The organism is Acinetobacter septicus, assembly GCF_019355975.1.
GTDB lineage: Bacteria > Pseudomonadota > Gammaproteobacteria > Pseudomonadales > Moraxellaceae > Acinetobacter > Acinetobacter ursingii.
The window spans coordinates 2,650,275-2,707,945 of the sequence record NZ_CP079898.1 but is presented as its reverse complement, the minus strand read 5'-3'; the positions used below and the strand labels follow the sequence as shown (position 1 = coordinate 2,707,945).

Below are 57,671 nucleotides of genomic sequence, written 5' to 3'. Positions count from 1 at the left end.
CTGGGTAAAATCACCGTGGTATGAATCGATGGAATTTCATCACTCAAGATAAACTTCACTTCGGTATCTTGGAGTTGCAATCGGCTGTACAAATGCATACCGTATAAATTATCTAGTGGCACAGGAACCCGATACGGATAATCTGCTTCAATCACACTCAATTCATTTTGCCATGTTTGATCAGTCTCTAAAGTCAGAACCAGATCTGGTTTTAACTTTTGAATCTGCTCAATCAATAAATGATATCGATCATTCGGTGTTAAGACATTGGACACTAACAACGAGATTTGCTGATCTGGATTGAACTGTTCGGCTTTCACTTGTTTGACCTGTTTCTTCCAGATAAAGGTATAAGGCAATACCATTTTTAGCTGATACGCGATTGCTGCGATTAAACCGATTACGATCAATTCTCGAGGCAGATTCCACGGCGCGTCGCAAAACAATACAAACAATAAGGTCACTACACCGATAGCTAAAATTTGCAGTCTGGGGAAATCTGCTCCTCGAATCCACCATTCGTCGCGTGGAATAAGTGACCAGAATGTCAGCCAAATCACCACTACAGCACACACTTCAATAAATAGTAACAATGCCTGATCCACCCTAGATTTTATTGATTTTTCATTCTTCAAGATTCCTGTGTAGCATATTCATAAATTTACTCACAATAAAGAGCATGTTTTCATTGGATAATACTTGCAGTTATGGTCGCTTTTGATACACTCAAGCCCCTTTTACATTTTTTAACGCACCGAGGCAAAGTGACATGAAAGTAGGTCTGGTCGGTTGGCGCGGGATGGTTGGTTCCGTCCTTATGCAACGTATGGTTGAAGAAAATGATTTTGCTTATTTTGAGCCATTTTACTTTTCTACCAGTAATGCAGGTGGTGAAGCCCCTTCATTTGGTGGTAAAACTGCCCCAGCACTTATGGATGCTTCAGACATTAAGAGTCTGAAACAAATGGATGTCATTATTACCTGTCAGGGTGGTGACTATACTTCTGAAGTTTTTCCAAAACTCAAAGCTGAAGGCTGGAATGGCTATTGGATTGATGCCGCATCGACATTACGTATGGCAGATGATGCCATCATCGTACTTGACCCAGTGAATGCGCAAGTTATCAAAGATGGTTTAGCCAAAGGCACTAAAACATTTGTCGGTGGTAACTGTACGGTTTCTCTTATGCTAATGGGCTTAGGTTCACTCTTCCAAAACAATTTGGTGGAATGGATGAGTGCGATGACTTATCAGGCAGCATCGGGTGCAGGTGCACAAAACATGCGCGAATTACTCACGGGTATGGGCTATTTATATAACAATACCAAAGAGTTACTAGACGATCCTAAATCAGCCATTCTAGATATTGATAGTCGTGTTGCAGATTTACAACGCGGTGAAGGCTTTCCTAAAGCAAACTTCGGTGTACCGCTTGCAGGTTCTTTAATTCCGTATATCGACAAACAGCTTGAAAATGGTCAGTCCAAAGAAGAATGGAAAGGTCAGGCGGAAACCAACAAAATTTTAGGTAATTCGCAAATTGTTCCTATTGATGGTCACTGTGTGCGTATTGGTGCAATGCGTTGTCATTCACAGGCTCTCACGATTAAGCTTCGAAAAGACGTTCCTCTGGACGAAATCGAAGATATGATTCGTCAGTCCAATGAATGGGCAAAAGTCGTGCCGAATACACGTGAAGCCTCCATGACTGATTTGACCCCAGTTGCTGTAACAGGAACACTTTCAGTTCCAGTGGGTCGTTTACGCAAGCTTAATATGGGTAAAGAATATTTAGGCGCATTTACTGTCGGTGACCAACTTCTTTGGGGCGCCGCTGAACCTTTACGCCGTATGTTACGTATCCTGATTGAATATAAAAATGCTTAAATACACGATTTAAGCCCATGAGCCGATCAATTGATCGGCTTTTTTATGTACTTCTTCTGTAAAAGTTTTACATTCGGTTAACATCTCGGTATTGTATAACGTGACCGCTTTACTCCTGCTTCATGGAACAAGATGACTGTCTATAACAAATTAAAAATTGCGATTCTAACTATTTTGGCGACGCAGACCTTACATGCGATCACGCTTGAACCTTTACAAGTTATGTCTGCTCCTGGGGATTTGCTTTATGCTGAAATGAATTTCAGTCAGGCCGATATATCGTCCAATTTACAGGTCAGTCTTGCAACGCCAGAAGATTTGATGGGTTTAGGAATTTCTAATCAACCATCTGCACAACTGAACTTTTTTGCGCGTCGTAACGGACAAGGCACGGGTGTGATTGTGATTACGTCTTCGCGGCCATTTACCCAACCCGAACTGGATATCGTACTTAAAATTCAGGAAGGTCATGGTACTCGATTACAGCACATCAAACAGTCGATTAATCGAAAAGCTGTACCTGCACTTCAAACAGCCAATGAAAAACCACTTACACCCAAATTTATTGTGAGTGAAAAAGATATTGCGTTGAATTTACCTGAAAGTACGCAGTACAACGTTGCCAGTACTTCGCAAAGCGTCAATACGATACAAAACACGTCAAACTCAACAACAGAGCCTAGTTTAAATCGCTCACAAGTCTTGGCTATCAACACGACTCCTCCACCCACCCTACAAACAAATACGACAACTACAGCAGCCACGGAGACAAACATACAGCAGTCTACAGACCGTGCAACACCGCCCTCTCATTCCAATATGAAAGAAACAGTCAAACATTCTGATGAGTTAGCAGCAATCGCTCCTTCTAATCATGCACAAACTGTAGTCTCTTCTGCTGAAGTCGCTAAACAAAGCCCTGAAAAAACTGCGAAAGAACAGGTAAAATCTGCCTCTCCAGCGAAAGCACCTGAGCCTAATATAGAAAAAATAAAGACCAAAAAACAGACCGCTAAAGCAAAGGAAAAAACAGCATCTGAAACTCGTACATCTGGTGAAAATCAACATGTTGTACAACGTAATGAATCGTTATGGAGTATTGCAAATCGAATTGCGGCTCAAACCAATCAACCTATTGCACAGGTCATGCAACAAATCAAAGCACAAAATAGTCACGCGTTTATTCAGGGTGATGTCAACCGTTTAAGACAGGGGGTTGCACTTAACTTATCTGCGGCAGTCGATCAGAGCCCACAAAAAACCGCTACCGTCAAAACTGCGCCGAGTTCGACTCAAGCATCAGGACGAGCAAAATATCGCCTCAATCAGGCTGAAATGAACTTAGTTGCAGACAATGAACAAGATTCTACACAAGGAAGCGCGAAACACAGCACAAAACAGGATAAAAGCACTGCCGAGTTGTCATTAAAAGTTATGACAGCACGAGAAAAAACCGTTAAATTACAGCAAAGCGTCACTGAAATGGAACTGGCTCTGAAACAAAAGGATCAAAGAATCCAGCTTTTAAATGCGCGTCTGGCACAATTACAGCAACAGCTAAAAGAGCGAGAAAATGCAAAAAAGTCAGTTCGTTAAAGTCAAATGCATAGATATTTAAATGAGTCAAAGAAAATGGCTCATGCTTGAAGGGGTATAAGCATGTTGTATGTGATTCCGTTTATTATTTTATTGGTCATTGCAGTTGTTTTAAAAAAGCGGGAAGCCAGCAAAGAAGAACAAGAACCTAAAAACAAGACCAATGCAAATAAAAAGGGAAAAAAAGTTGCAGGAAAATCGGTAACACGACCTCGTAGTGAGTCTCGCGAAGTTACGCCTACGATTATTGCTGAACAAAAAAAGACCACACCCGTTTCTCAGGAATTACATCAAAAGATTATCTCACTGATCCAATCTGGAAATTATTCTACTGCAGAAGCACAAATTAATCAGGCTTTAAACCGCGATAATTCACAGCACGGATTATATCTACACCTGTTAGATATCCATCTTTTACAAAAAGATGAATTTGCTGTTGATCAATTAATTACTCACCTGCGCGCACTCGATTTAAATGATATCGTGATGCAAGCAGAAGCTAAAAAACGTGAGTTTGATCAACAAAAGCAACCTGATGCAATCGAGTTTTCTGCAACCAGTTTAGATTTTCCTTCAACTGCACCACCACAAGCAGAAGCAACAGCGCCCCCTGTCATCAGTGATGCCGATTTTGATGCTTTGGTTCAGCCAGTGCAGCAAAACAATGCAATTACCATTGATCATATTGAAAGCAAAAAACAAGATTCTGCTGAAATAGAAGCACTGGAATTTAATTTTTCTTTTGATCAAACAGCAAAACCTAGCGAACAAATACCGACACCTCCTGAAGCACCATCTGAGCATTTAACTGAGTTTTCATTAACCTTAGAACCTAGAGAAGTTTCAAATCATCATATTGAAACAGCGCAAAATATTAGTGTTGATTTTGCACAAGAATCTAGTACAAATGCAAAATTAGCAGAGCCAAGCAATCTCGATTTTTCCAATTTAGATTTTGCTCCTCAACCTGCATTAAGTCCTGAAAACACCACTCAAGAAGCCCCTCCAGAGCAGCTAGCAGATACATTACCTGAATTTAAGTTTGATCAGTTAGAACTTGAACCAACAGCAACACCGTTAGAACCAAGTGCAGAACCTGTATTATCCTTTGATCAAGTAGCGGAGCCCGTTCCCCAGCCTCCGTCTCAGGTTTCTACTGCATCTTCTGCCTTTGATTTAAATGATCCATTGGTTCAATCTTTTCCAGAACTTGCTCAGGTTAATGAAACTCAATTAGATCTTGATCTTGCAACGCAATATGTTGAATTGGGTGCCTATGATTCAGCACGGATTTTATTAACTAAAAATGAGACAGTTTTTAGTGCTGAGCAGCGAGAACTTTCAAAAAACTTACTCAATCGCATAGCATCTTAAAAAAGATCGTTCTACCATAAGCAGTCTGTTCAGACTGCTTTTTTTATTATGAAGAAAATTGCATTAATCTATATGGGTGGAACCTTTGGCTGTGTTGGAGAACCTCTGGCACCCATGCCTTATATCCAGTTTATGCCCCAACTACAACGCATCATTCCTATAGAGCTGCATGTCGATTGTTTTTCTGCACCTGTCATCAAAGATAGTAGCGCCTGTACTGCGCCAGACTGGCTTATGTTGGTTCAACAAATACAACAGTTACAATTACAGGGCTATGCTCATTTTGTGGTCATTCATGGCACAGATACCTTAAGTTATGCTGCCGCCACATTGGCACGTTTCTTAGGGCAATCCTGTCATTTGGTCATTACAGGGAGTCAGTACCCCCTGCTCAACAAAGCTGGAACAGATACCCGCGAATTTACTGATGCACTGGATAATTTATATTACGCGCTTGATCAAGTCGTTAAGTTACCCGCAGGAAGTTATTTGGCATTTCATCATCAGGTTTTCCATGCACAAACCGCGTTAAAAATACAAACCACTGAACTAGATGCTTTTACTGGGATATTGGCAGAAAAAGACTGTAGCACAGCAACATCCTCTTATTTGGTCAATGATGAAACAATATTACGTAGCCAGAATTTATCGCTTTTAAATATAATGGCACAGCCGATTGGCTTACACGCTTTTAAGCAACAATTACAAAACCTTGTTTCATATCCACCGCATTTTTTAATTCTGCAAGGTTTTGGAACAGGCAATTTGGCTGTTGATGAAGAACTCATTTTACTTTTGCAACAGCTTCGACAACAAGGCTGTCTGAGCATTTTAACCACTCAAGTCTGTTTTGGTCAGATAGATCAACGTTATGCAGTCAGTGAATGGGTAGATACTGCTAACATATTGATCAATAATACCCATAGCCATGCCGATTTATATGCCAAAGCATTGCAACTTTATTTACAATTTGACTCCCCAGAGCTGCGTGAGCAACACTGGACACTGTCTTAATCTTTGAGGTCTAAATATGCAGCGCTTTGCAATCGGTATTGAATTTTGCGGTATTCGTTATCGGGGCTGGCAAACGCAACAAGCGGGCGTTCCAAGTGTGCAGGAAGCTTTGGAGCGTGTATTAAGTACCATCGCAGATGAACCGATTATTTTGCATGGTGCAGGTCGTACCGATGCGGGTGTGCATGCCACCAATATGGTGGCGCATTTTGATACCCATGCCATACGCCCTGAACGTGGCTGGATGATGGGTGCCAATAGCCAATTGCCTAAAGATATTTCGATCCAATGGATCAAGGAAATGTCCCCTGATTTTCATGCGCGCTTTAAAGCCATTGCACGTCGTTATCGTTATGTGGTGTATAACACAAACTATCGTCCAGCCTTACTTTATAAACAAGTCACGCATATTTATCAGCCGCTAGATGTGGAAAAAATGAAGCTAGCCGCAGCCAAATTTGAAGGCACACATAATTTTGAAAGCTTTCGGGCAGCGGCATGTCAATCCAACCAACCCGTGCGTCATGTCAGTCATTGCCAACTCATTGAACATGGTCGTTATTTGGTACTCGATATTCAAGCTGATGGCTTTTTACATCATATGGTACGTAATATCATGGGATGTCTACTTGAAATTGGTCAAGGACTATACGGCGTAGATCATATTGATACCATGTTTGCAGCGCAGGATCGTAAAGCCGCAGGCGTCACAGCCCCAGCACATGGCTTATATTTTATTCAGGCTTATTATCCAGAACAATTTGAGCTTCCTCAACCTCCACTTGGACCACATTGGCTGAACCTGCCTGATGCATTTGCCTAATTTTTGTATTAACGCAAGAATCGGGTCGTCACATGCCCCCCAAATTTTCAAAATGAGTCTTTCAATATCATTGAGACTCATGATGAAACGCCTAGAAAATAAAATCGTTATTATTACAGGTTCAAGTTCAGGTATCGGTTGGGAAAGTGCTTTACTGTTTGCGCAGCAAGGTGCAATCGTGATCAATGTGGCTCGACGTGCCGAGCGTCTTCAAGAGCTTGAGCAACGCATTAAAGCAGAAGGCAATCATTGTTTCTCTGTGGTTGGTGATCTTTGTGATCCATCGACCATGCAACGTGCTTTAGACTTAGCTTTACAACGTTTTGGTCGCATTGATATTGCCTTTAACAATGCGGGTATATTAGGTGCATTAAAACCTACGCATCAAATCAGTCAAACTGAATGGGAAAACACTTTAAACACCAATCTTTCTGCAAATTTCTATGCTGCACAAATGCAATTAAACGCCATGCTTCAACAAAAAAACGGTTGTATTTTATTTACCTCGACGTTTGTTGGGCATCGTATAGGTTTTCCAAACATGGCAGCTTATGCTGCCAGTAAAGCAGGGCTAATTGGCTTAACTCAGGTGATTGCCGCAGAGTATGGCGCCTTCGGTATTCGTTGTAACTGTATCATTCCGGGAGGTACAGACACAGAAATGGGACGTGCTGCTGTGGATAACGAACAAGCTTATCAACACATTCAGAGCTTGCACGCTTTAAAACGAATGGCACAGCCTCAAGAAATTGCACAAGCTGCTTTATTTGCGGTGAGTGATGAATCTAGTTTTATGACAGGCTCAACCCTTTACGTTGACGGCGGTATTTCCGTAGTGCGGGGTTGACTCAAAAAAAGCATCCATTGAGGATGCTTTGTCTTAAGAAGAACGCTGCTTACGCTTTCTATATTCTACTGGCGTTTCATTGGTCCAGCGTTTAAATGCTCGATAAAAAGTACTTGGTTCAGAAAAACCCGTTAGATAAACAATACGTTCAACACTTTCATTGGTATTAGCCAGTAGTTTCTTGGCTAAACGACAGCGATAGTCCGACAAGATTTGTTGAAAACTAGTATTGGCTTCACTCAACTGCGTTCTTAAACGGCGCGGGGTAATGTGTAATTGTGCTGCCACGGTTTCGAGTGTTGTTTCGCCACTTTCCAGTGTCGAGCCAATCGCACGGCGGACTTCACCGACTAAATCATAGCGTGCCAGTTCCTGAAGCTTTTCAATCGCAAGTTGTTCATGTAACTGCAATAGCTCTGGTTCCGCTTGCCACAATGGATAATCTAGAATATCGGCATCAAAATATAAACGTGTTTCTTTTTGACCTAGACTGACTGGGCAGCCATACACACGTATATATTCGTCTTCTGCTGCGCCTTGATTAAAGTCAAAATCAATAAAAATAGGCTTAAACGCACCTTCGGTAATAAATTTAAAAAATCGTAAGATGCCTGATAAAGCACATTCTGAAAAATGTCGATTGACGATATTGTCAGAGAATGACTGTTCGCCATTGGTCAAGTAACATCCATTTTCATCGACCACTAAGCGCGCTTGTAAAGCATCACTAATTAAACGTTGATAGGCTAATGCTCGTTTGAGTCCTTCACCAAATGTTGCACTACTAATAAATAAATGCTCAATCACCTGACCACGATATAAAGGTAAATGCTCACCCAAATGCAAACCAATATCGGGGTCTTTACTCACTTCTTCTGCCGCAATCCAAAAGGCATATTGCGCATTTAAAGGAGTACGGGTATTGGTATCCACCTGATTTAAGGCAACACCCGCTTTTGTTAAAATTTCTTCGGTTGGCAATCCCGCACGACGAATCGCCTGATAGCCAAATCGTAATACAACCGACGCATCTGTTAGCTGACCCACGTGACATCCTTCCTTGTATGTTCTTCATTTATACTTAAAAACGTAATTTAGATTACCGCTGATTGACCAAACTGACAACTCAATTCAGGTCATTTTTACACATTTTTTTTAATGAATTTGACCCATTTGCCACTTTGACAAGCACCATAAATTGGGGCATTGGTCTTGTTTTTTGATAAAAAATTGACTACAATTTGCGCCTTCCCAATTTGATCATCAGGTAGGCTATGGCCAATAAAGAGGAACTCATCGAGTTCGAAGGCGTTGTCACCGAAACGCTTCCTAATACGATGTTCCGTGTACGTTTAGAAAACGGTCACGAAGTAATTGCACACATTTCTGGTAAAATGCGTAAACACTATATTCGTATTTTAACGGGCGACAATGTTAAAGTTGAAATGACCCCTTACGATTTGACCAAAGGTCGTATTACTTATCGTGCGCGCTAATTCCGTTTAGTGAATGCAAAGAAGCCACTGTTTATCTGTGGCTTTTTTTATATACATGAACTCACATAACTCAAATTAATATTGAGTTTTTAAAAAAATTAGATGAATTTTCAACTTATAACCTGTTTTTTTTATATAATTACGAACCCATACACTAAGGCTTTTAAAGCCTATCCTTAAAAGAAAATGGAATATTTAAAATGAAAAAATCTTGGATGGCACTTTCAACACTTTGCATTTGTTTTAGCTTATTTTCTGCCTGCACCACAACAGGGTGGAAATCTAAAGATCTTAATGCATATTTGCAACAATTTGTTGGGCAATCAACTCAACAAGTGCAACAAACCATTAACTTAAAATCCATGGGATATCAAACAACACAAAAGCCTATTCTCACATCAGATCAGCTCACATATACCGTGATACGTTCTTTAAACATCCCCACTCCAGCGGCTAGAAGTTTTGACGGGATGACCATTCAAACAGGTGCAAGCGGAGCAAATAGTTATAATTTAAATATAAAATGCGATATTGTATTTTTACTCAAAAATAACGTTGTTCAATCTTATCAATATCAGGGTCGAGCTTGTTAAAAATATATGATTATGTGGATTTAATAAAAATGCAGCCGAAGCTGCATTTTTATTGTTACCAATCTTGATGATTCAAAATTAAGCCAGTGCTTGAACCACAGCATCACCCATTTCTGAAGTACCAACCTTCGTCATGCCTTCAGACATAATATCACCCGTACGCAAGCCCTGATCCAATACGTTACCTACAGCATCTTCAATCGCTTTTGCTGCTGCTTCTTCACGGAAGGTGTAACGCAACATCATGGCAACCGATAAAATTGTGGCCAGTGGGTTTGCAATATTTTGTCCAGCGATATCTGGTGCCGAACCATGACAAGGTTCGTACATGCCTTTGCCATTTTCATCTAGCGACGCAGATGGCAACATACCAATGGAACCTGTCAACATCGCTGCTTCATCAGACAGAATATCACCAAACAAGTTACCTGTGACGATCACATCAAATTGCTTTGGCGCACGCACCAATTGCATAGCTGCGTTATCCACGTACATATGCGAAAGCTGAATGTCTGAATAATGAGCCTGTTGCAAATCAGTTACAGTTTGCTTCCACAGCTCAGTCACTTCTAACACATTGGCTTTATCGACTGAACAAACCTTACCACCACGTAACCCTGCCATCTCAAAAGCAACTTTGGCGATACGTTTAATTTCAGATTCGCTATAAACATCGGTGTTGTAGCCTTGTTTTTCGCCATTTTCCAGTTCACGAATACCACGTGGCTGACCAAAGTAAATACCACCTGTCAGTTCACGAACAATCAGAATATCCAGACCAGCAACGATCTCTGGTTTTAAGCTTGAAGCATCTGCCAATTGCGGATAAAGAATCGCTGGGCGTAAATTTGCAAATAAGTTTAATTCACTACGAATTTTTAATAAGCCACGTTCTGGACGGATCGAGCGCTCAATCGTATCCCACTTAGGCCCACCGACTGCACCAAGTAAAATTGCATCGGCTTTTTTGGCTTGTTGCGAAGTGACCGCAGGATATGGTTCACCATGTGCATCAATCGCAGAACCACCTAACAGTCCATGTTCCCAACTCAAACCTAAATTAAATTTTTGATTAACTGAAGTTAATACTTTTTCAGCGGCAGCCATAATTTCTGGGCCAATACCGTCACCCGCTAAAATTAAAATTTGTTTCGACATTTCTTCTTTCCATTTTTTCACTGTATCAGCCAATTTGCTGATGGGTCATTAAACCTTTTGCTCTACAAACTCACCCAAACCTGTCACAGCGTTAAAAGGACGACAAAAACGGCGAATGGTACGCTGACCCTCTTCCATTGCGACACATAACGGCTCTGGTGCAGACACATTGAGTAAGCTTCCGCCTGTATGTTTGGAGCGATCACGGTACATTTTAAAGGTATAGTGCTGATTCGATTTAAACTGATGAATCACATGAAAAGTTTCAGCACGATCAGGTGAAATAGGATAGAAACGAATCACTAATTCATATTGATCTGCGGGTACAGACAAATACATGACATTATGTGAGCTAAAAACAGAACCCTGTAAGCGGACAATGCCCTGCTCAAGACTTTCCGAACTTACCCGATGACTATTTGCATCCATAATGGGCGTTGTATTTAGACGCTCAAACTCACAATGTTTGACACCAGCACAATAGATAGAAGCATTGGCCCGAGTATTTCCTATCCCCGCTTGTTTAATACGTAATGTATCAACAACTGTGTTTGTGCTTTGACATGCACTCAGTGCAACTGAGCATATTCCAAGCATCACACTATGGAGAAATGTCCTCTTCATTGTCAGAGCCCAACCTTATTCAGAGTAAAGTTTTTCAACATCTTTTAGCCTGCATGGTAACAAGAGTTGAGCTTCTATGCTATTGCTATCTTTAAAAAGTACCGCTCTCCTATTTACTGCTGCAACTCCTGAAATACCCAAGGACGTGACTGTTTGGCCTGCGCTTCAAATGCACGAATTGCATCGGCATTTTGCAAGGTCAAGCCAATATCATCCAAACCATTCAACAAACAATGCTTGCGGAACGAATCAATTTCAAATGTAAATGCCTGACCCGATGGCGTACGTACTTCCTGTGCCGCTAAATCAACAGTCAGTTGATATCCTTCGTTTGCAGCGCATTCTTTAAATAACTGATCTACAATATCTTCTGGCAAAATTACAGGCAACATCCCATTCTTAAACGAGTTATTAAAGAAAATATCCGCATAACTTGGTGCAATCACGGTACGAAAACCGTATTCATTTAATGCCCACGGTGCATGTTCACGGCTTGAACCACAGCCAAAATTGGTCCGTGCCAATAAAATATTTGAACCTTGATAGCGTGGCTTATTTAAAACAAAATCAGGATTTTTAGGGCGCTTGCTAATATCCTGTCCCAAATAACCTTCGTCTAAATAGCGTAGCTCATCAAATAAGTTATCGCCAAAACCTGTACGTTTGATCGATTTTAAAAACTGTTTTGGAATAATTAAATCGGTATCGACATTGGCACGATCCAAAGGTGCAACAATACCCTGTTCAACTGTATATTTTTTCATGGTTTGCTTCCTTAGAATGAACGAACATCAACAAAATGACCCGCAATTGCGGCTGCTGCGGCCATTGCTGGACTGACCAAATGCGTTCTTCCCCCATTGCCCTGACGCCCTTCAAAGTTACGGTTTGACGTTGAAGCGCAATGCTCGCCTGGTTGTAACTTATCTGCATTCATGGCCAAACACATTGAACAACCCGGTTCACGCCATTCAAAACCTGCTTCCAAGAAAATTTGGTCTAAACCTTCTTGCTCTGCCTGTTGTTTGACCAAACCAGAACCCGGCACGATCATCGCCTGTTTAATGCTTGAAGCCACCTTACGACCTTTCACCACTTCTGCGGCTGCACGAATATCTTCAATTCGTGAGTTGGTACATGAACCAATAAATACGCGATCTAACTGGATATCTTCCAATGCCTGACCCGCAGTTAAACCCATATATTGATAAGCACGTGTCCAGTCATTGCGTTGTACGTCATCTTTGGCTTGTTCCAATGTCGGAACAGCTTTCGATACTGGAATGACCATCTCAGGTGAAGTGCCCCAAGATACTTGTGGCTCAATCTCTTCACCCTGCAAAACAACCACTGTATCAAAATGTGCATCGTCATCAGAATGTAAAGTATTCCAATAGGCGACTGCTTGATCCCATTGCTCATCTTTTGGTGCATACGGACGATTTTTCACATATTCAATGGTCTTATCATCGACTGCCACCATGCCCACGCGCGCACCCGCTTCGATTGCCATATTACAGACCGTCATACGACCTTCGATCGACATATCACGGAAAACTTGTCCACCAAATTCAATCGCGTGACCCGTACCGCCCGCAGTCCCGATTTTTCCAATAATTGCCAAGACCACATCTTTCGAGGTGACACCTTTGCCTAAAGTGCCATCAACACGTACCAACATGTTTTTCATTTTCTTTTGAACAAGGCACTGGGTCGCCAAGACATGTTCAACTTCTGATGTTCCAATCCCATGTGCCAAGCAACCAAATGCACCATGTGTAGCAGTATGTGAATCACCACATACCACGGTCATTCCTGGCAAAGTTAAACCTTGTTCAGGCCCCACCACATGCGCAATCCCTTGACGAATATCATTGATACCAAATTCAACGATATCGAAAGTTTTGCAGTTATCATCAAGGGTTTGTACCTGAATGCGTGAAGTATCATCTTCAATCCCTGCAATTCCCTGTGCACGTTCTTTTTTTGAAGTTGGAACGTTATGATCAGGCGTTGCGATATTGGCACTTAAACGCCAAGGCTTACGATCTGCAAGTTGTAAACCTTCAAAAGCTTGCGGACTGGTCACTTCGTGTAATAAATGACGATCGATATAAATGAGGCTTGAACCATCGTCTCGTTGTGAGACCAAATGGTCATCCCATAATTTGTCATATAAAGTTTTTGCGCCTTGGGTATTGCCTGCCATGTCGTCGCTCTCCACCGTGCTTGCCATTGGACTGGGTAATGCTAATCTTATCTTGATTATAGCGAATGTTTTACATAAAACTAATTTATCATTTTTATAAATTAATAAACTTTTTGGAATGAAATTTTTACTTTTTATTTCTACAAAAAAAATTGCTAAGTGCATATAACGCTCTGGTTATTTGTACTTAGCAATATGTTTTTGATGATCTGGGGACTTTTAGCTTTTATCTGCGATTTTTTTCAAATTATCATGAATTTTGAAAATAACAATGAGTAATTCACTATATACCCGAACTATCACCAAGCCAAAAATAATGACAAAAATAGCCATAAGAAAACGCATGCCGAAATTTGTATAGGCATAACGACCTATTCCAAATAGCATACTCATAGAAGTCAACGAAACACCCACTAGACCTAACCAATATATGATCGTAATAATTTTCGGGGTGATCATCGTATCGAGTTTAAGAAAATCTTTCATAAGTATACTCTGTGCAGATTAAGATAATTTCTGTTGTATTCGTTTTTGTTGTTCAAGCAATTGCTTTTGAAGTGTGGCCATTTCCTCTTGAGTTTGTTTAACTTCAACAGGATTAGGTGGAGTAGCTGTTGTTTGTTCAACCATTTTTAAAGATAAATTGTTCATTTGAATCAACTTGTCTCTCAAGCTACTGACTTCAACACTTTTTAATTGAGCTTGTGCCAATTCATTATTAAAGCTATCAATAAAAGGCAACATGGATGTTAAAGTTTGTTTAACTTTATCGGCTTGACCACTTTGCATAGCTTTCATCATTTCATTTTGAAATTCAGATGCTTTTGCTACATTTTTTGTTGAAATTTGATCGATCAATTGTGTATCAGTCTTGATATCTGCCAGATTATTCGTACTAAATTTGTTTGCAGCAACCTGCTGACTCTGCGGTTGTTGTTCGCCTTCTGATTGATTGGCTTGTTTACTACATGCACTCAATGACACAGCAGTACAGCACATAAGTACAGTGATCAGTTTATTCATTAGGTTCCCCTCAAAATAATAATTTTAAGAGATCGCTTTTTTTATTAATTATCTAAAAACTGTTTTATTACTATCTTTTAAAGCAATAGAGAAAATAATCACTGAAGCAAAACTTGCCCTAAAACTCACCAAATAGATCGCTTTGTGTCAGAAAGGTGGAGGTGAAAATCATTTGCTGTTGTTAGCTGACTAAAGTTAAGATGATGTCAATCAAAGAACTTAATACTGCCCCATGAATCTCGCCGCCTTTGAAGCCTTTGTAAAAGTGATGGAAACAGGTTCAATTTCGCTGGCTGCCGAACAGTTGTTTATTACCCAACCTGCTGTCACCAAACGAATCCATAGTCTAGAAGAGTATTTTGGAGTCAAATTATTTGAGTCCGCAGGTCGTGGCGTACAACCCACTCATGCAGCGCACTCCTTGTTACCACGAGTCAAAAACTGGCTGAATGAACTTGGAGACATTCATTACACACTCAGCCACGAACATGATCAGGTGCAAGGTCGCTTAAAAATAGGGACGAGCCATCATATTGGCTTGCATCATCTGCCCTATTATTTAAAACAATATGTACAAGAGTTTCCAAATGTAAAACTGGATGTGCATTTTGTAGATTCTGAACAAGCACATGAACAAGTCTTGGCAGGTGATCTGGAACTCGCTTTTTTAACACTTCCACCCCAAGGTGATGAACGTTTAAGCTATATGAATGTCTGGACAGATCCACTCGTCTTTGTAGCAGCCCCATTTCATGCATTGGCACAGCAAAAAAATCTAACCCTTGAAGATTTACTAAATTATCCAAGTCTGTTGCCCTCTGCACAAACCTATACCAGTCAAATCACTTTAGCTGAGTTTGAAAAACATGGCCTCAAACCCAAAATCACCATGAGTAATAATCCACTTGAATCCATTCGAATGCTGGTTTCGATTGGTTTAGGTTGGTCTGTTTTACCTAAAACGCTGGTGAATCAGGACTTGCAGCAACTCGATCTAAATATGGAACTACACCGACAATTAGGTATGGTCTGGCATCCATCACGTAGTCAATCCAAAGCAGCTCAAGCGCTTATTCATTTAGTACAATGTCATTTACACAATGAATCTTTTACACAATAAATCTTTGAGACCTATGTAACCCAGATTTACCGCTGTTTACTGAACTATAAAAAACTTAAAGACAAATAGGAGTAAGTTTATGCTTAAGCCATGCCTTATTCCTATTCAAGAATAACAAATCAATATGATTGAAATATCGAAGTACTGAAATATCAAAGCATGGTGAAGCTAAATAAAAATCGAATGATAGCCTGCCAAGATGGAGCCTCAGCATGTTGACCGAAACTTCAAAATTAGCCAGCGAACAAACTACTGATGATCCAACCCCATCTACTTGTGCAATCAAAACATCTAAAGTTTTAAGTCAAAATACGTCTGCAAACAGTAGTCATCCGAAATTGCTACGGACACCCAATTTACGTGATCATGACAGTGCCAGCATGCGCGTGATTTTACGAGATTATTTCTTAAATACTTTTGATAGTTATGAATGCCTATTTGAATGTCTGGCGAGTGATGAGGCATTTTATAAAAAACCAATTTCTTTACGCCATCCCCTAATTTTTTATTACGGGCATACTGCGACTTTTTTTGTGAATAAACTGTTATTGACCCGCATGATTGAACAGCGTGTTGATCAGAAAATGGAATCGATGTTTGCGGTCGGCGTCGATGAAATGAGTTGGGATGATCTGGACGATACCCATTATGAATGGCCAACACCGCAACAAGTCAAAGCCTATCGCGATAAAGTCCGTCACCTCATATTAGATTTAATTGAACATGCACCACTGACCATGCCTATAAACTGGAATCATCCGTGGTGGGCGATCATCATGGGGATTGAACATGAACGGATTCACCTGGAAACCTCTTCGGTTTTAATTCGCCAACATGATCTAAGTTTTGTAAAGTCGCATCCAAACTGGCAAGCCAATACACAAAGTCGTCATCCACCCGAAAATATGCTGCTTAAAGTGTCTGCGGGAAAAGTCTTACTCAATAAAGAAAAAGAAGATACGTACTATGGTTGGGACAATGAATACGGGCTGCATGAAGCAGAGATTGAGGAATTTGAAGCCTCAAAATATCTGGTCAGTAATCAGGAATATTTAATTTTTGTTGAAGCACATGGCTATCAAACCCCAGAATACTGGCTTGAAGAAGGTCGATCTTGGCTGGAGTTTAGCCAAGCGAGTCATCCTACTTTTTGGATCAAGAAAAAACAGGGTTGGTTTCTGCGTCTGATGACCGAAGAGGTGCCCATGCGCTGGGATTGGCCTGTCGAAGTCAACTACCATGAAGCTAAAGCATTTTGTCTCTGGAAAAAAACAACGAGTAGCTTAAATGTTCGTTTACCGACAGAGGATGAATGGTATCGTTTGTATGATATTGCAGGTTTAAACGAACTCAATGACCATCCTGCCGACTCCAATTTACATCTGGACTATGCTGCCTCCTCCTGTCCAGTTAATAAATTTCAACATGGCGATTTTTTTGATGTGCGAGGTAATGTCTGGCAATGGACAGAAACCCCGATTTATCCATTTGAAGGTTTTGATGTTCATCCGATTTATGACGATTTTACTACGCCCACTTTCGATGGGCGGCACAACTTAATTAAAGGCGGTTCGTGGATTTCTTGTGGGAATGAAAGTTTGTCTTCTTCCCGATACGCATTTCGCCGTCATTTTTTCCAACATGCAGGATTTCGTTACGTGGTTTCCGAACAAAATGCCATACATCCAGACTCTCACTATGAAACTGATCAATTGCTTTCGCAATATGCCGAATTTCATTATGGCGACGAATATTTTGGGGTCAAAAACTTTTCCAAAGCACTGGTTGATTTAGCCATTCAAACTTTGGGAGATCGGCCCAAAATACAAGCACTCGATATCGGCTGTGCGCTCGGTCGCGCGAGTTTTGAATTAGCTCAACATTTTGAATATGTAACGGGCATCGATTTTTCAGCCCGTTTTATCCAACATGGTGTACAACTTGCCAAAGGAGAAACTTTGCGTTACACCCTGACCACTGAAGGTGAATTAGTCGACTATAAGTCCTGTGCCTTACGTGATTTAGGTCTTGAATCTATTCAAGATCGGGTTGAGTTTTATCAAGGAGATGCCTGTAATCTCAAACCTCATTTTACCGCTTATGACTTTATCTTTGCGTCCAACCTCATAGATCGTTTATATAGTCCAAGTAAATTTTTAAAGCAAATTCATGAACGTTTAAACATTGGCGGTGTGCTGATGCTTGCCTCACCTTACACATGGCTAGAAGAGCATACCCCACGCGAAGAATGGATTGGCGGGTTTAAAAAAGACGGCGAAAATTTCACCACACTGGACGGCTTACATGCGCTATTAGATCAACATTTCCGTTTGATTGCACCATCGCAAAAAGTTCCCTTTGTGATTCGAGAAACTGCACATAAGTTCCAACACACTTTATCGGACGTGACATTTTGGGAACGTATCAAGGAATAGGAAATAAAATGCTCACCCCATAAGGGTCATCGTGACAGGCGACATGGATGTCGCCACGCTGGATTGCGGTTGCAGGGATGCACCGTCAATCCAGCAAAAGATTTTTGTTACTTTTCATCTTTGAAAAGTAAGATATACATAAAAATAGACAACCTCGACCCAAATCTCAAAAATCTAGAAACTCTTTATCTGATCAAAATATAAACTAAAGCTATATCTAGATTGAAAACTTAAATCGACCAATCCTGAACTTCCCAACCTTTCTCTTGCGACAATTTCTCTAAACGATCGTCTGGATTTACCGCAATGGCGTGGGTTGCATATTCCAATAAGAACCGATCATTAATCGAATCAGAATACGCCCAAGATTCATTTACTTGACGCCCATCTAACCATTGATCCAGACGAAGCAATTTACCTTGTTGATAACACGGCAATCCTGCGACCTTGCCTGTATAAGCACCTTCGACCACTTCGGCATTGGTGGCAATAATGTTTGTAATCCCAAACTCACGAAAAATAGGCGCAGTGATAAAATCACTGGTCGCGGTAATTCCGACAATCTCATGCCCCAAGGCTTTATGATGTTCAATCGCCGCAAAACCTTGTGGACGCATTTGTGGGCGAATCACCTTTTGCATAAATAACTGATGCAATTCGGTTAAATAGGCATTGTCATGCCGCGTCAAAAACTGAAAAACAAACTCATTATAAGCAATCGGGTCAAGTTGCCCTGCTTTATAGTCTTCATAAAATTGATCATTCATCTGACGATGATGTACGGGATCGACCAAACCTTCATTGACCAAAAACTCTCCCCAAGAATGGTCAGAATCTGTATTAAGTAAGGTGTGATCGAGATCAAACAAAGCCAATTTCATGAAAATACTCGTTAAAACTGAAATTTAAGAAAAAAAATGTAAATCTATCTCCGCTAGTCGATAGAAATTCGTTAAGATCATAGCAATTTTAATGCATTTTACTTTGATCTTTTCGAGCTGGGCTTCAAGAGTGACCGCCCCCGATTTCAAAGTCAACGATATTGATAAAATTTAGGTAGCCAAATGATCGACTCTGAAGGTTTCCGACCCAACGTCGGGATCATTTTGGCAAATGATAACGGACAGGTTTTATGGGCAAAACGCATTGGTCACAATGCTTGGCAATTTCCACAAGGAGGAATCCAGTTTGGAGAAACCCCTGAACAGGCACTTTACCGTGAGCTGAGAGAAGAAGTCGGCCTCTTGCCTGAACATGTCCAGATTATTGCGCAAACCAAAGGTTGGCTGCGTTATCGTTTGCCACACCGATACATTCGACCGGACTCAGATCCCGTATGTATTGGACAAAAACAAAAATGGTTTTTACTGAAACTCACCGCTCCTGCGGGCAATATTCAGTTAAACCTCTCTGACCCTGCCGAATTTGATGAATGGCAATGGGTCAGCTATTGGTATCCACTGGGTCAAGTAGTGAACTTCAAACGTGATGTTTACCGCAGAGCCATGATGGAATTATGTATGTTATTGCCGCAACAACAATCGGCCGAAAAATCACTTCTTTAGCAAGTGATTTTTTGACTGAGTGCTGTTATAACATCACTAAGCGCGATTCATTTTTTGGAGCATATATTCATGTCAAACATGCAACTCGACACCTTAAGACGGATTGTTCAGGAGATCAATGCGTCGGTGAGTTTGCATGAATCTTTGGACATTATGGTGAATCAGGTCGCCGAAGCCATGAAAGTTGATGTCTGTTCTATCTATTTACTGGATGAACGCAATCAGCGTTATTTACTCATGGCTTCCAAAGGTCTCAATCCAGATTCTGTCGGCAATGTCTCATTGCATGTCGGTGAAGGTTTGGTCGGCTTGGTCGGACAGCGCGAAGAAATTGTCAATCTGGAAAATGCCTCCAAACACGAACGCTTTGCCTATTTACCTGAAACAGGTGAAGAAATTTATCACTCCTTTCTTGGCGTACCTGTCATGTATCGCCGTAAGGTGATGGGTGTATTGGTGGTTCAAAATAAAGAACCTCAGGATTTTAGTGAAGCAGCAGAATCGTTTTTAGTGACATTGTGCGCTCAACTTTCGGGGGTGATTGCACATGCCCATGCGGTGGGTAATATCGATGTCTTTCGCAAGCCTACCTCAGGCGCAGCTTATAAGACCTTTCAAGGTGTTTCTGGCGCGGGAGGTATTGCCTTAGGTCGGGCGATTGTGCTTTATCCTCCTGCGGACTTGGCAGCCGTTCCTGATCGTGAAGCAAAAGATATCAGTGATGAATTACAACTCCTAGATCAAGCTATTCTTTCAGTACGCACTGAAATTCAATCGCTTGATGAAAAGATGCAAGATTCACTGATGTCAGAAGAACGCGCACTCTTTAGCGTATTTTTACGCATGCTGGATGAAAATGCGCTGCCTGCCGAGATTAAAGAACTGATTCGGGCAGGCAACTGGGCGCAAGGTGCGGTACGCCGTGTGATTGATAAACACATCAGTCTGTTTGCGCAAATGGAAGATGATTATCTGCGTGAACGCGTTTCAGATTTAAAAGATCTTGGGCGACGGATTTTGGCCTCATTACAGGAAGCCGATTCTAGTCACCGTGAAATCAGTCCCGATAGCATTATTATTGGTGAAGAAATCAGCACAGCCGCACTGGTAGAACTGCCTGTCGATAATATTGCTGCCATTGTCACCACAGAAGGCGCCGCCAATTCACATATGGTGATTGTAGCACGTGCCTTAGGCATTCCAACCGTGGTAGGTGTCACTGAGTTGCCAATTAACACACTTGATGATGCAGAGATGATTGTCGATGCTTATCAGGGACGTGTTTTTATCAATCCCCCACGACGTATGCGCCAACGTTATAAAGAGATTCAAAAAGAAGAAGAACAAATCGCCAAAGATTTAAAACAGTACGAAACCCGCGATGCCATTACGCCTGATGGCGTTGCAGTCCGTTTATATGTCAATACAGGCTTAATGATTGATGTGGTTCGCGGCGTTCAGCGTGGCGCCAAAGGCGTGGGTTTGTACCGCAGTGAAATTCCATTTATGTTGCGTGATCGCTTTCCAGGCGAAGAAGAACAACGCGCCATGTATCGTCAACAACTCAGTCACTTTGCCAACAAACCTGTGACCATGCGCACACTGGACATTGGTGCAGATAAAGACCTACCTTATTTTAGTATTGAGGAAGAAAACTCGGCACTGGGCTGGCGTGGTTTACGCTTTACCCTTGATCATCCAGAGATTTTCTCGACGCAGGTTCGCGCAATGCTCAAAGCAAGCATTGGCTTAAATAATCTGCATATTTTATTGCCTATGGTGACGAGCGTCAGCGAAGTCGAAGAAGTCTTGTATTTATTGGAACGCGATTGGATTGCCGTACAGGAAGAAGAACAGGTTAAAATCACCAAACCCAAAATTGGGATTATGGTCGAAGTTCCAAGCGTACTGTTGCAGATCGATGAGTTTTCAGAATTGGTCGACTTTTTCTCTGTGGGTTCAAATGACCTGATTCAATATCTACTGGCGGTTGACCGTAATAACCCTCGCGTTTCTAGCGTGTATTCACATTTTCATCCATCGGTATTACGTGCTTTGCAACGTCTGGTGAAAGAATGCCATAAATATGAAAAGCCTGTGAGTATTTGTGGCGAAATGGCAGGAGATCCTTTTTCGGCAATTCTATTGATGGCCATGGGTTTCAATACACTCTCCATGAGTTCGAGTAATATTTTACGTGTCCGCAAAGCGATTTGCCATGTACCTATGAGTGATGCAGAAAAGTTACTGAGTGAAGTGGTTAAAATGAATAATCCATTGATGGTTAAAAGTTGGATGGAATACTATTTTAAAAAGCATGGCTTGGGCGATATGGTTAAATCTAATCGTTTATCCGTTTAAATTGACCCAACTAAGATTCTGATAAATAAGGGCACATCGATTGTGCCCTTATTTTTATCTTAGATTCTCAATTAAGCGTTTTTAGATTGGTAAGCTACGCTCCAATATCTGTTGTACTACTCTTGCGTCTGGATCTGTTTCTGGCATTAAAATTAATCCTGTCACACGACCATGAAACTGACTGTAGCGTGACCGGATAAAAGTATTTGCAACTTCATCAGGTGCATAACGTTTTAATAATACAGCCTGAGCGAGTATCACTAAACGACTCACAAAACTTCTTGCCATAAATTGTAGTTGTTCAGGCGATTGTTTTAAGACATCCAATAATTGATTCACTTCATTGTGCAGTTGTGGTACCTGTGAGGTCACGTCATAAAAAGATTCAAATAAAGTCTGAAGCGATGCTGGATGACGTTGAATCGCGCGTAATACATCCAGACACATGACATTACCCGAACCTTCCCAAATTGAATTGACAGGGGCTTCTTTAAATAGTCGTGCCATCATTCCAGTTTCGACATAACCATTACCACCAAACACTTCCATCGCCTCACCTGTCAGTTCAACGGCTCGCTTACAAATCCAGAACTTTGCAGCAGGGGTCATGATACGCGCCCAAGCCTGTGAGAGATCATCCTGATCTTGATAACTCGCAGCTAAATGCATGCTGAGTTGGACTGCTGCTTCACTTTCTAAGGCCAAATCTGTCAGAACTGCCTGCATTAAAGGCTGATCAGCGAGAACTTTGCCAAATGTCTTGCGCTGACGCGTATAAGCAATACATTGCACCAAAGCCTGACGCAAAATGGCAGAACTCCCCACCACACAGGTCAACCGAGTATATGCTGCCATTTCTATGATGGTCGGAATACCTCGCCCTTCTTCTCCAATCATCATGCCCCATGCATCATGAAATTCAACTTCACTGCTTGAATTACTACGATTGCCAACTTTATCTTTTAATCGCTGAATATGTACGCTGTTTTTTGTGCCATCGTCTAACCAGCGCGGAACATAGAAACAAGCCAATCCATTTTCAGGGGTTTGCGCGATCACTAAATGTGCATCGGACATCGGGGCTGAAAAAAACCATTTGTGCCCTGTGAGTAAGTATTCCTGCCCCCGACCAGACCTTGCAATCGGTTTTGCCAAAGTTTGATTGGCACGAACATCTGAGCCACCTTGTTTCTCAGTCATGCCCATGCCAATCCAGATCGATGATTTTTCTGAAATAGGCACATCACGCTCATCATAATTTGTCGATAACAGTTTTTCGCCTAACTGTTGCCACAACTTCGGCTCACGTTGTAATAATGGAATACTGCCTAAAGTCATGGCATTTGGACATAAATTTCCACATTCCACTTGTCCACTGAGATAAAACCGCGCAGCCCAGTCGACCCAGTTTGTCTTAGACTGCGCGGCAATAAATGGATGCGCATGTACACCATATTGACGATTTAACTTCATCCATGCATGCCATGCGGGATGAAATTCCAGATTATCGATACGACGACCGCGCGCATCAAAGGTGTATAATTCAGGCGTATGTCGATTGGCTTGATCAGCCCATAGATAGGCCTGAGTAGTACCAACTTTCCCACCCAATTCTGTAAGCAACGCTTGATCCTGACTGCCATAACGCATCAGGATTTCTTGTAAAACAGGATCGGTTCGATATAAGTTATAGTTCTGTAGCTCATCAAACTGATTTTCGATCTGATGGATCATCCTTGTATTCATTGCTTATCCTTGATTATTTTTATAACAGTATAGGAACAAATCAGACCTGAAGTGTTCGGATTTAATTTATGAAAATCACCAGTATCAAAGTACGTAGAAAGCCCAAGCAGTCAAGAGCCAGATTTACTCAGGATGCACTGATGGATAGCTTTGTTCAGCTTTTACTTGAAAAAGAAGCGAATGCAATCACGATTCGGGAAATTACCGATCTGGCAGGTGTTGGTCTAGGCACTTTTTATGAATATTTCAGCCAAAAAGAAGATTTACTCGCGCTGACCATTCATCATTATGTGCAGCGTAATGCACTGTCCCTACAGCAAGCGTCTGAAAAAGCTCTCAAACCAAGTCCCGATTTGAATACCTATATTCAGGCATTGATCTACTTACAGCTTGAACGCATTGCTGAACACGGCCCTCTCTGGAAGAAATTATTTCTTCTGGAACGACAAATTTCAAATACCGAGATTTATCAGAAGCATTATTTACAACACGTAGAGGCGTGGTGTTTTGTGCTAAAGCAACATCCCGAACATGTGCTGATGGATGTTGAATGGCTTGCACTCAATATTCATCGTATTAGTTATGGTTTTATTTCCCAAACGCTGATGGTTTCGCAACACGATCAAACAACTGACTGGGAACGCCTTGAACAGGATATTCAAATGGCCATTTTTGGATTTATCCAAACATCTTGATAATAATCGATTTTATCTCTTATAAAAATAAATTTAATCGTTTTTACATTGTACAAAATACAGCGTATGTTAAATGTATGAATCATTTACACGGAACAGATTGCCCTCTTTAAGTCTATTCATCATATTGCAATACAGCGCTTTTATGTTGCATAAGATATTGACCTCAGGCATCACAGATTCGATTATTTTTTACAAAATATCCAATGTCATTTAAGGTTGGGAATGTTAGTTATATAGTATTGCTATACCCATGACATTATTAGAATTTTAATCACAAGACCCTGTTTTATGGAGAATTAAAATGAGTGACGATAAACTAAAGTGTCCAGTCACCCACCTTACTACTGATGCAGGTGCGCCTGTTGTAGACAATCAGAATAGTATGACGGCAGGTGTACGTGGCCCTCTTCTTACTCAAGATCTCTGGCTCAATGAAAAGTTAGCCAATTTTGCCCGTGAAGTCATTCCAGAACGCCGTATGCATGCCAAAGGTTCAGGTGCATTTGGAACATTTACTGTAACCCATGACATCACTCAATATACCCGCGCTAAAATTTTTAGTGAAATTGGTAAAAAAACTGAAATGTTTGCCCGTTTTTCTACCGTGGCAGGTGAACGTGGTGCAGCCGATGCAGAGCGTGATATTCGTGGATTTGCCTTAAAGTTTTATACCGAAGAAGGTAACTGGGACATGGTAGGAAATAATACGCCTGTGTTCTTTTTCCGTGATCCTCGCCAGTTTCCTGATCTGAACAAAGCAGTTAAACGTGATCCTAAAACCAACTTACGTAATCCCACTTACAACTGGGATTTTTGGACACTTTTACCTGAAGCATTTCACCAAGTTACCATCGTAATGTCTGACCGTGGTATTCCAGATGGTTATCGTCATATGCATGGTTTTGGTAGCCATACCTATAGTTTTATCAATGCCAATAACGAACGCTTCTGGGTTAAATTTCACTTCCGCACTCAACAAGGGATTAAGAACCTAACCGATGCTGAAGCCGAAGCTCTCATTGGTAAAGATCGCGAAAGTAGTCAATCTGATTTGTTTAATGCCATTGAACGCGGTGATTTTCCAAAATGGAAATTATGTGTTCAAATTATGCCCGAAACTGATGCGGAAAAAGTCCCATACCATCCATTTGATTTAACCAAAGTTTGGCCACATGGCGATTATCCACTGATTGAAGTCGGTGAATTTGAACTGAATCGCAACCCTGAAAACTATTTTCAAGATGTTGAACAAGCGACTTTTGCACCGAGTAATCTAGTTCCTGGCATCAGCTACTCTCCAGACCGTATGTTACAGGCACGTTTGGTGAACTATGCTGATGCACATCGTTACCGCGTAGGTGTCAATCACATTCAGGTTCCAGTCAATGCGCCTCGTTGTCCTGTTCACAGTAACCGCCGTGATGGGCAAGGCCGTATGGATGGTAACTATGGTGGGCTTCCACACTATGAACCAAATAGTTTCCATCAGTGGCAAGAACAGCCTCAATATCGCGAACCACCATTAAAAATTAATGGGGATGCAGATTTTTGGGATTATCGTAAAGACGATAGCGACTATTTCAGCCAACCACGCGCTTTGTTCAATTTGATGAATGCTGAACAAAAACAGGCTTTATTTGACAACACTGCACGTAATGTCGGTGGCGCATTAGACTTTATCCAATATCGTCATATTCGTAACTGCTATGCCTGCGATCCAGCTTATGGCGAAGGTGTCGCAAAAGCATTGGGTAAAACTGTTGCAGATGCACAAGCAGCTCGTGCCACTGATCCAGCTCAAGGTAATCCTGGTTTATTGTAAGTTTCATTGCTAGAGATGAAGATTAACTTATTCGAGTGATCTTTTATCTAAAATAAAACAGCCAGTAAAATTACTGGCTGTTTTGCATTTTAACCTATTAATTGATCATGACTGATTTAAGGCAAAAGCCATCACATAATCTCCCACTTCACTAGAATGTGCTGCACCGCCAACAGAAACCACAATATATTGCTTCCCTGTTTTAGGTGACACATAAGTCATTGGCGTGGCACTAGAACCTACTGGCAAACGGTACTTCCAGATTTCTTGACCTGTTGCTGCATCATAAGCACGTAGGTAATAATCCTGACTTCCCGCAAAGAATAGCACCCCGCCAGCAGTTACCGATGTACCTGCATAAGTTGGCATTCCCATCGCTAAAGGAATATGAGACTTGATGCCCCAAGGTCCTAAGTCTTTTGTGGTTCCTACTGGAACTTGCCACAGCACTTGTTTACTTTTCATATCAATCGCGCTAATGGTACCAAATGGTGGCTCAGTACATGGAGTTTCCATGGCAGATGTCCACATCATGGTGACCATCCCATACGGCGTACCCGTCTGTGGTGAAGGTCCATGTCCTGTACCATCGGATGGATATTTTTTATTAACCTGTGCAAACTCATCGCGTTTTACCAACCAGAATACAGATGGAATACGGATATCGTTCATATAGGCAATCTGATTTTTAGCATCATAGGCCACACTTCCCCAGTTCATTCCACCTAAATTTCCGGGCTGCTCCAATGTTTTATTGAACCCGACTGGCGTAAAGTCGCCTTCATAGCTCATTTTTTTAAACTGAATCCGACATACCAGTTGATCAAATAAGGTAACACCCCAAATTTTCTTCTCATTTAAATGATCAGCACCAATGGTTGGCATACCCACTGAATATGGCTGAGTTGGAGAAAGTGGTTTTTCATCTGGAATCGGGCTTTTTGAAGGTACTGGTTTTTCCACGACATCAGCAATTGGCTGACCTGTTTCACGATTTAGCAGAAAGATTTGTCCACGTTTCGTGGTTTGCATTACCGCTGGAACAATCTGACCATTTTGATCTGGAACATCCATCAATGCAGGCTGCGATGGCAAATCATAGTCCCAAAGATCATAGTGCGTGGTTTGGAAATGCCATTTTTCTTTACCAGTACGCACATCCAATGCCACCAAAGATGAATTATATTGATTCGAAAATTCAGGGCGTTCTTTGCCATAGTAATCAGGCGTATTATTGCCAAGCGGAATATAAACTAATCCGAGTTTGTCATCATAACTTAAAGTCGTCCATGAATTTGGTGTACCACGTGTATAGGTTTGTCCCTCAGGCGGTAATTTATCAATCGCAGGATTACCCAAATCCCATGCCCATTTCAGTTCGCCTGTTTTGGCATCAAAACCACGAATAACTCCCGAAGGTTCAGCAACTTCCTGATTATCGACCACCCATCCACCAATCACGATAGTATCGTTTGCAACCAGTGGTGCTGACGTTTGAAAATAAAAACCAGGTTTGACTTCACCCATGCCTGTCTTCAAATCAACATATCCTTGCTGACCAAACTCCTGACAAGGCTGACCCGTTTTCGAATCCAGCTCTAATAAACGTGCATCATTGGTGGTTTGTACAATCCGCTGCTGACATTGCGCCTGATGATTTTCACGGGTTAATGCGACTTGCCCAATTGAACGTTGAGGTGTTGCCACACGTGCATCAAAATATCCCAAACCTCGACAACGTTGCCACATAGGTGATCGACCGTTGGCATCAAACTTCCAGACTGATTTTCCTGTATCGACATCTAAAGCAGCAATAATGCCGTTACGTGAACAGCTATAGAGCAAGTTGTCGATTTGTAATGGCGTGTTTTGATCGACCCCAGGGCCTTTATCGCCAGTTTGATAGGTCCAAGCAACTTGCAGATTTTTGACATTATCACGGTTAATCAAGGTAAACGGTGAAAATCGGGTTCCTTCATTGGTACGCCCATAGGCTGTCCAGTTTTCAGGCATTCCAAAAGGCGTATGCGCTTGGTAAGACTTGCCATTTGCATATTGGGCATCATGCGGAAAGAAAGCGGCAATCGCCATACCAATGAAAATCACCAGTGAACCTAGACTAAAACCTAGCGTTTTGGCATTGTAATGCTCTTTTCGTAACGCATATAACGCAACAAAAGCCAAGCCCAACGGAACCATAATTCTCGCTAGCATTGGCCAAAACGCAAAGCCCCGTTCGTAAATTGCCCAAAGACCAGTCAAAACCAACGCAATAATCGTTAAATAAAAACCAAGTGCTTTATTTTTATATAATAAAAAGCTACTTGCTAGATAAATTAAACCCAGTAAAAGGTAATAAAACGATCCACCTGTACTAATTAAGCTTATTCCTCCAATGATGAGAAATAAGCTGGTAAATAGCGTGATGAGAATGATTAAAATCCTCATTATTTTCATACTGAAGTGACCTCTTTTTTTGATCTTTTTATTTTTTATAGCATACGTTTAACATAATATGCTTGTCACTTCGTGAAAATTTATTTTACTTTTCACATAAAATAGGAAAAAATGAATTAAACCGTTAACTTATGTCCTTCTCTAATACAATAAAATGGATTAACAAATTTCGATGAAGTTTTGAGTAAATGACTCAACTCCTGCTCAGGCTCATCACGGCTTTCATCCGTCAGCTGAAAGGTTCGATAATGAATTGCCATAGAGCGATGTGCTTGTAAGTCCAAATGTGCATGCAAAGCATCTTGTGGATTCATATGCACATAATGCATCAATTGACGCGGTTCATAAGCTCCGATCGGTAACAAAGCAATTCGTGCATCCCCAAAGCGTTCATGGATTTCCTTAAAATGTGGAGAATAAGCGGTATCTCCTGCAAAGAAACAGTGTCCCTTTTGAGTAATCAGTGAAAATCCGCCCCACAATGCCTTATTTTGATCTCGCAAGCCGCGCCCTGAACCATGTTGTGCAGGGGTGTAGGCAATGGTGACTTCATCATGAAACGGAATCATTTGCCACCAATCCATTTCAATCACATGAAAATCTTTAGAAAGATAATAACGATTGCCCAACCCTGTATAAATCGGCATGGCAAATTTCTGGTGTAACCAGTGTAACGTTGCCAGATCCATGTGGTCATAATGATTATGACTGAGCAACACACCATGAATGGTCGGCAATTGCTCCAGTGCAATGCCTGCTGGACAAACCCGACGAGGACCACGCCCCTGCAACGGACTGGCATATTCACACCAGACTGGATCCGTCAAAAAATTAAAGGGGCCAATTTGAATCAAAACGGTGGCATGTCCTACAAACCAGACTTGCCAATCATCCATATCCGCATTAGGACGATTCTTAGGTAATCCAATTGGCGTATTGATTCTAGACTCATATTCCTGCTGAATATCGACCTGCCATGTAAATGATTCACGCGTGGCAAGCCAACGTAATAATTCTTTTGATCCTTTTGCACCAGAGCGTTTGATCTGATTGTGAAAGTGATTGCTGCTCGCATGTTCTGAATCTGCATACCGAAATGGTGGTTTACTCCATGTATGTGTCCAGCAGGATTGAGTCGGCAATTGATACGTTAATGTCGGCTTCTCTTTCATAGGGTAATTCGGTTATACAGCAATAGTTTAGGGTCGGGTGTTTATTCATCTTAACGATTAAATCAAATTATGCTACTGCTCAATTTATTTGTCTTGTAACCGTCCTTTCATTCGTTGCAACCAGACCTGCTTCGACTGAGGCTTGATAAACAGTGCAACAATTTCAGGGTGAATTTCTCTAGCTTTCATTTCGATACGATTCACACAGATTTCAATATCATCTGAAGTTAAACTATCTTTAAATTCAAGGCTTAATGATGCAATGACCTGATGCGCACCTATTTGCTCAGTTAACACACCATTTGCTGAAAAAACAGCAATATCCTGTTGCGCAATGAGTAAAAGATTTTCGCGAAGCTCTGGATTGGCTGTTTCCCCCATCAGCAAGCCTTTGGTTTCACGTGCCAATAAAAAAGCAGAAATCGCCAATACAACACCTATCAGGATAGATGCCACACCATCCAATACGGGCATATTGAAATAATGCGCTGCGGTAATCCCAATTAAAGCAATAAATAGACCAATCAATGCGGCAGAGTCTTCAAATAATACAGTAAAGGTCGTCGGATCTTTACTGCGTCGAAATGCTTCAAAATAACCCAATGAGCCCTTTTCTTTACGAAATCCTTTCAGTGCGACTCGCCAGGATATCCCTTCACAAATAATCGCAATGCCAAGCACGATATAATTAATCATGGGTGAAACCATTTCTTCGGGTTGGCGAATATGTTGTATACCTTGATAAATTGAAACGATCGAACCCAATGCAAAAACCAGCAAAGATACAATAAAAGCCCAAAAATAAAGTTCACGACCATAACCAAAAGGATGGCGAAAATTGGCCGGTTTTTGTGACTGTTTTAATCCATGCAGCAATAGAATTTCATTGAGTGTATCCACCACAGAATGTACGGCTTCACTCAGCATCGCCGAACTATTCGTTATATAAGCTGCGACAAATTTAACCAAAGCAATGATGAGATTGCCCAATAACGCCGCATACACCACGATTTTATTTGATTCAGCCATCGCAAAACCCTGTTCTTATTTTTTCATTCATTGTTGTTATAGCGGTACTCGATTTATTTACAAAGACTTTTCCTGTTGTCATTTGTTGTTAAAGGGTCTCTGTAACGATCCTTTACCCTGAATATTAGCGTTTAAAATATATCGGTTCTACTTGTTGTTTCTGCTTGCCTGATTTGTGCTTTATACTCAAATCCAATTGTATTGCTCATATTTTGGATTCATTCGATGGAGTTAAGACATCTTCGATACTTTGTCACTGTTGCTGAAGAATTAAATTTTAGTAAAGCAGCGCTAAAACTGTATACCGCTCAACCGTCGTTAAGCCAACAGATTAAAGATTTAGAAGAATATGTCGGTGTTCAATTACTCAATCGAACCAAACGTAAAGTTGAGCTAACCGAGGAAGGCGCGGCTTTTTTAGAGCAAGCTCGTTTAACTTTGATGCAAGCCGATAAGGCAGTCGCCACAGCAAGGCAAATTGCAAAAACAAAACAGCAACGCTTACGCATTGGTTTTGTAGCAGCAGCCGAGGTACACATTTTTCCGCAAGTACTGCCACAATTACGTATTCAACACCCCGAACTGATCACTGAGTTCACTTATCTGGATGAACAACAGAATATTCAAGCCTTGATGCAAAATCAGCTCGACATTGCGTTTACGCATCAAAATCTCAATACCGAGACCATTTGCAGTCAGAAAATATTCGATGAAGTTCTAATTTTTGTCTTGCCAAAGAATCATCCATTCGCCAAAGAAAAAGTGATTCCTTTACATGCCTTGGGCTATCTGGATTTTGTATTACCTAGTGCAGAACAATTTCCCAGCTTATATGCACTTATTTGCAAATTTATCCAGCAGCATGATTTTACTCTACATACTCAGGAAATGGCTGATGTTTTGATCAAAATCAATCAGCTAAAACACCAGAATTGGTGCACGATTTTACCTGCATATGCAAAGAACATGTTAAGTTCTGATCTTGTGATTGCGACATTGGCGATTGATTTGCCAAAGTTACCCTTATTTATCAATTTTAATTCGCAGCAGACGTCAAACCATACAAAAATATTACTCGAACAGCTATCAAAAGTATTTTGTTCTGAGTAAATCATGACTAAAGTAAATGATCAGGGCTGCATGATCGATGAATATCACAGGCACAGTCGCTGCATCAGTTCTGTGAAATCAATAAACCTAACACTCAAATAAATTAAAACGATTTTTTCAGGAGAAACCTGAGCATGTTATCTGTATTACATGGGTTGAAAACTGGATTACAGGGGCTGAAAAGCGGTATTTATAATCGTCCCCACTTTTTTATTTCGTTATGCATTGGCATCGTGATTGCCGTAGTGTTAACGTTCAGCACAACTTGGCATTGGTCAACAATCATTTTGTTGAGCTGGAATATTTCTGTCGGCATATATCTCATTCATGCCAAAAAAATGATGTGGCAGGCAGATCATTCTGCCATGCAATCTCAAGCTCAAAAACAGGATGAAAGTAAATGGGTGATCATGCTTTTGGTCATTCTGGCGCTATTGATGTGTCTTATTGCGATTGTGATGCAACTCTCCTCGATCACTAAAAATACGCCTTTTCAATATTGGCACTTGGGTTTATCCATATTAACCATTATTTCGGCATGGCTATTTATGCATACTGCATTCGCTTTGCACTATGCCCATGATTTTTATATGGCGCGTTCTGATGGCAAAGATGACGGTTTAGATTTCCCCAAAACTCAAGATCCGATGTATCCAGATTTCGTTTATTTTAGTTATATCATTGGTACTTCAGCTCAAACCGCTGATGTGTCGATTACCTCCCGCCCCATGCGGCTACTCAATATTTTCCATGCCATGTTGGCCTTTGGCTTTAATACGACCATCTTAGCCATTTGTATTAACATCGCAGCCAGTTTTATATCGGGTTAATAGACGAGTCTAGACCTGTCTAAAACTAGCGCTGGAAAAAATGATCCGAATTTTATGCGTCTATGTTTATTTGAATCAACTGATTCAAATAATGATGTAATCCCGCAATGTCATCAACAATGGTTAAGGGCTGATATTGTTGAAGCACGGTTATATCATGCACACCATAGCTCACCCCTATACGCGGCATCTCTATATTCATCGCCATTTCAAGATCATAACTGCTATCTCCGACCATAATCGCATGTTGCACATCTACGCCAGTGAACTCTAAAATCTCTTCAAGCATTAAGGGATGTGGTTTAGACATAGTTTCACTGGCTGCACGGGTAATATCAAAGAGCTCATGACTTTGGGTCTGGCTGAGAACACGATCTAGCCCACGACGACTTTTACCTGTGGCAACCGCCAGTTTCATGCCCTGATCTCTTAAATCCTGCAAAAGTTCGGCTACACCGTCAAACCAAGCGTCATGCTTAGAATTTTGCACATAATGCTCGCCATAACTGACCAAGATATCCTGTTGCAAATGTGGAACTTGCGGAAACAAAGTTTGCATCACCTCAGGCAAACCCAGACCAATAATGCTTTGGGCAGCCTCGTCTGTTAAAGGCTGTTCATATTTTGCTGCGGCAAATTTGAGGCTTTCCACAATTTGTCCCACTGAATTAAATAGTGTGCCATCCCAGTCAAAGATAATCAGTTCTGGTCGTTTCATTTTTGCGCTCTCAACTGTGCCACGACACTTTGAATATCTTCAGGCAACGGTGCTTCAATCACAGGATAATCAGGAATTTCCAGACGCATGGCATGCAAACATAAACGTCGCGCTTCTGGGCCCGTGTAAACCGTTTGATGCCCGTATTTATCATCACCCACCAATGGATGACCAATACTCAAACCATGTACCCGAATCTGATGGGTACGCCCAGATAAGGGCGAAGCATAAACCAAAGTGGCTTCCTTAAAGCGTTCAGCAATCACCCATTCGGTTTTACTCGGCTTACCCTCTTTAGACACACGGACACGACGCTCGCCATTGGTCAGTTCATAACGTAACAATGGTGCATCGATCAGCTGCTTATCCAGACTCACTTGACCTTTCACTAAGGCGGCGTAAGTCTTACGAATTTTATGCTCGCGTAATAGATCCTGTAGATGTTTTAAAGTACTGCGTTTTTTGCTGATCATGACCAAACCTGAGGTATCTCGGTCAATCCGATGAATCAGTTCCAAGTACTTCTTACCTGTTGCGGCGCGCATTGCCTCAATCAAACCGTAGGCGACACCACTCCCGCCATGCACCGCGATTCCCGCTGGTTTATTCACAACCAATAAGCCTTCATCTTCATAGACCACACGCTTTAATAAGCTTTGTGCCACTTGATCACTCACAGGCGCAGCAGTTTCATCTTTTGGTTCATAACGAATCGGAGCCACACGAATTTGATCGCCAATATTAAGCTTGCTTTCCGCTTTTATTCGTTTTTTATTGACCCGCACTTGTCCTTCACGAATTAGCCGATAAATTCGACTTTTCGGCACACCTTTTAATCGGCTAAATAAAAAATTATCAATGCGCTGCCCGGCTTGATGCTCGTCCACGTCAAACCAAGTGACACTTTGCCATTGCTGTGTAGAATTCATACAGTATTTGAAACCCGATTATTTATTAAATTTGAGTGAAAAATAACCACTTAGACAGTTGATTTCACAAGAAACATCTATTTAGCCCATAGGCAGATGCTGCAAGGTTTGATATAGTCAGCGCACGGATACCGCCGTAAGTGAACAAAAACGAAAAATATTTCAATGTTTATGAAATTGATTTTCGTTCAAGATTTCATCAAAATCTCGGAAAGGTCCCAAAAGAATATGCCGACGCCGAAGGCTTATTATATCGGCAAAATGACAAACTGTTGCGTTTAATTATGCTTTTGCATATGCAGTTTGTTGAAAAATATATGTCGCCAACCGTTAATGTTGGTTATTAAACGTAAACTGATGCACATCAGACACGTTGCGTCATCATGACCTTTCAGGCTCAAGCGTTGATGCATTGGAACTGCCGAGCACCGATACGATGATCATTCCGTATCAAGACTTTACAAGATAAGTCTTCAAGCTCCGTGACAGTGAAAGTCATCATCCAATGCACCGCTCACTCGCCAGTGAAAAGTCAGGACTCGCCGTTAATCGAAACGGGATGAATACGCGACTGCTGACATCATCACCAGCATCATTCACCGAAGCTACACGTGAGATCAGGGAATTTAGCAGCCAGAGCAAAAAACTTTTGTGATCTGGGTTAAATAAGATGCATGATGACTGCCGACAGTTGTCCGCTTTATCGATGTTCGCATTTTGTCTGAGTGAGTCACTATTAGGTGTCACACCCATGAAACGTATGTTGATTAATGCAACCCATGCTGAAGAAGTACGCGTTGCACTTATCACTGGTAATCGTCTTTACGATTTTGACTTAGAAAATCGTACCCGCGAACAAAAAAAATCTAACATCTACAAAGGTCATGTGACTCGCGTAGAGCCTTCTCTAGAAGCCGTATTTGTTGAATATGGTGCGCAGCGTCAGGGCTTTTTGTCCATGCGCGAAATCGCCAATACTTACTTTAAGGCTGACCCACGTCAAACTTCAAATATCCGCGAATTGATTACCGAAGGTACTGAGCTTTTGGTACAGGTGGAAAAAGAAGAACGCGGCAATAAAGGCGCTGCTCTTTCGACGTTTATTTCACTTGCAGGTCGTTATCTGGTCTTAATGCCAAATAATCCGAAAGGTGGTGGGATTAGCCGTCAAATTTCAGGTTCAGTTCGTGAAGAATTGAAAGAGATGCTGGCATCACTGAACATCCCACGCGGAATGAGCGTCATCGTACGTACTGCGGGAATTGGTCGCTCTCAAGAAGAATTGCAACTTGACTTGCAACATCTACTCGATTTATGGAATCAAATCCAAAATACTGCAAGTTCAGGCCCATCCCCAATGCTGGTTCATCAGGAAGCGGGAGTAGTAACTCGTGCAATTCGTGATTATTTACGTGATGATGTTTCCGAGATCCTGATCGACAGTGAACAGGCTTACAACGAAGCTTATAACTTTGTAAAAGCAGTGATGCCGCGTCAATTAGACAAGCTAAAAACGTATACCTTAAATGAGCCTTTATTTGCTCATTTTGGAATTGAAAGCCAAATCCAAACCGCTTATGAACGTGAAGTTAAACTTCCATCTGGCGGTTCAATTGTTATTGACCAAACTGAGGCTTTAGTTTCAATTGATATTAACTCAGCCAAATCAACTCGTGGTCACGATGTTGAAGAAACAGCCTTAAATACCAACCTTGAAGCAGCCGAAGAAATCGCACGTCAATTGCGTTTGCGTGATATCGGTGGTCTAGTGGTCATCGACTTCATCGATATGACTAAAGACCGTAACCAACGTATGGTCGAAGCGAAATTACGTGAAGCGACTCAAAGTGACCGCGCACGTATCCAGTTCGGTCAACTTTCGCGCTTTGGCTTGATGGAAATGAGTCGTCAACGGTTACGTCCATCGCTTGAAGAGGCGACGGGTTATGTTTGCCCGCGCTGTCATGGCACAGGCATGGTACGTGATCTACGCTCTTTGTCACTTTCGATTATGCGTAAAGTGGAAGAAATTGCACTACGTGAACGTCATGGTGAAGTACAGGTAGAAGTACCCGTTGAAATTGCCGCATTTCTGTTGAATGAAAAACGTCACAGTCTGGTTTACCTAGAACAAACTTCTGGTGTGCGTGTAACGGTACTACCGCACCCTCACCTAGAAACACCACATTACGAAATTCAGTACAATCCAGAAGGTTTTGCTCCAACGAGTTATGAGCGCACTGAAGCAACACGTTCAAGTGAAAAAGAACTCGGTTACGAATCATCTGAATGGCATTTGGAAGAAGCAGATCATATTCACCCTGCTGCTCCTGTTCAGTCTGAGCAAAATAAACGTAAGACTACAGCCCAAGCGTCTGCGCCTGCATCACAGGCAACTGTTGCCCATAAAGTAGCTAGCCCATGCGCATGGTTAGAAAATCTGTTTGTACAAAAACAGGCACAAACTATTGACCAATCACGCTCGGCGCAAAATGCAGCATCTGCAATCGAACAAATGGTCAATGCTGGTGCGGTCAGCCGTGGTCAATTTGGTCAGGTCAACGTTGCTAGTGTGACCGAAACCGTCACTGTTGCGGCATCTGGCAATAATGCGTATATGTCTCAAACGCCTGTAGCTAAACAGGAAGCACGTGACAATATCACTGAACGTGACGAGAAAAATAATCGTCCAAATAACAACAAAAAGCGTAAACACAAAGATCAGCGCGAACGTACCGATCGTGAACAACCACAACAACGTGAGCCAAATCAAGAGCAACAACCTGCTCAAGTTCATGAAGAAGTGGTCCAACTGTCGCGCCATGAACAACGTGAACTCAAACGTCAGCAAAAGCGTCAGCAGCCACAAGAACAAAACCACACGCAAAACCAGGCGCAAACTGAAGTACATGCTGAAGAAGCCGTACCACGTCGTGACCGTAACAATCAGCAACGTCCAAATCGCCCACATCGCAATCGTGACCAAAGTGTATTAGACAATGCCCATCAAACGACCAATAAGCCTGTAGCCAATGATGCAAAACAGGTCACAGTCGATGTGGTTGATGCGCCACGTCATGAGATGATGACGACAGCACTGGTGATTAATGTCGATCAAGCGCAAAGCGAAATTGTGGCATTGAATCCACAAGTTGAACCACAGGAATCACCAAAACAGGCTGAAAATCCTGTTGCAAATCCAGTTGAAGAAGCCGTTGTAACTGAAGCTCAACCTTCTGAAGCAGCGACTAAATCCACTGAAGTTGCGACCGAGCAAACTCGCTCACAAGTGAAACGTGCTAGCAATGATCCGCGTATGCGTCGTCGTCAGCAACGTGAAGCACAGCAATCTAAAGTAGCAGCACCAAAAGTACAGCCATCACAAATTCCTGAGTTGGCCAACTATACTTTGGGTAGCCTCATTCGCCATGTCTATGGTGAAGACTGTACCGTACTGATCGAACAGTTTGGACTTGTGCCAACGTTTAATCGTGCTTTGGTCAAGTTTACTGAGCAATATGCCAGTTCACAGGTCGCAGAAGCAAAAACGGTTGAGGAAGACAAAAAACCTGTAACACGTGATGCACAACTTCCAAGCAAGAAAGCGCTTGAAGAAAGTGAAGCAGCGGAGGTGTTACCATTAACGCCACCAGAAACGCCTGCAACGCGTGTAGCCAATGACCCTCGTGAACGTCGTCGTTTAGCGAAACTTGCGGCAGAACAAGCGCATGAGCAAGCCAAACAAGCTCAAGCTGAGCCAAAAGCTGAAACGGGGAATGAACAAGGCGCAGAAATCGAAGCCGTTGCCTCTGAAACCGTAGCGAGTGCAACTGAAGCTCCTGAAACTGTCGCATCGCCTGAGCAACCGCTTGAAACAGCAACTCCTGTTTCTAAGCAAAAAGCGACAGCACCGACAGAAACCACACAGCCTGAAGTAAAAGCTGAATCAGAAAACGTTTCGAGCACAGCTCAAACTCAACCTGTGCAAGCTGAATTAAATGAAGTAACGGCTTCAGAGCAAGCATCAGAAGTGAAAGCCAATGATGAAACAACTGAAAAATCAGCCACTCAAGAGACTGCTGCTGATGCGGATAAACCAAGTCGTCCGCGTCGTCCACGTGGTCGTCCGCCGAAAAAGGCCAGCACAACTACGGAATAATTTGCACAATTGCATGTAAGTTATGAAAGCCTAGTCATTTCGGTGACTAGGTTTTTTTTGATACTTTATGTCAGATTAGGTTGATTGCACTAGTGCAAAACCTTTAAAACAACTTCTGCGTCATTTTAATGTCTACGTCGTCGTAGCCCGTAGTCATAAAACTGTATTGGATAGATCGAAAAATAATAGGATGTATATGAGCCAGACTGCACAACCCGATATCATTACGCTTGCTAATGTTGCTTCACGCCTCCCTGCTTTTTTGCCCAAAGTACCGCACATTCTTGCAGGTCTTAAGCAAGCCTATTTGCGTACTTCATCTACACCAGCAGGTTTGGGTATTGCCTTTGAAAAAGCAGTCAAACGTAATCCTCAAGGTGATGCTTTATTATTTGAAGATGAGCGCTACAGCTATCAAGATTTAAATGAATGGGCCAACCAGATTGCACACTATTATCTTTCGATAGGTGCGCGTAAGGGTGATGTTATTGCGGTGATGCTGGAAAATCGTTCCGAGCTGATCGCAACAGTTATTGGTCTGGCTAAAATTGGTGTCACCAGTGCATTGGTCAATACCTCTCAAACAGGTAAGGTACTCACGCATAGTATCAATCTGGTCAATCCAATTGCGCTGATTTTGGGCGAGGAAGTTCAATCCTGTATTGATGACATTCGTGCCGATATCAAACTTGCTGAAGATCGCTTTCATTGGTTTGCAGATCAGGCCACACGTCAAAATGTGGGTTCTGCTCCAGCTGGTTATGTCAATCTGGCAGAAAAAATTGATCATTTTGCAAAATTCAATCCAGCGACCACCCATACTGTTCAGGGTAAGGATGGATTGTTTTATATCTATACCTCAGGCACTACAGGATTACCTAAAGCGGTGATTTTCACCCATAGTCGCTGGACACTGGCGTATGGAACTTATGGGCATATCCTTGATTTAAAACCTGATGATGTCATGTATGTTACCCTACCGCTTTACCATGCAACGGGTATTGTGGTGTGTTGGTGTGGCGTGATTGCGGGGAGTGCTACGCTTGCTATTCGTCGTAAATATTCGACCAGTGCCTTCTGGAAAGATGTACAAAAATTTAATGCCTCTGCGATTGGCTATGTAGGCGAGCTGTGCCGCTATCTTATGGATGCACCACCCTCAGAAATTGACCGTGCCCATCGTGTGACGAAAATGATTGGTAATGGCATGCGTCCTAATATCTGGGACAAATTCAAACAACGTTTTGGGGTAAAAGAAGTCTTAGAGCTCTATGCGTCGAGTGAAGGCAATGTCGGTTTTAGCAATATTTTCAACTTTGACAATACTGTTGGCTTCTCTCCGACTCCTTATGCAATTGTGCAATATGACAAAGAAAAAGGGGAAGTCATTCGCGATCAAAAAGGTCACTGTATCAAAGTTGAAACAGGCGATGTTGGACTGCTCATTGGTAAAATTACTCGTCGCTCACCCTTCGATGGTTACACCGATCCTGAGAAAAATAAGTCTGTGATCTTAAAAGATGTGTTTAAAAAAGGTGACTCTTACTTTAATACTGGGGACTTGGTCCGTGACATTGGCTTTCGCCATGCACAGTTTGTCGATCGTCTGGGTGATACTTTCCGCTGGAAAGGTGAAAACGTATCGACCACTGAAGTTGAAAATATGATTTGCGACTATGACAAAATCGCAGAAGCAGTGGTCTATGGTGTTGAAATTCCAAATACCAATGGTCGAGCAGGTATGGCGGCTATCACACTGAGCGATGGCGCAGAATTAAATGAGCAGGATTTGACCGAAATGGTCAATCAGTTCAAAAAGAATTTGCCAGCCTATGCTATCCCTGTATTTTTACGTGTTCAAGCAGTGGTAGAAACCACTGGAACCTTTAAATATCAGAAAAATAAACTCAAGGAACAGGCATTTGATCCGAGTCAAACCGATGAGCGTTTACTGGTACTGTTACCAAATGCAGAAGCCTATTGTGATGTAACTGCTGAGATTTTTGAGAACATTCAGGCGTATAAATACCGTTTCTAGCATATTTTTTGACTAAACAAGAGAAAATCGTGCTTTTTATAAACAGTTATTCGATTGTTTTTCAATTTTCTCTTGTGTTAGTTGAAGATCTTGCTAAAATACGCTCCATCAAAACGATACAGTGTTAGAAAGTTTACTTTCCTCTGAATCCAGTCGAGTTTGAACAATTTTTGAAATTAATTTTTCTTTTTGCGTTCGGGTAAATCCTTAAAGCAATATTTTAAGTTTACTTATCCTCACTCAGGGTCGTTAGCTCAGTTGGTAGAGCAGCGGACTTTTAATCCGTTGGTCCCGCGTTCGAGTCGCGGACGACCCACCATTGATTGTTTTGATACTCCTAGCATAGCTTAAATGCTTGCTCAGGGTCGTTAGCTCAGTTGGTAGAGCAGCGGACTTTTAATCCGTTGGTCCCGCGTTCGAGTCGCGGACGACCCACCAGATTCTAAAAAGCCTCAACACATCATGTTGAGGCTTTTTTTATGGATACTTTATTTTTCAGCATGAATATTTCATGACATTCAATACGATCTAAAATCTAAATATTCGATTAATTTTATAAAAAATACCTGTTTTTACGATTTAAATAAATGCGTTATCTTGGTTCTCACATTAAGAGCTTTCTCATACCATTAAGAGGATCAAGACAATGAGTTTAATCAATACTGAAATCAAACCCTTTCAAGCTACTGCTTACCAAAATGGTCAATTTATTGATATTTCTGACGCTGATCTAAAAGGAAAATGGTCTGTAGTATTTTTCTATCCTGCTGACTTTACCTTTGTGTGCCCCACTGAACTTGAAGACCTTGCCGATCAATATGCAGAATTTCAGAAGCTAGGTGTTGAGATCTATTCTGTTTCTACAGATACTCACTTCACGCATAAAGCATGGCATGATACATCAGATGCGATTGGTAAAATCCAGTACGCCATGATTGGCGATCCGACTTGGACCATTTCTAAAAACTTTGAAGTTTTAATCGAAGCTGAAGGTCTGGCTGATCGAGGAACCTTTGTAATTGATCCAGAAGGTAAAATCCAAATCGTAGAGATCAATGCAGGGGGTATTGGTCGTGATGCTCAGGAATTACTACGCAAAGTCAAAGCAGCCGTTTATGTCTATAATCACCCGGGTGAAGTCTGCCCTGCCAAGTGGAAAGAAGGTGATGCAACGCTTGCGCCATCCATTGATCTGGTGGGTAAAATCTAAACCTGAGCCATCACATCACTGAATAGAGCTCGATCATTTTGTAGACCACGTCCTAACATGGAGGTGGTCTTGTTTTAAGACTCTAAGCAACACTGCTGCTTCAACACAGGAATCAGCCAACTCATAAACACATCCAGACGACGAGGTATATACTGACGATTAGGATACAGCACATTTAAAGGTAAGGCAGGACAAGTGTAATCACTTAAAATTTCTATCAATCTGCCCTGTTCCAGATCCTGACGCACATCATAATAAGGAATTTGAATAATTCCGAGTCCAGAACGTGCTGCCTGAATATAAGCCTCAGTATTATTGACACTTAATCGAGCCATTAATTTGACCCGCTCTTGCCCGTAAAAGAAGACACCCTGTTGCTCGCCTACGCCACTCGGGTAATTAATCATAATATGATTTTGTAAATCCTCTAATGTTTGCGGAACACCACAGCGCTGTAAATAAATTGGACTGGCACAATTCACCATTGCTAATAACCCGACAGATTTGGCAATCAGGCTGCTATTTTCAAGTGCTCCGACACGCACCACACAATCAACTTCTTGTTCCACCAGATTGGTTAAATGATCTGAACTATGCAGTTGAATTTTGATATCAGGATATTGTTGAAAAAAATCAGACAATGCAGGCACCACAATTTGATGCGAAATACGGCTCGGCATATCCACTTTTAAAATCCCCTGATAATCCTGATGATGAGTCTGAATCATCTGTCCTAGCAGTTGATAATCCATGAGAAGATTTTGACAATCAGGCAAAATTCGTTTTCCATCCTGAGTCAGACTCACCCGTCGTGTGGTTCGTTGAAATAATCGGACCTTGTAAAATGACTCCAGACTTTGAATGGCTGAAGTCACCGTAGATCGGGGTAAGTCCAACCGCAATGCTGCCTCACTAAAACTTTCCCTTTTGGCAACTTCTACAAAGATTTCAAATTGCTGTAAACGATCCATCTGATTGTTCGTGATTTCTGAATAGTGAAACTAAATTAGCATAATTGATGGTTACATGATTCAGAACTAGACTAATAAACATCCAAAAATAGTTCCATTAAAAGGAAAGAACATCATGGCGGCACAAACGTTAAAAGATAAAGTGGTTTTAATTACAGGCGGTGCGAAAAATTTAGGCGGACTAATCTCGCGTAAATTTGCAGAACAAGGAGCCAAACTGGCCATTCATTACAACAGTGAATCGAGCAAAGCTGATGCAGAAAAAACCTTGGCTGAGGTGAAAGCTTTAGGTATCGATGCAATTCTGCTACAAGCAGATCTCAGTTCAATTGATCGGATTGAAGAACTTTTTGTCAAAACTAAACAACATTTTGGTGGAATAGATATTGCCATTAATACTGTAGGCCGAGTTCTTAAAAAACCGATTGTGGATACCACCGAAGCTGAATTCGATTCGATGAGCGACATCAACTCCAAAATTGCCTATTTCTTTATTCAATCGGCAGGTCGTCATCTCAATGATGGTGGCAAAATCTGTACCATTGTGACCTCATTACTCGCAGCATATACAGGGCTTTATTCGACGTATGAGGGCTTAAAAGCACCAGTTGAACATTATACTCGCGCTGCATCTAAAGAGTTTGGTGAACGCGGTATTTCAGTGACTGCGGTGGCACCGGGTCCCATGGATACACCATTTTTCTATGGTCAGGAAGCACCAGAAGCCGTGGCTTATCATAAATCGGCTTCTGCGCTTGGCGGGCTTACCAAAATTGAAGATATCGAACCTTTAGTACGTTTTCTGGTGACAGAAGGCTGGTGGATTACAGGTCAAACGATTTTTGCCAACGGTGGTTATACCACACGTTAATCAAACTATCTTTTATAGGCTGAGGGCCCTCTTTCCTCAGCTTTTTTTTATGGTTGTAGAGCGATGCGATTCTGTTGATTATGCACAACGTTAAAATGATAAGTAGTTTGCAACATATTCAATGTTCTGGATAAGTCCTGAGTAGAATACGCACCAGAAACCAGAATTTTTTCCAGACTAGGGTCAATATCAATTTGTTGTTGATGATAGCGGGATAACTCAGTGATAAATTGTTTTAACGACATACTATGTACCACCAAAAGCTGCTGTCGCCAGAGTAGTGGCATATCACTATAATTTTCGTGATAGATCTGTTGTGCATCAAATCTCACGGTATGCTGTGCAGCAATATCCTGATAATCGGTAGCATAACGTGGTTGGGTACGTACAATACCCTGTTTGACGATCAGTTCAGTCTGGGTTGTTAAATGGCGCACATTAAACACCGTTCCCAGTGCCAATAAATCTCCATCTGCGGTATGTACCGTAAATGGTCGCTGCTGAATATCCTGATGTGTTTCAATATAAATTTCACCACGAGCAAGCTCAATACGGCGTTGATTGGCATTGTATTTCACACGAATCTTACTCTGACTATTTAGCCAAACTTGGCTGCCATCAGCCAAACTGAGCTGTTGCTGCTCTCCTATTTGCGTCTTATAAATATCAACCGAGTCAAAACAGAATAGATCAGGTGCATAGTCTTGTTGACGAATTCCCTGCACCGCATAAAGCGCAATGCATAGCGCAAACAAAATGAGGCTAAATTTAGTCGCAAATTGTGGTTTTGACTTGAGTTGCTGCATGGTTTGAGCCATGACCGTCTTGGGAACTAGACCTAATTTTTCATCAAACATGATGACATTTGCCCAGACCTCTTGATGCAATACGTCAGCAGCTAGCCATTGATCAAAGCATGTTTTTTGCTTTGCATCCAAAGCCTGTTCCTGCATCTGCATATACCATTCAGCAGCTTCACGATAGGCACGCTGTCTAGCACGATCTATTTTAGTCTTTAAAGGGATATTCATATAACAGCCAAAATATTAAAACTGGCATCATTCCATCGCCATAAAGCAAGCTGCCATGGCATGGGTTAAATCACGCTTAATCGTTGAAATTGAGATATCAAGTTGTTGTGCAATTTGGGCATAATTTAAACCCTGTAATTGTGACAGCATAAACACCTGCTTCTGCCGTTCTGGTAGTGCGTCGATAATGTCACATAACTCACATAAGGTTTCGATCCATAACATCTGCTCTTCTAGAGAAATGCTATGTTCAGGATAAGCGTCGGCTAAAGCACTCAAATAGGCTTGTTCAATTTTTTTGCGTCGATACAAATTAAACATCAAGCTTTTGGCGATAGTCGTCAGTAACGCCCGAGGCTCATAATAATAATAGTCAGCGTAACGGCTCATAATTTTGACAAAAGTATCCTGAGTCAAATCGGCTGCATCACAGTGATTACTCATTTTTTTACACAGCCAAGCATATAACCATGATTGATGTTCGCGATATAAACCATCAATGTGTTGATTGACTTGTTGTTTTGTCAAAATCTGATCGGAAAGCATCTTGCTAAACCAAAGAGAAAATAATAATAATTATCGATACTATGTGACGTTTTGTAAATAACTTAATCTTTATAATTTTTAAAACTATAAATTTCATACAGTTAATCAAAATAAAAAAATAAATAACGAATCTATGAGCTGTTTTTGATTCTCAGGTGATAAGGCTATAAGCAGAACATCTTTTGATCACAGACAATTTTTATGGGGAATCTTCATGTCAGCAGTATCTACTACACTTTTTCGATTTAAAAGTCCTTTAACCATCGCCATCCATTCGATCATGCTAGGCACCTTATTCAGTAGTTTTTCAACAATCTCTTTAGCCGCAGAAACAACCCCTGTTTTATCTAAGACTCAGTCTGTTCAAATTCGCGCAGGGAATCTAGATCAAGCTCTGGCACTATTTGCAGGCCAAACCAATTCAGAACTTTCTTATGATCCAATATTGGTCGCAGGTAAAAAGACACAAGGCTTAAATGGTCAATATACATTTGAACAAGGGATTACCCAATTATTAAAAGGAACTGGCTTAACTTTAGTGAAGCGTCAGGATGGTACGTGGGGCATCATTAATTCAAAAACTCAACCGCGTGAAGTGGGTCAGTTACAGTCGATTCATTCAACTGCAACACAGCAAGGTCAGAGATCTAATTCTGCACAGCTTCCACTGATAACAGTGACAGCAGACAATCCAACTTATACCTCACGTAAATCCACCAGTGCGACCAAGCTCAATCTGTCCCAGAAAGAAACGCCTCAATCTATTTCAGTCATTACCAGTCAACAGATACAAGACCAACATCTGACCTCGCTTGAAGATGTCATGGATCAAACGCCAGGTATTTCAGCCTTCAAACAAGGACAACGCGCCGCAGGCTATCGTACCTTTAGTGCTCGTGGTTTTTCCATTTCAAACTATTTACGCGATGGTATTCCCACGTCTTATGGGGCAACTTATGGCAAGGATATTGCCGCATTAGAAAATTCGGCAATCTATGAAAAAATTGAAGTCATTCGTGGTTCAACAGGATTAACCACTGGCTCAGGAAATCCAGCCGCCAGTATTAATTTAGTCCGGAAAAGACCAACTGATGATCTAAAAGGCTCTGTCCAAGTTTCAGCAGGGTTGTGGAACAATTATAGCAGCACAGTAGACGTATCAGGCCCACTGGATCAATCAGGTGATCTTAAAGGAAGAATGGTCATGTCCGCTCAGGAGGGAGACAACTGGCAAGATCGCTATGATTTTTCCGACAAACTCATATATGGTGCATTGGATTATGATGTCAGCGATAAAACGGTACTGACCAGTGCGTTAACTTATGAAAAAACACGTGCCAATGACGCAACAGCACAAGGTTTCCCTTTTTATACCCGAACCCAGACGGGTGTAATTAATTCAGTACAGACCATCTTTGACCGAAAGGATAATCCTGCAACAGATTTCGCCTATTCAGATACGGAACGTCTAAATATACTGGCAGGTGTCGAACACCAGTTTAATGACAACTGGAAAGGCGTTGCAAATTATAGCTACTCTGACTCGGAAATGGATCGTGTGGTGGGTGTGGCAGGTTCAACTTTCTTTGATCCAGACAAGGATCGAATGTCTATTGTCTATGGTCGTATTTATACTGCCCCTAAAGTCCATTCTTTAGACTTGTATACAACAGGGAAATTTACAGCATTCGACCATGAACATACGCTTTCATTTGGTGTAAATGGCTACACCCTCACAGATAAAAACTTATTTAAACTGGCTCGTAATGGCGTTGCATCCATTTCAAACTGGAATGGACAACCGATTAGTTACGGAGATATTCCATCCAAAGACTTGGCAACTGATGTTGACTCGAAACAACTGGGTATTTTTGGCGCGGCAAATCTGCAACTACTTGACCCGCTAAAATTAGTTTTAGGTAGCCGTTTGAGTTATTGGGAGCGTGACAATGGCCCAGAGAACAAACAAAAAGAAAATGGCGTGTTCACCCCTTATGCAGGTTTAATCTACGACATTAATCATTATCTATCTGCGTATGCCAGTTATACTTCGATTTTTAACCCATCATCACGCAAAGATATTGACAATAATTACCTCGATCCAGAACAAGGAAATACCTCTGAATTCGGTTTAAAATCTGAATTTTACGATGGTCTACTGAATACCAGTCTGGCTTATTTTATCTCAAAAATGGATACCTCGGTGGTTGGTGGTACTCAAGCAGATGGCTCGACCTATTATGTTCAAGCCAACGACACGAAAACCAAAGGCTGGGAATTGACCGTTGCAGGTGAAATCCTACCAAACTGGAATATTCAGGCAGGCTATACTTATACGGATGCCAAAGACAATAATGGTATTCGCTTAAATGCAGCAGAAATTCCTAAACAATTATTCAAATTATTTACCAGTTATAAAATTAATCAATTGACTGTCGGTGCTGGTGTGAATTGGCAAAGTGAAATATACAGTCAAGTTGCAAATCTAAAACCTTTGCAGCTACAGGAAGATCGACAAAAATCGTATGCACTGGTGAATGCGATGGCAAAATATCAAATTAATAAAGATATGGACGTTCGTATCAATTTGACCAATCTATTTGATAAAGAATATAAACAAAGCGTTTATAACGTCTATGGCGATCCAAGAAACTTTACCGCAACATTCACCTATAAATTCTAAATAATCAAAATGAGAGCACCCCCAATCAGAATGAATTACACTGATTTTGGGGCGCTCTTTATTTTCAGGATCTGTGTTTTTTATTGCAAGATTACAAAAAAGCATCAAGTACCGAGTTTAAGAACAAATGTCCCTGTTCCGTACAGGCAATACGTTCAGAATCAGCGACAAGTAATTTTTTCTGACGCAAACCATTTAGGGCAGGTTCTATTTCAGACAGGGATAAACCTGTGCGCTGTTCATAAAAATAGGTTGGCACACCCTCATTTAGACGTAACGCGTTCATCATAAATTCAAATGGCAATTCATCTACCTCAATCCGTTTCCATTGACCATGTTCAGCGGGTACTTTGGCGAGATAATCCTTAGGCAATCGGGTTTTTTGAAAACGATAAATGCCGTCAGATTGAGTCACTTTACCGTGCGCTCCTGCCCCGATCGCCAGATAATCGCCAAATTGCCAGTAATTTAAATTATGGGCAGACGGTCGCTCTTTACGCCATGCCGAAACCTCATAATTGATAAAGCCCTGTGCTTTTAAATATTGCTCGCCTTGTAATTGAATCTGTTCAAGGGTTTCATCCTGTGGCAAGACAGGTTGTGTTCTGAAAAATACGGTATTCGGTTCAATCGTGAGTTGATACCAACTGATATGCGTTGCGCCATGTTCAGTTGCAATCTTTAAATCAAGTAATGCCTGCTCTAAAGTTTGCTCAGGTAAGCCATGCATTAAATCAACATTAACACGCTCAAAACCTGCCTGTTTTGCCAGTTGAATCGCCTCAATCGCATTGGCAGAACTATGAATACGTCCCAATCGTTGTAAATGCTCCTGATTGAAACTTTGCACCCCAATTGACAAGCGATTAATCCCAGATTTTAAATAATCAGCAAAAGGATCATGTTCCACTGTTCCCGGATTAGCTTCCAAGGTAATTTCACAGCCTTGTTCAAACTCAAGCAAAGATCGTAATTGTGTAAATAACCATTGATAACCTTGTGCCGAAATCAGCGAAGGCGTTCCTCCACCGATGAACACACTGTGAATTTTACGTCCTTGAGCAAAATCAAGCTGTGTCTGAAAATCAGCCACTAATGCCTTTAAGTATTGTTGTTCAAGTTCCAATGACAATGCACCGTTGGGTACAGCATGCGAATTGAAGTCACAGTAAGGACATTTACGCACACACCACGGCATATGAATATATAAAGAAAGTGGAATTTGGGTAGGATCAAGTAAACCAGTCAAGAACAACGCTCAGGCAATACAACTGCATTAGTGTAACATGACTACCGCAATTCGTTGTGCCGAAGCGCGTTGAATTGCTTTAGACTGAAGTGAAATGAAGAATAATGACATGGAAAAACAATGCTCAAAATTAGTTCACAGTTGCTATTCTTTTTACCTCTAGCGCTAGGGATTGGCGTTGCGATGGCGATTCAAACGGCATTAAACACGCAGTTACGTAGTTATCTACATTCACCTTTACAAGCTGCTTTTTTATCTTTTTTAGTCGGTACAATTTTATTGGCGCTGATGGTTTTATTACAAAATCAGCCTAAACCTTCATTGCAACAACTCAGCCAAATCCCATGGTTTTTGTGGCTTGGTGGTTTTTTAGGGGTTTATGCGATTAGCCTGAGCATTTATACTGCACCCAAATTGGGTTTTCTCACATTATCTGGATTGATTATTTTTGGCCAACTGGCAATGTCATTATTGTTAGATCATTTTGGCTGGCTCGGGACAGAGAAAATGCCTGTCAATTGGCAACGCCTACTTGGGGCGATCATCATTTTCGTTGGAGTCTTGTTGACCTTACAACGATAATTTTCTTTTATAGATGAGTATTTTTTGTGTCAAATGTCGCGGGTTTCCGCTTTGAATTAAAACAATTGTTTCACTTAATGTGGCCGATTCTGATCACACAATTTGCCCAAGCAGGACTTGGTCTTATTGATACGATTATGGCAGGACATTTGTCTGCCAATGACTTAGCAGCCATTGCTGTAGGTGTCGGTTTATGGATGCCTGTCATGCTGCTGTTTAGTGCAATCATGATTGCCACCACACCATTAGTTGCAGAAGCCAAAGGTGCAAGAACACCTGAAAATATTCCAATCATCGTAAGGCAATCTTTGTGGGTCGCGTTTATTCTGGGCGTAATCGCCATGCTGATTTTACAGATCATGCCATTTTTGTTGCCATTACTCGGTGTGCCAGAAAGCTTGCAAGCGAAAGCAGGATTATTTTTACATGCCATTGGTTTTGGTATGCCTGCGGTAACCATGTATGCCGCATTACGCGGTTATTCTGAAGCTTTAGGTTATCCGCGCCCTGTGACGGTCATTAGCTTATTGGCGCTCGTAGTGTTGATTCCACTCAATTATCTGTTTATGTATGGAATCGGTCCTATTCCACACTTAGGGAGTGCAGGCTGTGGTTTTGCAACCGCAACGCTACAGTGGCTGATGTTTATAACTTTGGCCAATTATATTTATCGCGCCAAAGCTTATCGATCTACTCAAGTGTTTTCACATTGGGAAAAAATCAATCCTGTTTTAGTGAAACGAATTTTAAAACTGGGGCTTCCTATTGGATTGGCTGTATTTTTTGAAGTCAGTATTTTTAGTACAGGTGCAATTGTTTTAAGTCCACTCGGCGATACGCTGGTTGCTGCACATCAAATCGCGATGTCAGTCACCTCACAACTCTTTATGATCCCAATGTCACTCGCAATTGCACTGACCATTCGGGTGGGGATGTATTATGGGGAAAAAAACTGGGTAGCCATGCGTCATGTACAAAAACTGGGTTTAGCAACTGCGACTTTTTTTGCGATTTGCACCATGAGTTTAATATGGTTTGCCCGTCCACAAATTGTGGCCATTTATACTCAGGATCCTGCGGTATTTAACGTGGCTTTATATTTGTTATTGTTTGCAATGGCATATCAATTGATGGATGCATGGCAAGTAGGTGCGGCAGGCTGTCTGCGTGGCATGCAAGATACCAAAGGCCCGATGTGGATTACGTTGATTGCTTATTGGGTGATTGCATTTCCAGTCGGGATTTATCTGGCACGGGTTGCAAAGATGGGGCCTGCTGGAGTTTGGCTCGGACTTATTATTGGTCTCAGCATTGCTTGCGTTCTACTTTTGGCGCGGTTGTATAGCAATAATCGTAAACTTGCGGCACAACCATAGACTTGTTTCATCAGTCCCTTTTTCTTTTCCCTATATGAGAAAAATAAACAGGGTTTGAACAATGATGAAAGAAATCTGATCATCCAATATGTTTGATTTAAAAGAAAATGCCAATCGGATTTGATTGGCATTTTTATTACCTATTTTTTTATCAGGCTGACTTGGCTTTCGGACTGGCACCAATTTGCCAGACAAAAGGAAGTTCGGTTTGATTCACGATCCAGTCACCAATGACTTTTTCTTTATAAATAAGTGGATTATGTGAAGACACCGTTCGAGCATTACGCCAGAAACGATCGAGTTGCTTGGCTGTACTACTCGCAGAGGCACTGAGCGCGTTAAACAATTTAGTCGTAAGCTCTAGAACTAAATCAGCAATGACCACTTGCCCTTGTGCAGACTCCAATTCAGCATCAATGTTGGCCAGACGTTCTTTTTCATCAGATTCGGCAAAATGACTGAGATAAGCCCGTTGTAATGCTTCGGCTGTAGCTTGCGTAATTGCCTCACTAGCATAAGCCTGTGCAGATGCTTTTCCAATCACTTGTAGTACTTGTGGATCGTGTCGTGCCAGATCAGTATTGGCATGACTAAAAATACGTTTACGCTCACGAACTTCCTGACTAAAGGTGTCTACCGCAGCCTGAGCAATCCCCGACAACGTTGCCAGATGCACCACCTGATAAAAAGCGGTTTGATATTTAAAACGCTGATCAAAGGGAATAATATGTGCAGCAGGCAGTTCTACTTGTTCCAAACGGAGTGTTCCACTTCCTGTGGTTTTTTGACCGAAGCCATCCCAATCATCATCAACCTGAACCCCTGAAGCATGCCGATCAATCGCGGCAATCACATGCTGCTGACTGACTTCATCGTAGGCAAATAAATCGATCCAGTCTGCAAAAATACTGCCAGTTGAATAGTATTTTTCTCCATTGACCAGCAACTTACCTGTTGCTTCATCTTGCGTAATTCTCGTATTTACATCGCCAATCTGGACAGAACCCACTTCTGTCCATGCATTGCCAAAAATATCACCCGATACAAACCGTTCAAACCAGTCATTTTGTGGCTGCGTGCTATGTGCAACTAAACGATCTTCTACAAAAGCAAAGTGGCCACGTAATGCCTGTACGATATTAGAATCGGCTTGAGCTAATTCAGTCAATAATTGAAATAGCTGTGGCAATGACACACCTGCCCCGCCATAGGCAACAGGAACACGTAATGCACCGAAACCCGCCTGTTTTAACCATTGAATTTGCTCATAAGGCAACTGACGGCGTTGTTCACGTTCTAAGGCACCTGCTTCAATTTTGTTAAAAATAGGGCGGTACTTTGCAGCGACCGCCTCATAATCTGCGCCCAAAGAAAGCTGATCTTTAATTTGCTCAAACTGACTCATCTTTTTATCCTCATTTTGTTTTTTGTTATAGACTTCTTTCATAAGTCCCTTTTTTTCTGCCTATAGGAGAAAAATAAAGAAGAGGTAAATAATAATGAAAGAAGTCCTATATTCAAGTCCTTAACTCCACGCATGACGCGGAGGCTGAACACCATTAAGGTAATAATTTCCAACAATGTGATATTTCCAACGCACAGGATCATGTAGCGTATGGGTACGTGCATTACGCCAATGTCGATCCAGATTGAGCTCAGACAAAGTCGAGCGCGTGCCTGACAATTCAAATAGCTTATTCGCTGCGAGTATTGCCACTTCAGTGGTCAACACTTTTGCTTCTGCAACCAGTAAAGTCGCCTGAGAAACATGCTGTTCTGTTGGCTCATCAATCGCCAGATCAATCTGGTCGGCAGCCAAGTCCAATACCGCTTCTGCTGCACGAAGTTTAATTTTTAAGTCACCAATACTGGCAATGGTATAGGGATCATCGGTCGCACGCTCCAAACCTGAATCAATCCACGGACGACTGTATTTTTTTACGTATTGAATGGTTTCTTCAATCGCACCACGCGCAATCCCCGCGTCTACCGCCGCCTGTATGAACTGGGAAATCGCGCCTGCTGCGGTCGGTCGTTCAAAGGCTTGATAAATCGGAACGACATATTCCTCACGTACAGGAACTTTTTTCAATTCAACACTACCACTGGCAGTGGTACGTTGCCCAAATCCAGACCAGTCATTAATAACATTCACCCCTTCGGTTTCACGTGGGACTAAAGCAGCAAAGGGCTGACCTGATTCATTAATCGCTACAATTGGAATCCAGTGCGCTAGCAATGCGCCTGTGGCAAAAAACTTCTGCCCATTGATTTCATATCCTGTTGCGGTTTTATGAATGGTGGTGGTGAGATCAGCCACGGTTTTACTGCCTTTTTCTGAAAAAGCATTACCAAAACGAATACCTTTGAGCACCAGATCAAAGAAAAAACGTTGCTGCTCCAAACTGGCATCCAGACGTAAATGCTCTAAAAATGCCCAGTGGTTTTGTGGTAATTGTCCCAGTGAAGAATCGACACTAGAAATGGTTTTGACCACTTCCGCCAAAGTACGATATTTAACTTGTGCGCCACCAAATGCTTTAGGAATGGTAATTCCCCATAAACCACTTTGCGAATATTGCTGGATTTCATTGATGGGCAAACGGCGTTCTTGATCACGCAAGGAAGCTTCTTTGACAAATTCGTGAGCCAATTGCTTGGCAACCTGAATTGCTTCGGCATCGTTTTGAATAATATGTGCATTTTGTGGTTGTTCAAACACCTGTAATGGCACAGAATTTGCTCGATGAGCATAAGAAGTATGGGAAGAAACCGCTGTATTTAGTTGGCTCATAGTGGAAAATCTCTTCAGTGTTTTTTTAGGCTATGCAAATCAACATAGCACCAAAAAAATGAAGCTGTTATAGTGATTAACGCATTGTTTATGAAATGGTTTTTGCAATACTTTGCATAAAAAATGCAATATATTTAAACCCTTGTTTTTAGAATTGATTCTAGTTTATTAACAATTTGAAGTAGGCAATTTAGACTTTGTCACCTATGATCAAGACTGAATCCAGCGCGGATAAAAGGTAAAATAGAGATGGCTAAAAATACGAGTTCTCCAGGTCGACGTTTTATGAAACTTGCGGGAATGACTGCCAGTATCGCGACTAAAACAGTCTCAAGCTCGATTCGAAATTTAACCGCGGATGATGAACAAAAACTTGCGGCGAAAACCAAACTTTTTCAGGATATTGGCGTTCAAATTGCAGATACTTTGGGCGAAATGAAAGGCGCAGTCATGAAAGTTGGACAAATCGCCTCACAATACAAAGACATTTTTCCACCCGAAGTCGCCAAAGCCATTGCAAAACTGCAACGCCAAGCACCTGCTGTTCCATTTAGCGCGATTCAGCAACAAGTTGAAAAAGAATTAGGGCAACCTTTACTGACCATTTTTCAATCTTTTGAACAACAACCCTTTGCCGCTGCATCTATTGGACAGGTTCATCGTGCTGTTCTGCCCAATGGACAAGAGGTAGTAGTCAAAGTGCAATATCCGGGCGTAGATGAAGCTTGTGAAAGTGACCTCAAACAGGTTCGTTTGGCTTTACGCTTGATGGGTGTGATCAAGATTGATAAGAAACTTCAGGATAAACTTTTTGCAGAAATTCAGGACAGTCTGTCTGATGAATTGAATTATGAAATTGAAGCGCAAAACCTTGAGGTTTTTAAAACCTTCCATGAGCAATTAGATGATAAAATTATCATTCCAAGCGTTTATAAAGACTATTCTTCACGCCGTATTTTAACTTTAAGTCTGGAGCGTGGAGAGTCGATTGAAACAGCCAGTACATGGCCTATCGAGATTCGTAATGAAATTGGTCGTCGTCTAATACGCGCTTTAGGTCAGGAAATCTTTTATTTAAAACGCTTCCATTGTGATCCACATCCAGGAAATTTTGCGTTTCGTGAAGATGGCAGTGTGATTATCTATGATTTTGGTGGAGTAAAAACCTTAACTATTGAAATCATTGAGCATTTTAAACGGCTGGTACAAGCAGCGCGTCAACAAGATGTCGCTGCAATTGAAAATCATCTGGATGCTCTACACTCACTTTCAGAAAAAGGATTATTTCCAGAAGAGCTTTATTTACAATGGTTAGAAGTCCTGTTACGCCCTCTCACAACGAATTATGACTTTGCCCAAAATTCTGCGCATCATGATGGCGTTATTTTAGTGAAAAAATCCTTGAAATACTGGGATGTGTTTAAGCCATCGCCAGATACTTTAATGGTCAATCGCACTATTTCAGGACATTATTGGAATCTCATCCATTTAAAAGTCGATGATAATCTGAATGATTTATTTGAAGAATTAGTTCCGAATTGATTTAGAAGATTACAGCATGATTGAAGATTGATTTACATATTTGACTTATTAATTGAAATATTATAACATTTCAAAATAAATCAATTGGAGGGTTTCCCATGCGTAACGGTATACATCCTGAATATCAACAAGTGCTTTTTCATGATACCAATGCAGATGCCTATTTTGTGATTGGTAGCACCATCCAAACCAAACAAACTCGTGAATATGAAGGCAAGACTTATCCCTATGTGACTTTGGATATTTCCAGTGCATCTCATCCGTTTTATACAGGTGAAGTCCGTCAAGCCAGTAACGAAGGTCGTGTCGCAAGCTTTAACAAACGTTTTTCACGTTTTAAACGTTAATCTTGCCTTAAGTTTTTAGTTTTATACTGAATCCTATTCGAAGCCTAAGCAACTATCTCCTCCACTTAGGCTTCTTTTTTTGGCCGAAATTCGGTCTTGTGTATAAACATGAAGTTATCCACAGTTGTCCTTTCTCTTATTGGTAAAAGCAATTCTAACTAAGTTTTCTTCAGCTTATTTGCTCAAATGAATGCTGAAACCCATAAATTCAATGCTATGCTTCATCATACTTTTGACTTGTCATTGAATCACGGAAAATCATGGTACACAAACTCTTGCAACAGCTTCAAAATGGTGAAGCCAAATTTGCTGATGTTTTGGCGCATATCGAAGCACGTTTTGAACATCAACCAACAGCATTTAAAAACGGTCAACAACACAATGCTGCCACTGAAAATCAAGGCAGTGCTAAAGTATTGTCATTTGCCAAAATTGAAGGTCTGGATCAAGTGCAAACCTTAAGTCTGTTTGCAGAACATTATGCTTCTGTGCTTGCAACACCAGAAAGTACAGATCATCAAAACATTCGTCAGTTTATGCAACATGGCTGGGATGGTGTGACTTTTGAAGGTCAGGCACTCACTGCAAAATAAAATAATAAAGTCATAAAAAAACCCAGACATCCTGTCTGGGTTTTTCGCATTTCCGTTTTAGGGTTAACTCCTGTCATCCCTCACGATCCTGATGATTGACTAATTGTTGTTGTTTTACGTCTTCGAACATCCTGTTCTTTATGGGTTCATCATAGGAAATTTATATTGTGGTGAATATTGGCAATTTTCCTGAATTGATGTAAGCCAGAACTTACATACTATCTCGTTTAAGGTCATTTTTTGAGATCAGTAGATGCGGGTATTGAAGAACTAAATAGCTCTAGAATCTCATTATAAACTTTAACGTTTAGAATAAATTCAAGATTTTCATCACATTCTATAATTTTGGCAATATATCTTGTTTCTATTCAGATTTCCTAAAATTTCACAACTCACCCACATCAATCAGTTTATTTCTAACCATGATTCAAGATGAATCCATCATTGATCTAGATCATTCCATGCAAAAATCATATTAAACACTTTCTATCTGTTTTACACGATGCACAATAGAATGTTCTTCATGCTGCACAATCTGATGCCCCACTCGATGATAACCACGATTAAAATACACCAAACTTTGAGTCTGCTGACTTTGTTGAATCGCAACAATACGACACATCAAAATCGTATGTGTTCCCACTTGTTGAACCTGATCAATTTCACAATCAAAATTCACTAAAGCATTGTCTAAAACTGGCGCACCTGTTTCGAGTTCCGTCCAAAATCCGTGTTCAAATCTTTGTTCAGGACTCAATTTTGACGAAAATGCTTGAGAAATATGCTGATGATCTGCGCCTAATACATTCACCGTTAAAATTTTATTTTCTAAAAAGTGTGCATGGGAACTTGATGCTTGATTCATACAAACTAACAATGTCGGCGGTGTATCGGTCACACTGCATACCGCAGATGCAGTGAAGCCATAACGGCCAGACGCGCCTGCTGTGGTTACCACACTGACCGCACTGCTTAATAAAGACATTGCATTTCGAAAGTCTGACGCTTCAATCATCATTTTATTCCTCAATCAGCTCAATCG

The 57,671-nt window shown here is 41.3% G+C and carries 48 protein-coding genes and 2 tRNA genes (1 of these 50 only partly in view); 28 read left to right on the top strand and 22 right to left on the bottom strand.

Annotation, left to right across the window (positions count from 1 at the left end):
• Window positions 1-593: the 5' portion of an endonuclease/exonuclease/phosphatase family protein gene (locus tag I6L31_RS12810; RefSeq protein WP_005001344.1), read on the bottom strand. Its footprint begins 523 nt before the window's first position; 593 of the gene's 1,116 nt are visible here — the first part of the coding sequence; it begins with the start codon at window positions 591-593; its stop codon lies off the left edge, out of view.
• A gap of 176 nt (window positions 594-769) precedes the next feature.
• Between I6L31_RS12810 and asd the strand changes: the two genes are divergently transcribed.
• The 6 genes from asd (at window position 770) to I6L31_RS12780 (ending at window position 7,542) form a co-directional block, all read left to right on the top strand.
• Window positions 770-1,888, top strand: coding sequence for an aspartate-semialdehyde dehydrogenase (asd, locus tag I6L31_RS12805; RefSeq protein WP_005001341.1), 1,119 nt, complete (start codon window positions 770-772; stop codon window positions 1,886-1,888).
• A gap of 132 nt (window positions 1,889-2,020) precedes the next feature.
• Window positions 2,021-3,484 (top strand): type IV pilus assembly protein FimV, encoded by a 1,464-nt coding sequence (locus tag I6L31_RS12800; RefSeq protein ID WP_005001334.1) that lies wholly within the window; start codon window positions 2,021-2,023, stop codon window positions 3,482-3,484.
• Window positions 3,485-3,547: 63 nt separating this feature from the next.
• Complete coding sequence (locus tag I6L31_RS12795; RefSeq protein WP_005001333.1) at window positions 3,548-4,858, top strand: hypothetical protein; 1,311 nt, start codon at window positions 3,548-3,550, stop codon at window positions 4,856-4,858.
• A gap of 48 nt (window positions 4,859-4,906) precedes the next feature.
• Window positions 4,907-5,872: an asparaginase domain-containing protein gene (locus I6L31_RS12790; protein ID WP_005001332.1), complete on the top strand. Its 966-nt coding sequence runs from the start codon at window positions 4,907-4,909 to the stop codon at window positions 5,870-5,872.
• Window positions 5,873-5,888: 16 nt separating this feature from the next.
• On the top strand, window positions 5,889-6,695 hold the full coding sequence (truA, locus tag I6L31_RS12785) for a tRNA pseudouridine(38-40) synthase TruA (protein WP_005001331.1): 807 nt from the start codon (window positions 5,889-5,891) through the stop codon (window positions 6,693-6,695).
• Between the two features lie 79 nt (window positions 6,696-6,774).
• Window positions 6,775-7,542: an SDR family oxidoreductase gene (locus I6L31_RS12780; protein ID WP_228274799.1), complete on the top strand. Its 768-nt coding sequence runs from the start codon at window positions 6,775-6,777 to the stop codon at window positions 7,540-7,542.
• A gap of 33 nt (window positions 7,543-7,575) precedes the next feature.
• Here I6L31_RS12780 and I6L31_RS12775 read toward each other — a convergent pair whose 3' ends face one another.
• Window positions 7,576-8,589: an AraC family transcriptional regulator gene (locus I6L31_RS12775; protein WP_004991427.1), complete on the bottom strand. Its 1,014-nt coding sequence runs from the start codon at window positions 8,587-8,589 to the stop codon at window positions 7,576-7,578.
• Between the two features lie 227 nt (window positions 8,590-8,816).
• Here I6L31_RS12775 and infA point away from each other — a divergent pair, with 227 nt between their 5' ends.
• On the top strand, window positions 8,817-9,038 hold the full coding sequence (infA, locus tag I6L31_RS12770; protein ID WP_004718087.1) for a translation initiation factor IF-1: 222 nt from the start codon (window positions 8,817-8,819) through the stop codon (window positions 9,036-9,038).
• 200 nt (window positions 9,039-9,238) lie between these two features.
• Window positions 9,239-9,631, top strand: a complete 393-nt coding sequence (locus tag I6L31_RS12765; RefSeq protein WP_004991430.1) for a hypothetical protein — start codon at window positions 9,239-9,241, stop codon at window positions 9,629-9,631.
• 78 nt (window positions 9,632-9,709) lie between these two features.
• Here the strand turns inward: I6L31_RS12765 and leuB are convergent, their stop codons facing one another.
• The 6 genes from leuB to I6L31_RS12735 form a co-directional block, all read right to left on the bottom strand.
• Window positions 9,710-10,789, bottom strand: coding sequence for a 3-isopropylmalate dehydrogenase (gene leuB, locus I6L31_RS12760; protein WP_004991433.1), 1,080 nt, complete (start codon window positions 10,787-10,789; stop codon window positions 9,710-9,712).
• Window positions 10,790-10,837: 48 nt separating this feature from the next.
• On the bottom strand, window positions 10,838-11,413 hold the full coding sequence (locus tag I6L31_RS12755) for a hypothetical protein (protein ID WP_004991435.1): 576 nt from the start codon (window positions 11,411-11,413) through the stop codon (window positions 10,838-10,840).
• 113 nt (window positions 11,414-11,526) lie between these two features.
• Window positions 11,527-12,177, bottom strand: a complete 651-nt coding sequence (gene leuD, locus I6L31_RS12750; RefSeq protein ID WP_004991436.1) for a 3-isopropylmalate dehydratase small subunit — start codon at window positions 12,175-12,177, stop codon at window positions 11,527-11,529.
• Window positions 12,178-12,188: 11 nt separating this feature from the next.
• Complete coding sequence (gene leuC, locus I6L31_RS12745) at window positions 12,189-13,622, bottom strand: 3-isopropylmalate dehydratase large subunit (RefSeq protein ID WP_035271605.1); 1,434 nt, start codon at window positions 13,620-13,622, stop codon at window positions 12,189-12,191.
• A 219-nt stretch (window positions 13,623-13,841) separates the two neighbouring features.
• A complete protein-coding gene (locus I6L31_RS12740) occupies window positions 13,842-14,108 on the bottom strand; it encodes a DUF4282 domain-containing protein (RefSeq protein ID WP_004991440.1) in 267 nt (88 codons plus the stop codon).
• Between the two features lie 18 nt (window positions 14,109-14,126).
• A complete protein-coding gene (locus I6L31_RS12735; protein ID WP_004991442.1) occupies window positions 14,127-14,645 on the bottom strand; it encodes a hypothetical protein in 519 nt (172 codons plus the stop codon).
• 232 nt (window positions 14,646-14,877) lie between these two features.
• Here I6L31_RS12735 and I6L31_RS12730 point away from each other — a divergent pair, with 232 nt between their 5' ends.
• Both I6L31_RS12730 and ovoA read left to right on the top strand, forming a co-directional pair.
• On the top strand, window positions 14,878-15,765 hold the full coding sequence (locus I6L31_RS12730) for a LysR family transcriptional regulator (protein ID WP_005001319.1): 888 nt from the start codon (window positions 14,878-14,880) through the stop codon (window positions 15,763-15,765).
• Between the two features lie 212 nt (window positions 15,766-15,977).
• Entirely contained in the window at window positions 15,978-18,200 is a 2,223-nt protein-coding gene (gene ovoA, locus I6L31_RS12725) for a 5-histidylcysteine sulfoxide synthase (RefSeq protein WP_005001318.1), read from the top strand.
• A 230-nt stretch (window positions 18,201-18,430) separates the two neighbouring features.
• Here ovoA and I6L31_RS12720 read toward each other — a convergent pair whose 3' ends face one another.
• Window positions 18,431-19,081, bottom strand: coding sequence for an HAD family hydrolase (locus tag I6L31_RS12720; protein ID WP_005001316.1), 651 nt, complete (start codon window positions 19,079-19,081; stop codon window positions 18,431-18,433).
• A gap of 183 nt (window positions 19,082-19,264) precedes the next feature.
• Here I6L31_RS12720 and I6L31_RS12715 point away from each other — a divergent pair, with 183 nt between their 5' ends.
• Complete coding sequence (locus I6L31_RS12715; RefSeq protein WP_004991453.1) at window positions 19,265-19,765, top strand: RNA pyrophosphohydrolase; 501 nt, start codon at window positions 19,265-19,267, stop codon at window positions 19,763-19,765.
• Window positions 19,766-19,834: 69 nt separating this feature from the next.
• Window positions 19,835-22,126 (top strand): phosphoenolpyruvate--protein phosphotransferase, encoded by a 2,292-nt coding sequence (gene ptsP / locus I6L31_RS12710; RefSeq protein ID WP_005001315.1) that lies wholly within the window; start codon window positions 19,835-19,837, stop codon window positions 22,124-22,126.
• Window positions 22,127-22,207: 81 nt separating this feature from the next.
• On the opposite strand, the gene I6L31_RS12705 is transcribed toward ptsP, so the two are convergent.
• The gene (locus tag I6L31_RS12705; protein WP_005001313.1) at window positions 22,208-23,872 is read right to left on the bottom strand and encodes an acyl-CoA dehydrogenase family protein; all 1,665 of its coding nucleotides are present in this window, start codon (window positions 23,870-23,872) and stop codon (window positions 22,208-22,210) included.
• A 140-nt stretch (window positions 23,873-24,012) separates the two neighbouring features.
• Here I6L31_RS12705 and I6L31_RS12700 point away from each other — a divergent pair, with 140 nt between their 5' ends.
• Both I6L31_RS12700 and I6L31_RS12695 read left to right on the top strand, forming a co-directional pair.
• The gene (locus I6L31_RS12700; RefSeq protein WP_005001311.1) at window positions 24,013-24,567 is read left to right on the top strand and encodes a TetR/AcrR family transcriptional regulator; all 555 of its coding nucleotides are present in this window, start codon (window positions 24,013-24,015) and stop codon (window positions 24,565-24,567) included.
• 304 nt (window positions 24,568-24,871) lie between these two features.
• Complete coding sequence (locus I6L31_RS12695) at window positions 24,872-26,392, top strand: catalase (RefSeq protein ID WP_005001307.1); 1,521 nt, start codon at window positions 24,872-24,874, stop codon at window positions 26,390-26,392.
• A 105-nt stretch (window positions 26,393-26,497) separates the two neighbouring features.
• On the opposite strand, the gene I6L31_RS12690 is transcribed toward I6L31_RS12695, so the two are convergent.
• The 3 genes from I6L31_RS12690 to I6L31_RS12680 all read right to left on the bottom strand — a co-directional run bounded on the left by I6L31_RS12690 (window position 26,498) and on the right by I6L31_RS12680 (window position 31,050).
• The gene (locus tag I6L31_RS12690; protein WP_005001303.1) at window positions 26,498-28,849 is read right to left on the bottom strand and encodes a membrane-bound PQQ-dependent dehydrogenase, glucose/quinate/shikimate family; all 2,352 of its coding nucleotides are present in this window, start codon (window positions 28,847-28,849) and stop codon (window positions 26,498-26,500) included.
• Between the two features lie 116 nt (window positions 28,850-28,965).
• Entirely contained in the window at window positions 28,966-30,021 is a 1,056-nt protein-coding gene (locus I6L31_RS12685) for an MBL fold metallo-hydrolase (RefSeq protein WP_004991466.1), read from the bottom strand.
• 84 nt (window positions 30,022-30,105) lie between these two features.
• Complete coding sequence (locus I6L31_RS12680) at window positions 30,106-31,050, bottom strand: cation diffusion facilitator family transporter (RefSeq protein WP_004991468.1); 945 nt, start codon at window positions 31,048-31,050, stop codon at window positions 30,106-30,108.
• 225 nt (window positions 31,051-31,275) lie between these two features.
• On the opposite strand from I6L31_RS12680, the gene I6L31_RS12675 reads away from it, so the two are divergent.
• Together I6L31_RS12675 and I6L31_RS12670 are read left to right on the top strand one after the other, a co-directional pair.
• Entirely contained in the window at window positions 31,276-32,160 is an 885-nt protein-coding gene (locus I6L31_RS12675) for a LysR family transcriptional regulator (RefSeq protein WP_005001302.1), read from the top strand.
• A gap of 134 nt (window positions 32,161-32,294) precedes the next feature.
• The gene (locus I6L31_RS12670) at window positions 32,295-32,990 is read left to right on the top strand and encodes a DUF1345 domain-containing protein (protein ID WP_005001300.1); all 696 of its coding nucleotides are present in this window, start codon (window positions 32,295-32,297) and stop codon (window positions 32,988-32,990) included.
• 52 nt (window positions 32,991-33,042) lie between these two features.
• On the opposite strand, the gene I6L31_RS12665 is transcribed toward I6L31_RS12670, so the two are convergent.
• Together I6L31_RS12665 and I6L31_RS12660 are read right to left on the bottom strand one after the other, a co-directional pair.
• Window positions 33,043-33,708, bottom strand: coding sequence for an HAD-IA family hydrolase (locus I6L31_RS12665; protein ID WP_005001297.1), 666 nt, complete (start codon window positions 33,706-33,708; stop codon window positions 33,043-33,045).
• Window positions 33,705-34,637 carry an RluA family pseudouridine synthase gene (locus I6L31_RS12660; RefSeq protein ID WP_005001295.1) on the bottom strand — a complete coding sequence of 311 codons (933 nt, stop codon included), beginning with the start codon at window positions 34,635-34,637 and terminating at the stop codon, window positions 33,705-33,707. Before I6L31_RS12660 ends, I6L31_RS12665 begins: the two co-directional genes overlap by 4 nt.
• Before the next feature lie 751 nt (window positions 34,638-35,388).
• Here I6L31_RS12660 and I6L31_RS12655 point away from each other — a divergent pair.
• The 5 genes from I6L31_RS12655 to ahpC all read left to right on the top strand — a co-directional run bounded on the left by I6L31_RS12655 (window position 35,389) and on the right by ahpC (window position 42,044).
• Window positions 35,389-38,796 carry an Rne/Rng family ribonuclease gene (locus I6L31_RS12655; protein ID WP_005001293.1) on the top strand — a complete coding sequence of 1,136 codons (3,408 nt, stop codon included), beginning with the start codon at window positions 35,389-35,391 and terminating at the stop codon, window positions 38,794-38,796.
• Window positions 38,797-38,992: 196 nt separating this feature from the next.
• The gene (locus I6L31_RS12650) at window positions 38,993-40,834 is read left to right on the top strand and encodes a long-chain-acyl-CoA synthetase (RefSeq protein WP_004991484.1); all 1,842 of its coding nucleotides are present in this window, start codon (window positions 38,993-38,995) and stop codon (window positions 40,832-40,834) included.
• A gap of 243 nt (window positions 40,835-41,077) precedes the next feature.
• Window positions 41,078-41,153, top strand: a tRNA-Lys gene (locus I6L31_RS12645).
• 43 nt (window positions 41,154-41,196) lie between these two features.
• A tRNA-Lys gene (locus I6L31_RS12640) sits at window positions 41,197-41,272 on the top strand.
• A 208-nt stretch (window positions 41,273-41,480) separates the two neighbouring features.
• Window positions 41,481-42,044, top strand: coding sequence for an alkyl hydroperoxide reductase subunit C (gene ahpC, locus I6L31_RS12635; RefSeq protein WP_004991486.1), 564 nt, complete (start codon window positions 41,481-41,483; stop codon window positions 42,042-42,044).
• 74 nt (window positions 42,045-42,118) lie between these two features.
• On the opposite strand, the gene I6L31_RS12630 is transcribed toward ahpC, so the two are convergent.
• A complete protein-coding gene (locus I6L31_RS12630; protein ID WP_005001292.1) occupies window positions 42,119-43,015 on the bottom strand; it encodes a LysR family transcriptional regulator in 897 nt (298 codons plus the stop codon).
• A 115-nt stretch (window positions 43,016-43,130) separates the two neighbouring features.
• Here I6L31_RS12630 and I6L31_RS12625 point away from each other — a divergent pair, with 115 nt between their 5' ends.
• Window positions 43,131-43,886 carry an SDR family oxidoreductase gene (locus I6L31_RS12625; protein ID WP_004991488.1) on the top strand — a complete coding sequence of 252 codons (756 nt, stop codon included), beginning with the start codon at window positions 43,131-43,133 and terminating at the stop codon, window positions 43,884-43,886.
• Between the two features lie 47 nt (window positions 43,887-43,933).
• On the opposite strand, the gene I6L31_RS12620 is transcribed toward I6L31_RS12625, so the two are convergent.
• Together I6L31_RS12620 and I6L31_RS12615 are read right to left on the bottom strand one after the other, a co-directional pair.
• Window positions 43,934-44,917, bottom strand: a complete 984-nt coding sequence (locus tag I6L31_RS12620; RefSeq protein ID WP_004991489.1) for a FecR family protein — start codon at window positions 44,915-44,917, stop codon at window positions 43,934-43,936.
• 27 nt (window positions 44,918-44,944) lie between these two features.
• Window positions 44,945-45,463, bottom strand: coding sequence for a sigma-70 family RNA polymerase sigma factor (locus tag I6L31_RS12615; protein WP_004991490.1), 519 nt, complete (start codon window positions 45,461-45,463; stop codon window positions 44,945-44,947).
• Between the two features lie 214 nt (window positions 45,464-45,677).
• On the opposite strand from I6L31_RS12615, the gene I6L31_RS12610 reads away from it, so the two are divergent.
• On the top strand, window positions 45,678-48,146 hold the full coding sequence (locus I6L31_RS12610) for a TonB-dependent siderophore receptor (protein ID WP_004991491.1): 2,469 nt from the start codon (window positions 45,678-45,680) through the stop codon (window positions 48,144-48,146).
• 91 nt (window positions 48,147-48,237) lie between these two features.
• On the opposite strand, the gene hemW is transcribed toward I6L31_RS12610, so the two are convergent.
• Window positions 48,238-49,395 carry a radical SAM family heme chaperone HemW gene (hemW, locus tag I6L31_RS12605; protein ID WP_004991492.1) on the bottom strand — a complete coding sequence of 386 codons (1,158 nt, stop codon included), beginning with the start codon at window positions 49,393-49,395 and terminating at the stop codon, window positions 48,238-48,240.
• 120 nt (window positions 49,396-49,515) lie between these two features.
• Between hemW and I6L31_RS12600 the strand changes: the two genes are divergently transcribed.
• Window positions 49,516-49,977, top strand: coding sequence for a DMT family transporter (locus I6L31_RS12600; RefSeq protein WP_004991493.1), 462 nt, complete (start codon window positions 49,516-49,518; stop codon window positions 49,975-49,977).
• A gap of 26 nt (window positions 49,978-50,003) precedes the next feature.
• Window positions 50,004-51,353, top strand: a complete 1,350-nt coding sequence (locus I6L31_RS12595) for an MATE family efflux transporter (protein ID WP_005001291.1) — start codon at window positions 50,004-50,006, stop codon at window positions 51,351-51,353.
• Window positions 51,354-51,504: 151 nt separating this feature from the next.
• Here the strand turns inward: I6L31_RS12595 and I6L31_RS12590 are convergent, their stop codons facing one another.
• Both I6L31_RS12590 and I6L31_RS12585 read right to left on the bottom strand, forming a co-directional pair.
• The gene (locus tag I6L31_RS12590; protein WP_026039853.1) at window positions 51,505-52,758 is read right to left on the bottom strand and encodes an acyl-CoA dehydrogenase family protein; all 1,254 of its coding nucleotides are present in this window, start codon (window positions 52,756-52,758) and stop codon (window positions 51,505-51,507) included.
• 120 nt (window positions 52,759-52,878) lie between these two features.
• Window positions 52,879-54,147 (bottom strand): SfnB family sulfur acquisition oxidoreductase, encoded by a 1,269-nt coding sequence (locus I6L31_RS12585; RefSeq protein ID WP_005001289.1) that lies wholly within the window; start codon window positions 54,145-54,147, stop codon window positions 52,879-52,881.
• 249 nt (window positions 54,148-54,396) lie between these two features.
• Between I6L31_RS12585 and I6L31_RS12580 the strand changes: the two genes are divergently transcribed.
• From I6L31_RS12580 to I6L31_RS12570, 3 genes are all read left to right on the top strand, one after another.
• The gene (locus tag I6L31_RS12580) at window positions 54,397-55,689 is read left to right on the top strand and encodes an ABC1 kinase family protein (protein WP_005001287.1); all 1,293 of its coding nucleotides are present in this window, start codon (window positions 54,397-54,399) and stop codon (window positions 55,687-55,689) included.
• Window positions 55,690-55,787: 98 nt separating this feature from the next.
• Window positions 55,788-56,036, top strand: coding sequence for a type B 50S ribosomal protein L31 (locus I6L31_RS12575; RefSeq protein ID WP_005001286.1), 249 nt, complete (start codon window positions 55,788-55,790; stop codon window positions 56,034-56,036).
• A 260-nt stretch (window positions 56,037-56,296) separates the two neighbouring features.
• Window positions 56,297-56,629 (top strand): HopJ type III effector protein, encoded by a 333-nt coding sequence (locus I6L31_RS12570; RefSeq protein WP_005001284.1) that lies wholly within the window; start codon window positions 56,297-56,299, stop codon window positions 56,627-56,629.
• Window positions 56,630-57,104: 475 nt separating this feature from the next.
• Here the strand turns inward: I6L31_RS12570 and I6L31_RS12565 are convergent, their stop codons facing one another.
• Window positions 57,105-57,644, bottom strand: coding sequence for a flavin reductase (locus I6L31_RS12565; RefSeq protein WP_035271676.1), 540 nt, complete (start codon window positions 57,642-57,644; stop codon window positions 57,105-57,107).
• Between the last annotated feature and the right edge of the window lie 27 nt (window positions 57,645-57,671).

Excerpts from the sequence above, each read along its gene's own strand:
- asd (WP_005001341.1), top strand. The coding sequence starts at position 770 with ATGAAAGTAGGTCTGGTCGGTTGGCGCGGGATGGTTGGTTCCGTCCTT.
- I6L31_RS12800 (WP_005001334.1), top strand. The coding sequence starts at position 2,021 with ATGACTGTCTATAACAAATTAAAAATTGCGATTCTAACTATTTTGGCG.
- I6L31_RS12795 (WP_005001333.1), top strand. The coding sequence starts at position 3,548 with ATGTTGTATGTGATTCCGTTTATTATTTTATTGGTCATTGCAGTTGTT.
- I6L31_RS12790 (WP_005001332.1), top strand. The coding sequence starts at position 4,907 with ATGAAGAAAATTGCATTAATCTATATGGGTGGAACCTTTGGCTGTGTT.
- truA (WP_005001331.1), top strand. The coding sequence starts at position 5,889 with ATGCAGCGCTTTGCAATCGGTATTGAATTTTGCGGTATTCGTTATCGG.
- I6L31_RS12780 (WP_228274799.1), top strand. The coding sequence starts at position 6,775 with ATGATGAAACGCCTAGAAAATAAAATCGTTATTATTACAGGTTCAAGT.
- infA (WP_004718087.1), top strand. The coding sequence starts at position 8,817 with ATGGCCAATAAAGAGGAACTCATCGAGTTCGAAGGCGTTGTCACCGAA.
- I6L31_RS12765 (WP_004991430.1), top strand. The coding sequence starts at position 9,239 with ATGAAAAAATCTTGGATGGCACTTTCAACACTTTGCATTTGTTTTAGC.
- leuB (WP_004991433.1), bottom strand. The coding sequence starts at position 10,789 with ATGTCGAAACAAATTTTAATTTTAGCGGGTGACGGTATTGGCCCAGAA.
- I6L31_RS12755 (WP_004991435.1), bottom strand. The coding sequence starts at position 11,413 with ATGAAGAGGACATTTCTCCATAGTGTGATGCTTGGAATATGCTCAGTT.
- leuD (WP_004991436.1), bottom strand. The coding sequence starts at position 12,177 with ATGAAAAAATATACAGTTGAACAGGGTATTGTTGCACCTTTGGATCGT.
- leuC (WP_035271605.1), bottom strand. The coding sequence starts at position 13,622 with ATGGCAGGCAATACCCAAGGCGCAAAAACTTTATATGACAAATTATGG.
- I6L31_RS12740 (WP_004991440.1), bottom strand. The coding sequence starts at position 14,108 with ATGAAAGATTTTCTTAAACTCGATACGATGATCACCCCGAAAATTATT.
- I6L31_RS12735 (WP_004991442.1), bottom strand. The coding sequence starts at position 14,645 with ATGAATAAACTGATCACTGTACTTATGTGCTGTACTGCTGTGTCATTG.
- I6L31_RS12730 (WP_005001319.1), top strand. The coding sequence starts at position 14,878 with ATGAATCTCGCCGCCTTTGAAGCCTTTGTAAAAGTGATGGAAACAGGT.
- ovoA (WP_005001318.1), top strand. The coding sequence starts at position 15,978 with ATGTTGACCGAAACTTCAAAATTAGCCAGCGAACAAACTACTGATGAT.
- I6L31_RS12720 (WP_005001316.1), bottom strand. The coding sequence starts at position 19,081 with ATGAAATTGGCTTTGTTTGATCTCGATCACACCTTACTTAATACAGAT.
- I6L31_RS12715 (WP_004991453.1), top strand. The coding sequence starts at position 19,265 with ATGATCGACTCTGAAGGTTTCCGACCCAACGTCGGGATCATTTTGGCA.
- ptsP (WP_005001315.1), top strand. The coding sequence starts at position 19,835 with ATGTCAAACATGCAACTCGACACCTTAAGACGGATTGTTCAGGAGATC.
- I6L31_RS12705 (WP_005001313.1), bottom strand. The coding sequence starts at position 23,872 with ATGAATACAAGGATGATCCATCAGATCGAAAATCAGTTTGATGAGCTA.
- I6L31_RS12700 (WP_005001311.1), top strand. The coding sequence starts at position 24,013 with ATGGATAGCTTTGTTCAGCTTTTACTTGAAAAAGAAGCGAATGCAATC.
- I6L31_RS12695 (WP_005001307.1), top strand. The coding sequence starts at position 24,872 with ATGAGTGACGATAAACTAAAGTGTCCAGTCACCCACCTTACTACTGAT.
- I6L31_RS12690 (WP_005001303.1), bottom strand. The coding sequence starts at position 28,849 with ATGAAAATAATGAGGATTTTAATCATTCTCATCACGCTATTTACCAGC.
- I6L31_RS12685 (WP_004991466.1), bottom strand. The coding sequence starts at position 30,021 with ATGAAAGAGAAGCCGACATTAACGTATCAATTGCCGACTCAATCCTGC.
- I6L31_RS12680 (WP_004991468.1), bottom strand. The coding sequence starts at position 31,050 with ATGGCTGAATCAAATAAAATCGTGGTGTATGCGGCGTTATTGGGCAAT.
- I6L31_RS12675 (WP_005001302.1), top strand. The coding sequence starts at position 31,276 with ATGGAGTTAAGACATCTTCGATACTTTGTCACTGTTGCTGAAGAATTA.
- I6L31_RS12670 (WP_005001300.1), top strand. The coding sequence starts at position 32,295 with ATGTTATCTGTATTACATGGGTTGAAAACTGGATTACAGGGGCTGAAA.
- I6L31_RS12665 (WP_005001297.1), bottom strand. The coding sequence starts at position 33,708 with ATGAAACGACCAGAACTGATTATCTTTGACTGGGATGGCACACTATTT.
- I6L31_RS12660 (WP_005001295.1), bottom strand. The coding sequence starts at position 34,637 with ATGAATTCTACACAGCAATGGCAAAGTGTCACTTGGTTTGACGTGGAC.
- I6L31_RS12655 (WP_005001293.1), top strand. The coding sequence starts at position 35,389 with ATGAAACGTATGTTGATTAATGCAACCCATGCTGAAGAAGTACGCGTT.
- I6L31_RS12650 (WP_004991484.1), top strand. The coding sequence starts at position 38,993 with ATGAGCCAGACTGCACAACCCGATATCATTACGCTTGCTAATGTTGCT.
- ahpC (WP_004991486.1), top strand. The coding sequence starts at position 41,481 with ATGAGTTTAATCAATACTGAAATCAAACCCTTTCAAGCTACTGCTTAC.
- I6L31_RS12630 (WP_005001292.1), bottom strand. The coding sequence starts at position 43,015 with ATGGATCGTTTACAGCAATTTGAAATCTTTGTAGAAGTTGCCAAAAGG.
- I6L31_RS12625 (WP_004991488.1), top strand. The coding sequence starts at position 43,131 with ATGGCGGCACAAACGTTAAAAGATAAAGTGGTTTTAATTACAGGCGGT.
- I6L31_RS12620 (WP_004991489.1), bottom strand. The coding sequence starts at position 44,917 with ATGAATATCCCTTTAAAGACTAAAATAGATCGTGCTAGACAGCGTGCC.
- I6L31_RS12615 (WP_004991490.1), bottom strand. The coding sequence starts at position 45,463 with ATGCTTTCCGATCAGATTTTGACAAAACAACAAGTCAATCAACACATT.
- I6L31_RS12610 (WP_004991491.1), top strand. The coding sequence starts at position 45,678 with ATGTCAGCAGTATCTACTACACTTTTTCGATTTAAAAGTCCTTTAACC.
- I6L31_RS12600 (WP_004991493.1), top strand. The coding sequence starts at position 49,516 with ATGCTCAAAATTAGTTCACAGTTGCTATTCTTTTTACCTCTAGCGCTA.
- I6L31_RS12590 (WP_026039853.1), bottom strand. The coding sequence starts at position 52,758 with ATGAGTCAGTTTGAGCAAATTAAAGATCAGCTTTCTTTGGGCGCAGAT.
- I6L31_RS12585 (WP_005001289.1), bottom strand. The coding sequence starts at position 54,147 with ATGAGCCAACTAAATACAGCGGTTTCTTCCCATACTTCTTATGCTCAT.
- I6L31_RS12580 (WP_005001287.1), top strand. The coding sequence starts at position 54,397 with ATGGCTAAAAATACGAGTTCTCCAGGTCGACGTTTTATGAAACTTGCG.
- I6L31_RS12575 (WP_005001286.1), top strand. The coding sequence starts at position 55,788 with ATGCGTAACGGTATACATCCTGAATATCAACAAGTGCTTTTTCATGAT.
- I6L31_RS12570 (WP_005001284.1), top strand. The coding sequence starts at position 56,297 with ATGGTACACAAACTCTTGCAACAGCTTCAAAATGGTGAAGCCAAATTT.
- I6L31_RS12565 (WP_035271676.1), bottom strand. The coding sequence starts at position 57,644 with ATGATTGAAGCGTCAGACTTTCGAAATGCAATGTCTTTATTAAGCAGT.